This window comes from Phenylobacterium sp., from assembly GCF_041919955.1.
Lineage (GTDB): Bacteria > Pseudomonadota > Alphaproteobacteria > Caulobacterales > Caulobacteraceae > Phenylobacterium.
In genome coordinates this window covers 1-54,070 of the sequence record NZ_JAYRSU010000026.1, presented here as the reverse complement: position 1 = coordinate 54,070, position 54,070 = coordinate 1, and the positions used below count along the sequence as shown (strand labels likewise).

Annotated in this window: 53 protein-coding genes and 1 pseudogene; 39 read left to right on the top strand and 15 right to left on the bottom strand. The window is 69.7% G+C overall.

From position 1 onward, the window contains the following. The 11 genes from ACE3T2_RS18395 to ACE3T2_RS18345 all read left to right on the top strand — a co-directional run. On the top strand, positions 1-374 hold a 374-nt coding region (locus ACE3T2_RS18395), incomplete at its 5' end, for a S1 RNA-binding domain-containing protein (protein ID WP_374579528.1). 128 nt (positions 375-502) lie between these two features. Then, positions 503-2,485, top strand: coding sequence for a DUF3857 domain-containing protein (locus ACE3T2_RS18390; RefSeq protein ID WP_374660026.1), 1,983 nt, complete (start codon positions 503-505; stop codon positions 2,483-2,485). Between the two features lie 217 nt (positions 2,486-2,702). Further along, positions 2,703-2,984: an integration host factor subunit beta gene (locus ACE3T2_RS18385; RefSeq protein WP_374660024.1), complete on the top strand. Its 282-nt coding sequence runs from the start codon at positions 2,703-2,705 to the stop codon at positions 2,982-2,984. An 80-nt stretch (positions 2,985-3,064) separates the two neighbouring features. Then, positions 3,065-3,475 (top strand): large-conductance mechanosensitive channel protein MscL, encoded by a 411-nt coding sequence (gene mscL / locus ACE3T2_RS18380; RefSeq protein ID WP_374660022.1) that lies wholly within the window; start codon positions 3,065-3,067, stop codon positions 3,473-3,475. A 41-nt stretch (positions 3,476-3,516) separates the two neighbouring features. After that, the gene (locus ACE3T2_RS18375) at positions 3,517-4,161 is read left to right on the top strand and encodes a phosphoribosylanthranilate isomerase (RefSeq protein ID WP_374660020.1); all 645 of its coding nucleotides are present in this window, start codon (positions 3,517-3,519) and stop codon (positions 4,159-4,161) included. 13 nt (positions 4,162-4,174) lie between these two features. Continuing rightward, positions 4,175-5,395: a tryptophan synthase subunit beta gene (gene trpB, locus ACE3T2_RS18370; RefSeq protein WP_374660018.1), complete on the top strand. Its 1,221-nt coding sequence runs from the start codon at positions 4,175-4,177 to the stop codon at positions 5,393-5,395. A gap of 14 nt (positions 5,396-5,409) precedes the next feature. Then, on the top strand, positions 5,410-5,544 hold the full coding sequence (locus tag ACE3T2_RS18365) for a hypothetical protein (RefSeq protein WP_374660016.1): 135 nt from the start codon (positions 5,410-5,412) through the stop codon (positions 5,542-5,544). Next, on the top strand, positions 5,541-6,374 hold the full coding sequence (gene trpA / locus ACE3T2_RS18360) for a tryptophan synthase subunit alpha (RefSeq protein WP_374660014.1): 834 nt from the start codon (positions 5,541-5,543) through the stop codon (positions 6,372-6,374). The genes ACE3T2_RS18365 and trpA overlap by 4 nt, the downstream gene beginning before the upstream one ends. 6 nt (positions 6,375-6,380) lie before the next feature. After that, on the top strand, positions 6,381-7,310 hold the full coding sequence (accD, locus tag ACE3T2_RS18355; RefSeq protein WP_374660012.1) for an acetyl-CoA carboxylase, carboxyltransferase subunit beta: 930 nt from the start codon (positions 6,381-6,383) through the stop codon (positions 7,308-7,310). Between the two features lie 156 nt (positions 7,311-7,466). Beyond that, on the top strand, positions 7,467-8,786 hold the full coding sequence (locus ACE3T2_RS18350) for a folylpolyglutamate synthase/dihydrofolate synthase family protein (RefSeq protein WP_374660010.1): 1,320 nt from the start codon (positions 7,467-7,469) through the stop codon (positions 8,784-8,786). Then, positions 8,783-9,460 (top strand): spermidine synthase, encoded by a 678-nt coding sequence (locus ACE3T2_RS18345; RefSeq protein WP_374660008.1) that lies wholly within the window; start codon positions 8,783-8,785, stop codon positions 9,458-9,460. The genes ACE3T2_RS18350 and ACE3T2_RS18345 overlap by 4 nt, the downstream gene beginning before the upstream one ends. A gap of 40 nt (positions 9,461-9,500) precedes the next feature. Here ACE3T2_RS18345 and trxA read toward each other — a convergent pair whose 3' ends face one another. The 7 genes from trxA to ACE3T2_RS18310 all read right to left on the bottom strand — a co-directional run bounded on the left by trxA (position 9,501) and on the right by ACE3T2_RS18310 (position 19,505). Continuing rightward, positions 9,501-9,824: a thioredoxin gene (gene trxA, locus ACE3T2_RS18340; protein ID WP_374534226.1), complete on the bottom strand. Its 324-nt coding sequence runs from the start codon at positions 9,822-9,824 to the stop codon at positions 9,501-9,503. A gap of 81 nt (positions 9,825-9,905) precedes the next feature. Beyond that, positions 9,906-13,376, bottom strand: a complete 3,471-nt coding sequence (gene addA / locus ACE3T2_RS18335) for a double-strand break repair helicase AddA (protein ID WP_374660006.1) — start codon at positions 13,374-13,376, stop codon at positions 9,906-9,908. Beyond that, positions 13,373-16,369, bottom strand: coding sequence for a double-strand break repair protein AddB (gene addB, locus ACE3T2_RS18330; protein WP_374660004.1), 2,997 nt, complete (start codon positions 16,367-16,369; stop codon positions 13,373-13,375). The genes addA and addB overlap by 4 nt, the downstream gene beginning before the upstream one ends. Then, a complete protein-coding gene (locus tag ACE3T2_RS18325; protein ID WP_374660002.1) occupies positions 16,366-17,076 on the bottom strand; it encodes a nucleotidyltransferase family protein in 711 nt (236 codons plus the stop codon). The genes addB and ACE3T2_RS18325 overlap by 4 nt, the downstream gene beginning before the upstream one ends. Then, entirely contained in the window at positions 17,073-18,164 is a 1,092-nt protein-coding gene (amgK, locus tag ACE3T2_RS18320; RefSeq protein WP_374660000.1) for an N-acetylmuramate/N-acetylglucosamine kinase AmgK, read from the bottom strand. The genes ACE3T2_RS18325 and amgK overlap by 4 nt, the downstream gene beginning before the upstream one ends. After that, complete coding sequence (tsaE, locus tag ACE3T2_RS18315; RefSeq protein WP_374659998.1) at positions 18,148-18,630, bottom strand: tRNA (adenosine(37)-N6)-threonylcarbamoyltransferase complex ATPase subunit type 1 TsaE; 483 nt, start codon at positions 18,628-18,630, stop codon at positions 18,148-18,150. Before tsaE ends, amgK begins: the two co-directional genes overlap by 17 nt. Then, the gene (locus ACE3T2_RS18310; RefSeq protein ID WP_374659996.1) at positions 18,627-19,505 is read right to left on the bottom strand and encodes a GNAT family N-acetyltransferase; all 879 of its coding nucleotides are present in this window, start codon (positions 19,503-19,505) and stop codon (positions 18,627-18,629) included. The genes tsaE and ACE3T2_RS18310 overlap by 4 nt, the downstream gene beginning before the upstream one ends. 117 nt (positions 19,506-19,622) lie before the next feature. Here ACE3T2_RS18310 and ACE3T2_RS18305 point away from each other — a divergent pair, with 117 nt between their 5' ends. Together ACE3T2_RS18305 and ACE3T2_RS18300 are read left to right on the top strand one after the other, a co-directional pair. After that, entirely contained in the window at positions 19,623-21,137 is a 1,515-nt protein-coding gene (locus ACE3T2_RS18305) for a CoA-acylating methylmalonate-semialdehyde dehydrogenase (protein ID WP_374659994.1), read from the top strand. A 37-nt stretch (positions 21,138-21,174) separates the two neighbouring features. Further along, positions 21,175-21,816: a hypothetical protein gene (locus ACE3T2_RS18300; RefSeq protein WP_374659992.1), complete on the top strand. Its 642-nt coding sequence runs from the start codon at positions 21,175-21,177 to the stop codon at positions 21,814-21,816. On the opposite strand, the gene ACE3T2_RS18295 is transcribed toward ACE3T2_RS18300, so the two are convergent. Further along, on the bottom strand, positions 21,813-22,028 hold the full coding sequence (locus ACE3T2_RS18295) for a hypothetical protein (RefSeq protein WP_374659990.1): 216 nt from the start codon (positions 22,026-22,028) through the stop codon (positions 21,813-21,815). The two genes, ACE3T2_RS18300 and ACE3T2_RS18295, sit on opposite strands and share 4 nt — an antisense overlap. 99 nt (positions 22,029-22,127) lie before the next feature. On the opposite strand from ACE3T2_RS18295, the gene zapE reads away from it, so the two are divergent. After that, the gene (gene zapE, locus ACE3T2_RS18290; RefSeq protein WP_374659988.1) at positions 22,128-23,243 is read left to right on the top strand and encodes a cell division protein ZapE; all 1,116 of its coding nucleotides are present in this window, start codon (positions 22,128-22,130) and stop codon (positions 23,241-23,243) included. 120 nt (positions 23,244-23,363) lie between these two features. Here the strand turns inward: zapE and ACE3T2_RS18285 are convergent, their stop codons facing one another. Further along, the gene (locus ACE3T2_RS18285; protein ID WP_374659986.1) at positions 23,364-24,245 is read right to left on the bottom strand and encodes a LysR substrate-binding domain-containing protein; all 882 of its coding nucleotides are present in this window, start codon (positions 24,243-24,245) and stop codon (positions 23,364-23,366) included. A 179-nt stretch (positions 24,246-24,424) separates the two neighbouring features. On the opposite strand from ACE3T2_RS18285, the gene sdhC reads away from it, so the two are divergent. The 7 genes from sdhC (at position 24,425) to ACE3T2_RS18250 (ending at position 30,784) form a co-directional block, all read left to right on the top strand. After that, a complete protein-coding gene (gene sdhC, locus ACE3T2_RS18280; protein WP_374659984.1) occupies positions 24,425-24,823 on the top strand; it encodes a succinate dehydrogenase, cytochrome b556 subunit in 399 nt (132 codons plus the stop codon). Next, positions 24,823-25,215 carry a succinate dehydrogenase, hydrophobic membrane anchor protein gene (sdhD, locus tag ACE3T2_RS18275; protein WP_374659982.1) on the top strand — a complete coding sequence of 131 codons (393 nt, stop codon included), beginning with the start codon at positions 24,823-24,825 and terminating at the stop codon, positions 25,213-25,215. Before sdhC ends, sdhD begins: the two co-directional genes overlap by 1 nt. A gap of 4 nt (positions 25,216-25,219) precedes the next feature. Next, positions 25,220-27,007 (top strand): succinate dehydrogenase flavoprotein subunit, encoded by a 1,788-nt coding sequence (sdhA, locus tag ACE3T2_RS18270; RefSeq protein WP_374659980.1) that lies wholly within the window; start codon positions 25,220-25,222, stop codon positions 27,005-27,007. A 62-nt stretch (positions 27,008-27,069) separates the two neighbouring features. After that, complete coding sequence (locus tag ACE3T2_RS18265) at positions 27,070-27,852, top strand: succinate dehydrogenase iron-sulfur subunit (RefSeq protein ID WP_374659978.1); 783 nt, start codon at positions 27,070-27,072, stop codon at positions 27,850-27,852. A gap of 79 nt (positions 27,853-27,931) precedes the next feature. Then, positions 27,932-29,161, top strand: a complete 1,230-nt coding sequence (locus ACE3T2_RS18260) for an NAD(P)/FAD-dependent oxidoreductase (RefSeq protein WP_374659976.1) — start codon at positions 27,932-27,934, stop codon at positions 29,159-29,161. Positions 29,162-29,181: 20 nt separating this feature from the next. Further along, positions 29,182-29,502, top strand: a complete 321-nt coding sequence (locus ACE3T2_RS18255) for a 2Fe-2S iron-sulfur cluster-binding protein (protein WP_374659974.1) — start codon at positions 29,182-29,184, stop codon at positions 29,500-29,502. A gap of 91 nt (positions 29,503-29,593) precedes the next feature. Continuing rightward, entirely contained in the window at positions 29,594-30,784 is a 1,191-nt protein-coding gene (locus ACE3T2_RS18250; RefSeq protein WP_374659972.1) for a methyltransferase domain-containing protein, read from the top strand. A 1-nt stretch (position 30,785) separates the two neighbouring features. Here the strand turns inward: ACE3T2_RS18250 and ACE3T2_RS18245 are convergent, their stop codons facing one another. Further along, positions 30,786-31,367, bottom strand: a complete 582-nt coding sequence (locus tag ACE3T2_RS18245; protein ID WP_374659970.1) for a sigma-70 family RNA polymerase sigma factor — start codon at positions 31,365-31,367, stop codon at positions 30,786-30,788. A 147-nt stretch (positions 31,368-31,514) separates the two neighbouring features. Next, complete coding sequence (locus tag ACE3T2_RS18240; protein ID WP_374659968.1) at positions 31,515-33,836, bottom strand: ATP-binding protein; 2,322 nt, start codon at positions 33,834-33,836, stop codon at positions 31,515-31,517. A gap of 85 nt (positions 33,837-33,921) precedes the next feature. Here ACE3T2_RS18240 and ACE3T2_RS18235 point away from each other — a divergent pair, with 85 nt between their 5' ends. Both ACE3T2_RS18235 and ACE3T2_RS18230 read left to right on the top strand, forming a co-directional pair. Further along, the gene (locus ACE3T2_RS18235; protein ID WP_374659966.1) at positions 33,922-34,509 is read left to right on the top strand and encodes a hypothetical protein; all 588 of its coding nucleotides are present in this window, start codon (positions 33,922-33,924) and stop codon (positions 34,507-34,509) included. Further along, a complete protein-coding gene (locus ACE3T2_RS18230) occupies positions 34,502-34,909 on the top strand; it encodes a metallopeptidase family protein (RefSeq protein WP_374659964.1) in 408 nt (135 codons plus the stop codon). The genes ACE3T2_RS18235 and ACE3T2_RS18230 overlap by 8 nt, the downstream gene beginning before the upstream one ends. Before the next feature lie 10 nt (positions 34,910-34,919). Here ACE3T2_RS18230 and ACE3T2_RS18225 read toward each other — a convergent pair whose 3' ends face one another. Next, positions 34,920-35,807 (bottom strand): multiprotein-bridging factor 1 family protein, encoded by an 888-nt coding sequence (locus tag ACE3T2_RS18225; protein ID WP_374659962.1) that lies wholly within the window; start codon positions 35,805-35,807, stop codon positions 34,920-34,922. Between the two features lie 197 nt (positions 35,808-36,004). Here ACE3T2_RS18225 and ACE3T2_RS18220 point away from each other — a divergent pair, with 197 nt between their 5' ends. The 7 genes from ACE3T2_RS18220 (at position 36,005) to mmcB (ending at position 41,814) form a co-directional block, all read left to right on the top strand. Then, the gene (locus ACE3T2_RS18220; protein ID WP_374659960.1) at positions 36,005-36,682 is read left to right on the top strand and encodes a hypothetical protein; all 678 of its coding nucleotides are present in this window, start codon (positions 36,005-36,007) and stop codon (positions 36,680-36,682) included. Positions 36,683-36,750: 68 nt separating this feature from the next. Next, positions 36,751-37,530 carry an ADYC domain-containing protein gene (locus ACE3T2_RS18215; RefSeq protein WP_374659958.1) on the top strand — a complete coding sequence of 260 codons (780 nt, stop codon included), beginning with the start codon at positions 36,751-36,753 and terminating at the stop codon, positions 37,528-37,530. Positions 37,531-37,678: 148 nt separating this feature from the next. Beyond that, complete coding sequence (locus ACE3T2_RS18210; RefSeq protein WP_374659956.1) at positions 37,679-38,809, top strand: ferritin-like domain-containing protein; 1,131 nt, start codon at positions 37,679-37,681, stop codon at positions 38,807-38,809. Between the two features lie 298 nt (positions 38,810-39,107). Continuing rightward, complete coding sequence (locus ACE3T2_RS18205; RefSeq protein WP_374659954.1) at positions 39,108-39,431, top strand: YnfA family protein; 324 nt, start codon at positions 39,108-39,110, stop codon at positions 39,429-39,431. A gap of 101 nt (positions 39,432-39,532) precedes the next feature. After that, a complete protein-coding gene (locus tag ACE3T2_RS18200; RefSeq protein WP_374659952.1) occupies positions 39,533-40,663 on the top strand; it encodes a ferritin-like domain-containing protein in 1,131 nt (376 codons plus the stop codon). Between the two features lie 122 nt (positions 40,664-40,785). Further along, positions 40,786-41,193: a lipocalin family protein gene (locus tag ACE3T2_RS18195; protein WP_374659950.1), complete on the top strand. Its 408-nt coding sequence runs from the start codon at positions 40,786-40,788 to the stop codon at positions 41,191-41,193. A gap of 165 nt (positions 41,194-41,358) precedes the next feature. Continuing rightward, the gene (gene mmcB / locus ACE3T2_RS18190; protein ID WP_374659948.1) at positions 41,359-41,814 is read left to right on the top strand and encodes a DNA repair putative endonuclease MmcB; all 456 of its coding nucleotides are present in this window, start codon (positions 41,359-41,361) and stop codon (positions 41,812-41,814) included. A gap of 1 nt (position 41,815) precedes the next feature. On the opposite strand, the gene ACE3T2_RS18185 is transcribed toward mmcB, so the two are convergent. Together ACE3T2_RS18185 and ACE3T2_RS18180 are read right to left on the bottom strand one after the other, a co-directional pair. Further along, positions 41,816-42,373: an ActR/PrrA/RegA family redox response regulator transcription factor gene (locus ACE3T2_RS18185; RefSeq protein WP_374659946.1), complete on the bottom strand. Its 558-nt coding sequence runs from the start codon at positions 42,371-42,373 to the stop codon at positions 41,816-41,818. 81 nt (positions 42,374-42,454) lie between these two features. Continuing rightward, positions 42,455-43,798 carry an ActS/PrrB/RegB family redox-sensitive histidine kinase gene (locus ACE3T2_RS18180; RefSeq protein WP_374659944.1) on the bottom strand — a complete coding sequence of 448 codons (1,344 nt, stop codon included), beginning with the start codon at positions 43,796-43,798 and terminating at the stop codon, positions 42,455-42,457. 135 nt (positions 43,799-43,933) lie between these two features. Between ACE3T2_RS18180 and ACE3T2_RS18175 the strand changes: the two genes are divergently transcribed. From ACE3T2_RS18175 to ACE3T2_RS18160, 4 genes are all read left to right on the top strand, one after another. Beyond that, positions 43,934-44,524 (top strand): SCO family protein, encoded by a 591-nt coding sequence (locus tag ACE3T2_RS18175; protein ID WP_374659942.1) that lies wholly within the window; start codon positions 43,934-43,936, stop codon positions 44,522-44,524. A 128-nt stretch (positions 44,525-44,652) separates the two neighbouring features. Further along, entirely contained in the window at positions 44,653-45,924 is a 1,272-nt protein-coding gene (locus ACE3T2_RS18170; RefSeq protein ID WP_374659940.1) for a polyhydroxyalkanoate depolymerase, read from the top strand. An 11-nt stretch (positions 45,925-45,935) separates the two neighbouring features. Beyond that, positions 45,936-46,673, top strand: a complete 738-nt coding sequence (locus ACE3T2_RS18165; protein WP_374659938.1) for a M48 family metallopeptidase — start codon at positions 45,936-45,938, stop codon at positions 46,671-46,673. A gap of 164 nt (positions 46,674-46,837) precedes the next feature. Beyond that, on the top strand, positions 46,838-48,673 hold the full coding sequence (locus ACE3T2_RS18160; RefSeq protein ID WP_374659936.1) for a transglycosylase domain-containing protein: 1,836 nt from the start codon (positions 46,838-46,840) through the stop codon (positions 48,671-48,673). Here ACE3T2_RS18160 and ACE3T2_RS18155 read toward each other — a convergent pair. After that, on the bottom strand, positions 48,670-50,643 hold the full coding sequence (locus tag ACE3T2_RS18155; protein WP_374659934.1) for a transglycosylase domain-containing protein: 1,974 nt from the start codon (positions 50,641-50,643) through the stop codon (positions 48,670-48,672). The genes ACE3T2_RS18160 and ACE3T2_RS18155 overlap by 4 nt on opposite strands. Positions 50,644-50,827: 184 nt before the next feature. On the opposite strand from ACE3T2_RS18155, the gene ACE3T2_RS18150 reads away from it, so the two are divergent. The 5 genes and pseudogenes from ACE3T2_RS18150 to ACE3T2_RS18130 form a co-directional block, all read left to right on the top strand. Beyond that, on the top strand, positions 50,828-51,823 hold the full coding sequence (locus ACE3T2_RS18150; protein WP_374659932.1) for a MerR family transcriptional regulator: 996 nt from the start codon (positions 50,828-50,830) through the stop codon (positions 51,821-51,823). 327 nt (positions 51,824-52,150) lie between these two features. Continuing rightward, the gene (locus tag ACE3T2_RS18145) at positions 52,151-52,492 is read left to right on the top strand and encodes a hypothetical protein (protein ID WP_374659930.1); all 342 of its coding nucleotides are present in this window, start codon (positions 52,151-52,153) and stop codon (positions 52,490-52,492) included. Between the two features lie 181 nt (positions 52,493-52,673). Further along, a complete protein-coding gene (locus ACE3T2_RS18140) occupies positions 52,674-52,973 on the top strand; it encodes a hotdog domain-containing protein (protein ID WP_374659928.1) in 300 nt (99 codons plus the stop codon). A 186-nt stretch (positions 52,974-53,159) separates the two neighbouring features. Then, positions 53,160-53,714 (top strand): F0F1 ATP synthase subunit delta, encoded by a 555-nt coding sequence (locus tag ACE3T2_RS18135; protein WP_374659926.1) that lies wholly within the window; start codon positions 53,160-53,162, stop codon positions 53,712-53,714. A 4-nt stretch (positions 53,715-53,718) separates the two neighbouring features. Next, positions 53,719-54,070: pseudogene (locus tag ACE3T2_RS18130) on the top strand (F0F1 ATP synthase subunit alpha); the annotation flags it as partial.

The window sequence follows — 54,070 nt, the reverse complement described above, 5'->3', positions numbered from 1 at the left end:
TGGCCGGCGATCCGATGGAAGGCGACACCTACCGTCGCGGCCAGACCGTCACCGTCACGGTGACCGAGGTCACGACCGGCGGCATCGAGGTCAAGTTCGGCGACGACGACGCCCCGATGACGGCCTTCATCCGCAAGTCCGACCTGTCGCGCGACCGCGCCGACCAGCGTCCGGAACGCTTCGCCGTGGGCGACCGCGTCGATGCGCAGGTGACCCAGATCGACAAGGCGGCGCGTCGCGTCTCGCTGTCGATCAAGTCGCTGGAGATGGCCGAAGAGAAGGAAGCCATCGAGCAGTTCGGCTCGTCGGACTCCGGCGCTTCGCTGGGCGACATCCTCGGCGCGGCCCTTCGCGAGAAGGCCGGCAAGGACTAAGCCTCACGACCTGCTGAAGGTCTGAAGCTGACGGCGGATCGGGAAACCGGTCCGCCGTTTTCTTTTGGGGCGATAGTCTTTTCGCCCATGCCGGGTATCGTGCGCGGCCCGTTGCTGGAGGTTCGCGCTTGCCGTTTCGTTCCCTGCTCGCCGCCGTGGCGCTCGCGCCGCTGGTCTGCGCCCTTCCGGCCGCCGCCGCCGACAAGCCGAACTACGGCGCGCCCGCCCCCTGGGTGCAGGTCGCAGAGGTCCCGCCAGCCCCGGCCGAGGACGGGGCGGCCGCCGTGCAGGTGGTGCTGGACGACAACCAGACCCGGTTCTCGCCGCAGGGCGACGCCTATTACAACCGCCGCATCTACAAGGTCGCCCGGACCGAGGGCCTGGCGGGCTTCCAGTCGCGCAGCGTGACCTGGGATCCGTCGATCGAGGAGGTCCGCTGGCACGCCCTGCGCATCATCCGCGGCGGCAAGACCATCGACCTGCTGGACGGCGGCAGGAACGTGCTGGTGCTGCGGCGCGAGCAGAACCTGGAACGCTCGATGCTCGACGGCCGTCTGACCGCCACGCGCCAGATCGAGGGCCTGCAGGTCGGCGACCTGGTCGATATGGCCTGGACCACTGTTCGCCGCGACCCGATCGTCCAGGGCCGGTCCTTCGACTTCGAGAAGCTGGCCTATCCAGGCCTGGCGGGCCGCTACCGCATCCGGGTGTCGTGGCCGCAGAACCAGCCGGTGAAATGGCGGGCGAGCGAGGGGTTCGGCGAGCCGACCGTGACCACCAAGGATGGCTGGACCGTGCTTGAGCGCGACGCGACGATGGTCGCGGCGCCCAAGCCGCCGCTGGGCGCGCCGCTGCGCTTCCAGCGCGTGGGCGAACTGGAGACCTCCAGCTACCAGACGTGGGGCGAGGTTTCGCAGCTTATGTGGCCGCTTTTCGACAAGGCCCAGGCGCTGAAGCCGGGCTCGGACGTCAAGGCGCAGGCCGCCGCGATCGCTGCGGCGAACAAGAGCCAGAAGGAGCGCGCCTTCGCGGCGCTGAAGCTGGTCGAGGACCAGACACGCTACCTGTTCCTGGGCATGGGCGAGGGCGGCTATGTGCCGGCGGCCGCCGACGAGACCTGGGAGCGCCGGTTCGGCGACTGCAAGGGCAAGACCGTGCTGCTGCTGGCGCTGCTGAAGGAGTTGGGCGTGCAGGCCGAACCGGCTCTGGTCTCGCTGGGCGGCGGCGATGGGATGAACGAGCGCCTGCCCTCGCTGTCGGCCTTCAACCATGTGCTGGTGCGCGCCACGGTGGACGGCAAGGTCTATTGGCTGGACGGCACTCGCAGCGGCGACCGCAGCGGGCTGGACGCCCTGCGCCCGCCATCCTGGCGCTGGGCGTTGCCGCTGCGCCAGGATGGCGCCGAGCTGGAGCGGGTGGACGAGCCGCCGCTCGACGAGCCGCAAATGATCGCCATCGCCCGGCTGGACGCCTCCAAGGGGCTCGACTCCGCCGCGCCGGCGCGCATCGAGGTGCAGGTGCGCGGCGACGCGGCCACCGCCCTGCGCCAGATGGCGGCCCGCGCCCCGCGCGCGGACCTGGAGCGGACGCTCCGCCAGGCCTTCTCCTCGCAGTTCAGCTGGATCGACCTGGAGGGGCTGAGCTGGGACAGCGATCCGGACACCGACGTCTTCCGGCTGGTGATGACCGGCAAGGCCGAGGTCGACTGGCGCGACAATCCAGACCTGGGGGTCAAGGAGTTCAGGTTGCCGGGATCGGGCGCCGGCGTCGCCAAGGTGTTTCCGCGCCGCGAGCCGGGCCCTAACCGCGACGCGCCCTACGGGCTGGCCTATCCGCTGTACAACCGCTCGATCACCGAGGTGGTGCTGCCCGATGGCGGGCGGGGCTTCACGATTCGCGGGCCGAACAGCGCGCAGACGGTCGGCGGCCATGAGATCAAGCAGGTGTCGACCCTCGCCGGCGGCGTCGCCCGCTTCGAGGCGGATGTGCGCTCCATCGCGCCGGAAATCCCCGCCAGCGAGATCGACGCAGCCAATCGCGCCCTGCGGGCCATGGCCGCCCAGGAGTCGTTCGTGCGCGCCCCCAAGGCGGCGGGGAAGCCAGCCGGCTGACAACCCTGGCGGGCGAGCGGCGATGAGAAAAAAGCCGGCGACGGCGCGCGCGGCGGTGGCGTCAACCCTCTTTGCGCCTTGAACATCCTGCCGGACTCGACCATGGTCCCGCTCGCTTCCAGCGAATTAAGCGGGGCGCGCTTGTTCGGCGAAGTTGTTGCTCCTAGTTGAACGCCTATGGGCCGTCTCCCCACGGCTCGGGGACACGGAAATAGGCATGATCAAGTCGGAACTTATCGCCCGTCTGGCGGAAGAGAACCCGCATCTGACCCAGCGCGACATCGAACGCGTGGTCGGCGTGATTCTCGAGCGCATGATCCAGGCTCTGGAGAATGAAGGCCGGGTGGAGCTTCGCGGCTTTGGCGCGCTGTCGGTCCGTTCGCGCGACGCCCGCGCCGGCCGCAACCCCCGCACCGGCGAGGCGGTCGACGTGCGCGCAAAGCACGTGCCGTTCTTCAAGAGCGGCAAGGAACTGCGCGAGCGGCTCAACGCCGACTAGCAGTCCTTCGGGCTTTCCAGTTGACCGATAGGAACGGCTAGGTCGATCCTGGCCGCCCTTAAGCTGTTCGACGGTGAGCCATGAGCATCTTCTCTGAATTCCGCGAGTTCATCGCCCGCGGCAACGTGATCGACCTCGCGGTCGGCGTGATCATCGGGGCGTCCTTCGGCAAGATCGTCGACAGTCTGGTCAATCAGGTGGTGATGCCGCCGATCGGCCTGGCGCTGGGCGGGATCGACTTCTCGAAGCTGCAGTTCGTGCTGAAGCCGGACGATCCGGCCACGGCCGCCAGCGAACTGGTGGCGATTCAGTACGGCGCCTTCATCAACACCCTGATCCAGTTCCTGATCGTGGCCTGGGTGATCTTCATCCTGGTCAAGGGCGTCAACAGCCTGCGCCGCGCCCAGCCGGCCGAGGCCGCGCCCGCCGCCCCCACCCCGAGCGAGGCGCTGCTGACCGAGATCCGCGATCTTCTGAAGACCAAGGCCTGACGGGGCTTGGCTTGGCGCGTGCGAGGGCCTAACTCGGCCCTATGAGCGTGCGCGCCAAGATCTGCGGACTATCGACGCCCGAGGCGGTGAAGGCGGCCTTGGACGGGGACGCGGCCTTCCTGGGCTTCGTTTTCTTTCCCAAGAGCCCACGCAACATCGCGCCGGAAGCGGCTGCGCGCCTGGCGCCGCCGGCCCGGGCGCGGAACGTCAAGATCGTGGCCCTGGCGGTCGATCCGACCGACGCCGAGGTCGACGCCATCGTCGCGGGCCTGTCGCCGGACCTGATCCAGCTGCACGGCAAGGAGAGCCCGGCCCGCGTGCGCGAGGTGGCCCAGCGCTCGGGCCGCGGGATCATCAAGGTGTTGCCGGTCTCGGAGAGCGCGGACATCGCTGCGGCCGGCGCCTACGAGCCGCTGGTCGAGCATCTGATGTTCGACGCCAAGCCGCCCAAGGACGCCGACCGGCCGGGCGGGCTGGGCGAGCCCTTCGACTGGACCCTGCTGGAAGGGCGGCGCTTCCAGCGGCCCTGGCTGCTGGCCGGAGGGCTCGATCCGTGGAACGTAAGCGAGGCCGTGCGACGGTCCGGCGCGCCGCTGGTGGACGTTTCCTCTGGCGTGGAACGCGGTCCCGGACTAAAGGACCCGGCCTTGATCACGGCGTTTCTCGACGCTGTCCGCCGCGCTTGAAGTTGCAGAATCCGTGAACGCGCCAGCCAAACCGAACGACTACACCGCCTATCCGGACGCCTCCGGGCGCTTCGGCGACTATGGCGGCCGCTATGTGCCCGAGACGCTGATGCCGCTGGTCCATGACCTGGACGCAGCCTACACGGCGGCCAAGAACGATCCGGCGTTCCAGGCGGAACTTCGCAGCTTCATGACCCACTATGTGGGCCGCCCGAGCCCGCTGTATTTCGCCGAGCGGCTGACCGCCCATTACGGCGGCGCGAAGATCTATCTGAAGCGCGAGGAGCTGAACCACACCGGCTCGCACAAGATCAACAACTGCATGGGCCAGATCCTGCTGGCCATGCGGATGGGCAAGACCCGGATCATCGCTGAGACCGGCGCCGGCCAGCACGGGGTGGCGACGGCGACGGTCTGCGCCCGTTTCGGCCTGCCCTGCGTGGTCTATATGGGCGCGGTGGACGTCGAGCGGCAGAAGCCGAACGTCTTCCGGATGAACCTGCTGGGCGCCCGGGTGGAGGCGGTGACCGCCGGATCCGCGACTCTGAAGGACGCGATGAACGAGGCCCTGCGCGACTGGGTCACCAACGTTCACGACACCTACTACCTGATCGGCACGGCGGCGGGCATGCACCCCTATCCGGCCATGGTCCGCGACTTCCAGGCCGTGATCGGTCAGGAAACCAAGCAGCAGATCCTGGAGGCCGAAGGCCGGCTGCCGGACGCGATCGTCGCCTGCGTCGGCGGCGGCTCGAACGCCATCGGCCTGTTCCACCCGTTCCTCAACGACGAGGGCGTGCGGATCTACGGCGTCGAGGCGGCGGGCGAGGGCATGTCGACCGGCCGCCACGCCGCGGCGATCAACGGCGGGCGCCCCGGCGTCCTGCACGGCAACATGACCTATCTGCTGCAGGACGACGAAGGCCAGATCACCGAGGCGCACTCGATCTCGGCGGGCCTCGACTATCCGGGCATCGGGCCGGAGCATTCGTGGCTGCACGATGTGGGGCGCGCCACCTATCTGACCTGCACCGACCAGGAGGCGCTGGAGGCCTTCTCGCTGCTGGCCGAGCTGGAAGGCATCCTGCCGGCGATCGAGTCCTGCCACGCCCTGGCCCGCCTGCCGGACGTCGTGAAGGAGGTCGGCAAGGACGGGATCGTAGTGCTGAACCTGTCGGGCCGCGGCGACAAGGACGTGGCGACCGTCGCCGCCCACCTGGGACGTACGATTTGAACGGGCCGGCCCCCATGTCGCGCATGAAGTACGCGCTGCAGCTGATCGCGGCGGTGGCGCTGCTGATCGGCGCGGGCCTGGCGACGGGCCTCGTCAAGGTGAAGGTCGAGGCGGACGCGACCCCGACGGTGCACAGGGTTTCGCAATGACCAAAGCTCGTATCGACGCCCGCTTCGCCGCACTGAAGGCGGAGGGCCGGGCCGCGTTCGTCGCCTATGTCATGGCCGGCGATCCTGACTATGCGACCGGCCTGGAGATCCTGAAGGGCCTGCCGGCGGCCGGCGCCGACCTGATCGAGGTCGGCTTCCCGTTCTCGGACCCGATGGCCGAGGGGCCGCCGATCCAGCGCGCCGCCCAGCGGGCCCTGGCCCATGGCATGACCTTGAACAAGACCCTGGCGGCGGTGGCCGAGTTCCGCAAAGGCGACCAGACGACGCCGATCATCATGATGGGCTACGCCAACCCCCTGGTGCACCACGGCTACGAGGCCTTCGCGCGCGACGCCGCCGCGGCGGGCGTGGACGGGCTGATCTGCGTCGATATCCCGCCGGAAGAGGCAGGGCCGCTGGCCGACGCCCTGGACGCGAGCGAGCTGTCGCTGATCCGGCTGGCGACCCCCACGACGGACGATGCGCGCCTGTCGGTGGTGGTCGCTCGCACCTCGGGCTTCGTCTATTACGTCTCGGTCGCCGGGGTGACCGGCGTGAAGGAGGCTGACGCCGAAGCGGTGGCGCCGAACGTCGCGCGCGTGCGAGCGGCCTCGGGCCTGCCGGTGGCGGTCGGCTTCGGCATCAAGACCCCCGAGCGGGCCGCCGCGATCGCCCGGGTGGCCGACGCCGCCGTGGTCGGTTCGGCCCTGGTCGAAGAGGTCGCATCAGGCTTGGCAATGAACGAATCTGTGACCGCCCGGGTTCTTTCCAAAGTCGAATCCTTGGCTAAGGCTGTGCGCTCCGCGCGAGTCGAAAGCCTCACGGTGTAGAAACCCATGGCGATGGCTGAACAGCGAAACGACAAACCGGGCAAAGGCCCCCAAGGGCCGAAGGAGCGGCGCGGCTGGCTGTCGCGCATCGCCCCCGGCGTGCGAAATCTCGTCGCCAAGCGCGAGACGCCCGAGAACCTGTGGGTCAAGTGCCCGGACACGGGCGAGATGATCTATCGCTCGGACCTGGAGGCGGCCCTATGGGTCACCCCGTCCGGCCACCACATGCGGATCGGCGCCGAGCAGCGCCTGCGCTACACCTTCGACGAGGGCCAGTACGAGAAGCTGGAACCCCCGAAGGGCGTGGTCGACGACCCGCTGAAATTCCCCGACACCAAGCCCTACATGGAGCGCCTGAAGGGCGCGCGGAAGGCCAGCGGCGCGCAGGATGCGCTGAGCTCCGGCTACGGGACCATTGAGGGCCAGCCGGCCGTCGTGTCCGTGCAGGACTTCTCGTTCATGGGCGGCTCGCTGAGCGTCGGCGTCGGCGAGGCCTTCATCAAGGCCGCGCAGGAAGCCATCAAGCGCGACTGCCCGTTCGTGATCTTCACCGCCGCCGGCGGGGCGCGGATGCAGGAAGGGGCCCTGGCCCTGATGCAGATGGCCCGCACCACCCTGGCCCTGAACGAGGTGAAGGCCGCGGGCCTGCCCTATATCGTCGTGCTGACCGATCCGACCACGGGCGGGGTGACGGCGTCTTACGCCATGCTGGGCGACATCCACCTGGCCGAGCCGAACGCCATGGTCGCCTTCGCCGGTCGCCGGGTGATCGAGCAGACCATCCGCGAGGTGCTGCCTCCGGGTTTCCAGCGCGCCGAGTTCCTGGTCGAACGCGGCCAGATCGACCGGGTGGTCAGCCGCACCGAGATGCGCCCCGTGCTCGCCTCGATCCTCAAGACCCTGATGGCGGGACGCGACCGTTCGAAAGCCGCCTAAGCGCCCCTAAACCGCTCATCCCGGCAAAGGCCGGGACCCAGCTTCATCCGCTGCACTCGAGGCTTTGCGCGCCAGCGCCGGGCCCTATGACCTGGGTCCCGGCCTTCGCCGGGTCGACCGGGGAAGGCGGCGGACCCCAATGCGAGCCCGCCGCCCATGTATGATCCCATCCGCGCATCGGACGAGGCGATCCTGCGGCTGCGGGCGCACCATCCGTCTCTGATCGACCTGACCACCGGGCGCGTGGAGCGGCTGCTGGCGGCTCTCGGCCATCCGGAACGGCGGCTGCCGCCGGTGATCCACGTGGCCGGCACCAACGGCAAGGGCTCGACCGTCGCCTATCTGCGCGCCATCGCCGAAGCGGCGGGCCTGCGCGTTCACGTCATCACCTCGCCGCATCTGGTGCGCTTCGCCGAGCGGATCCGGGTGGCCGGGGCGCTGATCACCGATGAGCGGATGAGCGAGCTGATCGACAAGATCGAGGCGGCCAACGCCGGCCAGCCGATAAGCTTCTTCGAGATCACGACGGTCCTGGCCATCCAGGCCTTCGCCGAGACGCCGGCCGACCTCTGCATCGTCGAGGTGGGACTGGGCGGGCGGTTCGATGCGACCAACATCTTCGACGCCCCGGCGGTCAGCGTGATCACGCCGGTCGACTACGACCACCTGGAGATGCTCGGCCCGGAGCTTTCCAAGATCGCCTGGGAGAAGGCCGGCATCATCAAGCAGGGCCGCCCGGTGGTGGTCGCCCGCCAGATGGAGGAGGGCGAGGCCGTCATCCTCGACGAGGCTGAAAAGCTGGCCGCGCCCGTGACCCTGATGGGCCGCGACTTCGACGCCTGGGAGGAGCGCGGCCGGCTGCTGGTGCAGATGGAAGACCGGCTCTACGACCTGCCCGCCCCCAGCCTGCTCGGCGGCTACCAGTTCGCCAACGCCGGCCTGGCCGTGGCTGCGGCCCTGGCCTTGGGCGACCCGCGCATCGACGAGGCGGCGCTGGCCAAGGGGGTTTCCAGCGCAGTCTGGCCCGCGCGGTTCCAGCGCCTCACCGAGGGGCCGATGGCGCGGCTGGCGGCGGAGCGGGGATCGGACCTCTGGCTGGACGGCGGGCACAATCCCCATGCGGGCCGCGCGCTGGCCGAGGCGGCGGGGCGGCTGACAGCCCGCGACCCGCGGCCGCTGGTGCTGGTGGCGGCGATGTTCGCGCGCAAGGACGCGCTGGGCTTCTTCCAGCCTTTCGAGGAGCTGGCCCCGCAGGTCTTCGCGACCACCTTCGACTCGCCCAACGCCGCGCCCGCCGACGAGCTGGCCCAGGCCGCGGCGCAGGCCGGGCTGGCGGTGGAGATCGTGGCGAACGTGGAGGAGGGGGTGCGACGGGCCCTCGCCCTGCCGGGCCCCGCGCCGCACATCCTGATCTGTGGCGGCCTGCACTTCGCCGGCGAGGTGCTGGCCATGAGCCCCGAGACCTGGCCGACATGATCCCCTGGGTTCATCTCGACACCGCCGCCGTGCCCGACGGCGGCGGCGAACTGCGGCTGATGCAGCGCGGCGCGGAGTTCTCGATCATGTCGGGGGCCATCGAGCTGATGAGCAGCCGGGTCAGCGGTTCGGAGAAGGCGCTGGCGACCCTGGCCTGCGAGCGCCTGCGCGCCCGGCCGCAGGCCCATGTGCTGATCGGCGGCTACGGCATGGGCTTCACCCTGCGTGCGGCGCTGGAGAGCCTGCCCCCGACCGCGCGGGTGACGGTGGGCGAACTGGTTCCGGCGGTGATCGCCTGGGCGCGCGGGCCGATGGCGCACCTGTCGGACGGATGCCTGGAGGACCCGCGCCTGACTCTGGTCGAGGGCGATGTGAGCGACCTGATCCGGTCGGGCCGGGAAAGCTACGATGCGATCCTGCTGGACGTCGACAACGGCCCGGAGAGTCTCAGCCGGCCCGCGAACGACGGGCTCTATAGCGGCGAGGGCCTTGCCGCGGCCCGTCGCGCCCTGCGTCCGGGCGGCGTGCTGGCGGTCTGGTCGGCGATCCGCGACGACCAGTTCACCCGGCGGCTGCGCCGGGCCGGTTACGATGTTGAGGAACTCGGCGTCCGCGCCACCGGCGGCAAGCGCGGGGCGCGGCACGTGATCTGGCTGGCGACAAAGCCCGCCTAGCGGACGGCCGGCCCTCCTGCGAGGACCAGCCGCCCAGCATTTAGATGCCGGCTTCGTTAAGCCATTCGACGATCTTCTGCTTGGGCATGGCGCCGACCTTCATGGAGGCCATCTGGCCGCCCTTGAACAGCATCATCGTCGGGATGCCCCGCACGCCGTAGCGCGACGGCGTCGTGGGGCTGTCCTCGATGTTCAGCTTGGCCACGGTGACCTGCTCGCCGAGTTCCGAAGCGATCTGCTCCAGGGCGGGCGCAATCTGCTTACAGGGGCCGCACCACTCGGCCCAGAAGTCCACCAGCACAGGCTTGGAGGCCTGCAGAACGTCCTTGTCGAAGGACTCGTCGGTGACCGTCACGGTGCTCATGAAAAGCTCCTTATAGCCCGGCCTGAAAAACGCTTGGCCGCGGCTCTCGATCCGCCGATGTAGGCGGGGCTGGCTCCGGTATCAACCTTCCCGGTGCAGGTCGGCAAGCGCCTGACGCCACAAGTTTTCTGGAACCGCCATCAGCTTCGGGCCATCCGTCCACACCAGGGCGGCCTCGATCCGGCGGCCTTGGAAGACGTCTTCCAGCACCGCCGCATAGATCGCCATCTGGCGCAGATAGGCGCGGTCGGCGTCCTCGATCCGGTCGGGCGAAGGGCGGTTGGTCTTGAAATCGGCCACCAGGACGCGGTCTTCCAGAACCACCAGCCGGTCGATCCGGCCGGAAATGGCCAGGCCGGGGGGCAAGCCGCGAGCCGTGCCGGCGATGGAGACCTCGGCCCGGCTGCCCGGCCCGAACACCTCGGAGAAGCGCGGATCGTTCAGCACGCCGAGGGCCGCGGCGGTCATCTCGGCGCGCTGGGCCTCGGTGAGATCACGTTCGCGCGAGAGCACCCGGCGCGCGGCGTCCGGCCGCTCGGGAGGCGGCAGGTCGGGCAGGACCTGCAGCAGGCGGTGAATCAGGTCGCCGCGCCGGAACCGGCCCAGGCCCTCGACCCTCACCAGCGGGGAGGTGGCGGGGGCGGCGACGTCCTCGCCGAGCTGGGAAGGCGAGGCGTAGCGCGCGAAGGCTTCGGGGGGCGGAGCGACCTGGGCCCAGGTCGGCAGGGCTGCGACGTCCGTCCCGACGGCCTGCGCGGCTCCGAGGACTTGCGGGTCGGGGCCGTAGCGCACGAACTCGCGGCCGCCTTCGCGGACGATCCGCCGCTCGTCAGCCAGGCTGGAATGGTCGAAGGCCGCGACGACCGCGCCCCACCAGCCCCTGATGTTCTCTTCCTTGGCGGTGGCGGAGACGCGGCCGCAGATCACCAGCCGGTCGCGGGCGCGGGTGAGGGCGACATAGAGCAGGCGGGCGGCCTCGTCCTCCTCCTTCTTGGCGCGCCACTCGCGGGCCTCCAACGAGGCGACGCAGTCGGTGGCCTTCGACGTGCTCCAGAGGAAGCCGCCGGCCGGCGTCGGCATCAGGGGCGAGCCGCGGGCCGTGCGACCGAGCGTGGTCTCGGGCAGGAACACGATCGGCGCCTCCAGGCCCTTGGCGCCGTGGGCGGTCATCACCCGCACCTCGTCACGGCCGGCCTCCATCTCGCGCTTGACGGTGATGTCCAGGCTGGAGAGCGCGGCGGCCAGGCTCTCCAGGTCCTGGACCCCGCGGCCCTCGGCGGCCAGCACCTGGGCCAGGAACTCGTCCAGGGCGTCCTCGGCCTCGGCGCCCAGCCGCTCCATCAGCCGGCGGCGCACGGAGGCGCCTGAGCCGTCGCGCAGGGCCAGCAGGCGCGAATAGAACTCGAACGGCCGCATTCCGCGGCTCGCCAGCACCCAATCGGCGAAGGACGCCGCCGCCTCCCAACGCTCCGACTCGCCGCGGCGACCCTGCAGCAGGTCGGCCAGGTTGGCGCGGCCGCGTCCATGCGCCAGGGCGTACAGGTCCTCGTCCGACATGTCGCAGAACGGACTGCGCAACAGGGCGGCCAGGGTCAGCTCGTCGGTCGGGAACTGGGCGAAGCGGGCCACCGCCAGCAGGTCGTCGAAGACGATGTGCTCGCTGAGCGCCAGCCGGTCGGCGCCGGCCACCGGCACCTTGCGGTGCTTGAGCGCGCGCAGGATCTCCTCGAACAGCGCCTTGCGGCGGCGGACCAGGATCAGCACGTCGCCCGCCGTGGCGGGACGCAGGGCGCGGGTCTCCTTGTCGAGCACGCCGTCCCCGCGGGCGATCAGGGCGGCGATCTCGTCGGCGATCTTGCCGGCCAGCCGCTTGTTGGCGCTGGCCTCGCCTTCCTCGTCGAGCGGCGCGTCCCAGGCGTCGCGAAGGTCGCCCTTCTCCTCGCGCTCCAGCGGCCAGAGGTCGACGCAGCCGGGATCTGTGCGCACAGCCTCGTGGACCACCGCCTCGGCCTCGGCGCGGGGCAGGATGGCGGCGGCGAGCTCGGGCGGCGCGAAAGCGGCGTCGACGAAATGAAGGACCTGGGGCGTCGAGCGCCAGGAGGTCAGCAGGTCGACCCGTTCGAACCGGAAGCCGGCGCCGGTGGCGCGGTCGCGGTGGAATTCGAACTCCTGGATCAGCAGTTCGGGCCGGGCGCCCTGGAAGGAATAGATCGACTGCTTCTCGTCGCCGACCACGAACATGTTGCGCTCCAGCGCCCGCTCGCTGGGCTTGCCCGAGCCGGCGAAGAACTCCTCGGTCAGGGCGCGGACGATCTCCCACTGCTCGGGCGCGGTGTCCTGGGCCTCGTCGACCAGGATGTGATCCACGCCGCCGTCCAGCTTGTAGAGCACCCAGGCGGCCATGGGACGCGAGGCGACCAAGTCGCGGGTTTTCTCGATCAGGTCGGTGAAGTCGAGCGCGCCGGAGGCGCCCTTCTCGATGGCGTAGGCCGACAGATAGGCGCTGGCCAGGATCAGCGCGCCCTGGGTGTCGTGCGCCACCCGCGCGGCGCGGCGGCGCTCGCGGGCGATCTCCAGCCGATCCTGTTCGTCCAGCAGGAAAAAGCGCAGGTCCTCGCGGATCTTCAGCCCCGAGGTCTTGGCCACCCAGGCGACGGGCGTGCTCTCGCCCTTCTCGGTGAAGAGGGCCGCCAGGCATTCGTCCAGGCCCGCGCCGGGGGCCAGGGCCGCGGCCAGCTTGGCCGAGTTGGTGACGTCCGCCTTGCCGCCCTGGGCCAGGATTTCGACGCAGTCCTTCCAGGCCGAGCGGTTCATCTCCGCCAGGGCGGCCGCCTCGATGGCCTCGGGGTCCTCCGGATGCTCGAACCCGCAGACGCGCCAGACGTCGGCGACCGCGCCCTCCAGGCCGCCGTGACGGGCGAGATAGGCGCCGAGCTGGCCGCGCTGGCTCTCGAAGCCGGCGAACATCCCCTGGAAGCTCTGGAAATCGAGGGCGACCGAGAAGCGGGCATAGGCGTCGGCCACCAGGCTCTCGCCGCGCAGGGCGAAGCGGGCGACGGCCTTGCGGGCGGCGTCGGCCACGGCGGCGCTGGCCGAATCGTCCATCACCCGGAAGCCGGGCGAGACGCCGGCCTCCAGCGGGAAGCGCCGCAGCAGCTTTTCGCAGAAGGCGTGGATGGTCTGGATCTTCAGCCCGCCGGGCGTCTCCAGGGCGCTGGCGAAGAGGGCCCGGGCCTTGGAGAGGCCGAGCCGGTCGTAGTGGGCGGTCTCGCGCCCCTCCAGGCGGCCGAGCTCTTCGGCCAGGGCCGGGTCGTCATGCACCGACCACTTGCCCAGGAGCTCATAGAGCCGCCGCTGCATCTCGGCGGCGGCGGCCTTGGTGTAGGTCACGCAGAGGATGGTTTCGGGCCGCGCGCCGGCCAGCAGCAGGCGCGCGACTCGATCGATCAGGGTCTTGGTCTTGCCCGATCCGGCGTTGGCGGTGACGAAGGCCGAGAGGCGCGGATCGGCGGCCAGGCGCTGGGGCAGACCGGCGGCGGCGATGGCGTTCATTCGCCCTCCTCCTCGCCGCTGGTCGACCATTCGAAGACGCGGGCCAGATGATCGTAGTCGCTCATGTGCAGCTTCACGAACTGCGGGGCGATGCGCGAGACGTAGGGGCGGCCGCCGTCGAACTGGGCGATCAGGGTCGCCAGACCCGCCACGGCGCGGGCGGCGGCGTCGGCGCTCTCCTCGCCGGCCGCAGCGCGGACCTCTTCGCGGCCCGCGGGCTTGCGGCCGGTGACCTCCAGATAGGTCAGATCGCCGGCCTCGGCGCGGCCGATGGTGGAGAAGCCGCCGCCGGCCAGGATGGCGGCGGTCAGGGTGAGCTGAGGCGAGAAGCCCGTCTCGACCATCTTCTTCGACGGCGCCTTGCCGGTCTTGTAATCGAGGATGTGACCGAAGCCGGCGGGATCGACCTCGATGCGGTCGGCCTTGGCGGTGACGGTGAAGGCGCCGCCGGGCGCGTCGATGGACAGCGCGCCTTCCTGCTCGACATGAATGGCGCGGCCGTCGGCGCGGCGGCGGGCCTCGAGCTCGGCGACCCAGAGGGCGGCCTCGCGGGCCAGGGCGCTCTCGCGGGCCAGGGCCTCGTGCGGCATGCCTGCGGCCTCCAGCTCGTGGAGATAGAGGCGCTCGAAGATCGCCGCGGCGTCCGGCGGCAGCTCGCCGGGATGGTCCAGGGCGAAGCGCTCGAAGGCGGCGTGGATGGCGGTGCCGCGGGCGCGCGCCTCGACCGCCTCGTCGGGCCGGTCGAGCGGATAGAGCTTCAGGATGTCGCGGGCCCAAACGGCGTAGGGATCGCGGGTCAGGGCCTCGATGCGCGTCACCGCCATCTTGCGCGGCCGATCCCCCAGCGGCGGCGAGGGGGCCGGGCGCCTGGCGGGCCGGTAGTCCTGGGCTGCGTCCAGGGCGCGGGCCCAGTCCAGCACCTCGGGACGGTCGGGCAGGGCGACGCCGGCGCCGCGGGCGAGGGTCTCCAGCCGCCACAGCCAGCGGGATTTGACCGCCGGCGCGCCTTCGCGCCGCTCGCAGTGCAGGAGCACGACCTCGGGGGCGCAGGCGGCCTGGGCGAAGTCATGGGCGGCGAGGCCCACGCGGCGCTCGGGCGGCGGCAGGCCCAGGCGCTCGCGCATCGGGCGCGAGAGGAACGGGTCGAGCGGCGCGCCCTGCGGCCAGACGCCCTCCTCCAGACCCGCGACCACCAGCCGGTCGGCGCGGGTCAGGCGCGCCTCGATGGCGCCGAGGATGCGCAGGCGCGGATGGGTGGCCCCGCCGGTGCGTACGCTTTCGGCGGACATCAGCTTGGCCAGCAGGTCGGAAAAGCCGCGGGCGGTGACCGGCGGCAGGCCGTCCGACTCCTCGATCAGCCCGGCCAGTAGGCGGCCCAGCGCCTCGCCGCCGTGTCCGGCCCAGAGCTCGCCGGTGTCGCCATGGCCGTCGGCGGCCAGGGTCTCGAGCACCCCGGCGAGGCGGCGCGCGACCTCCCCCGGCGGCTCGGCCTCGTCGGTGAACGCGAGAGCGGCGAGCGCGGCGCGCAGGCGAGCGGCGAGGTCCAGGGCAGCGTCGGTCGACTTCGCAGAAAGCCGGCGGTCCAGCACCGCCCAACTCGCGGGCCGCGGGCCGCGCAGGCCGTGGAGCTCCAGCTCGGCGGCGGCGCCGGCCAGGGCGTCGGGCGCCAGGCCAAGGCGGACCAGCGGATGCTTCAGGATCGCCAGCAGCACGACCGGGTCGAGCGGATCGACCGCTGCGCGGGCCAGCAGGCCGGCCAGCACCCCGCCCGGGCAGCCCGACAGCGAGAGCCCGGCCGAGGAGTCGGCGGCCACGCCCCAGCGGGCGAGCTTGGCCGCCACGCGGCGGGCCAGAGCCTGGTCCGGGGCCACCAGGGCGGCGGTGCGACCCGGCTGGTCCAGGGCCTCGCGCAGCAGCAGGGCGGCGACAGTCGCGGCCTCCTCCTCGGCGCGGGCGCTGATCACCGACAGGCCCGACAGCCCCTCGGCGATGGCGTCGACGCCGTCGGCCTGGCCCTCGTGGCGCAGGTTGTCGATTACCGACAACCAGTCGGCGGTGCGCTCGGCCGGGCGCAAGGCCTCGTTGATGATCCGCCGCCGCCAGCGCCCGCGCGAGTCGAGGGTGAAGGAGGCGGGCCAGTCCATGACGTCGCGCCGCTCGACCCCCGCCCGGTGCAGCAGGCGGCGCATAGCGCCCTGGGGGTGCTGCTCGCCGACCTCGATCCAGGCGCTCTCGGCCAGGCTGTCGTCGAGGCCGGGCAGGACTACGCAGCCGCGTGGGGCGGCCGCGACCACGGCCAGCAGATCGGCCGTGGCCGGAGCCGTACCGGTCGAGCCGGCGGCGATCAGCACGCCTTGAGGCGGACGTTCGGTCCAGGCCTGGCCGAGCTTGCGAAGCAGGGCCACACGCCGTTGCGAGACATCGACGAAGCCGAGCTCGGCCAGGCGTTTCGGCCATTCGACCAGGGCCATTTCCAGGAACTCGCGGCTGATCCGCCAGTGCTCGGCCAGGTCCGCATCCACCAGTTCGGCCAGGCCCTCGCCCGAGACCTCCTCGATCTGCAGGCTGTCGAGGAAGCCGCCCAGCGCCTCGGCCAGTTCGAGCGCGCCGGCCGCGTCGAGCTCGCGGCCCAGCTCGCGCTCGTGCGACTTGACCAGCCGCGCCAGCTCGAAGCGGCGGCGCAGGGAGCCGATGGCGGCGGGCAGATCGACCGCCAGGTCGCCGGGCTCGAACGGCGGCTCGCCCTCATCCAGGTCGCCCAGCGGGCGGATCTGCGGCGGCAGCACGGCCTTGGCGCCGCCGGCGGCGATGAACGCGTCGGCCAAGGCGCGCGCGCCGCGGCGGGTCGGGGTGAGGATGATCGCTTGCGAGAGGGCGTCGGGCCCCAGCGGCGCCAGAGCGTCGTAGATCCCCGCCGCCAGGTCCTGCACGAACGGCCGATGCGCCGGAATGCTGAACCAGCGCGGGCCGGGCCGGGCGAAGAGGTCGCTCACCGGAGCTTCGCCTCGGTCGCCTCCCGGGCCGCGGGGTCGCCGACGTGCATCCAGAAGCCGTCCATCACCGCGCCGAACAGGCGGCCCTGTTCCGAGAGCCGCCACCAGACCGGCACGATGGAGAAGGCGCCGTCCGGCTCCTGATCGAGGATCTGCGGCTTGAGGATCTGGAACCCGACATTGGCGTAGGGTGTCGGCGGCTCGGGCTTGGCCGAATGGACCAGGCGGCCGGCGTCGTCGCGGAAGAAGCCCTGCGGCCCCTCGAAGCCGATGCCGTGGCCACGGCGGACCAACAGCAGGCAGAGGTCCATCTGCTCGGGATCCCAGGCGGCCTTGAGGCTCTCGAGAGCCGGGGTTTCGCCCTCGATCCACAGGGAATCGATATTGGCGATCATGACCGGGGCGTCGCCCAGCAGCGGGCGGGCGTGCTTGATACCGCCACCGGAGTCGAGCAGGGCGGCGCGCTCGTCGGAGATGCGGATCTGGATATCCTTCCGCGTCGCCAGGTGCGCCTCCATCTGGTCGGCGAAGTGGTGGACGTTGACCACGGCGGTCTCGATCCCGGCCGCAACCAGCCGGTCCAGCACGTGGTCGATCAGCGGCTTGCCGGCGACCGTGACCAGGGCCTTTGGCGTCGCGTCGGTCAGCGGGCGCATGCGGGTGCCGAGGCCCGCGGCCAGGACCATCGCCGTCTTGATGCTGCTCATCGGCGCGCCTCCGCCGGGACGTGACGGTCGAACCAGGCCTTTAGGCCGGTCATCGACGGGTCGCTCAGGTTGCGCTCCAGGTAGCGCCAGGTGCGCGGCATGAAGGCTTCATACTGGCGGCGGCCCAGCAGGGCCTGGCGGGCGAAGACCCGGCCGAGGATGCGGGCGGCGTTGGAGGCGGCCAGCGCGCGGTAGTCGTGGACGAACGCCTCGCGGTCGAGGACCGGGCGCGCGGTCAGGAAGCGGTCCAGCATGGCCGCTTCCAGCTCCGGGGCGATGTCGCGGCGGGCGTCCTGCAGCAGGTGCGTCAGGTCCCAGGCCGGATGCGCGCGCAGGGCGTCCTGGAAGTCGAGCAGGCCCACCCGCGCCGCGCCCGATCGCTGCGGCAGCCAAAGCAGGTTCTGGGCGTGGTAGTCGCGGTGGGTGAAGACGCTGGCGCCCGCCTCGCCGCGGCGAAACACCGGCGCCCAGAGCGCGTCCCATTCCGCCGTCGCCTCCGCGCCGAAGGGGGCGATCCCGGCGAACTGCGGCCACCATTCCAGGAAGGTGTCGGTGGCGACCTTGAGCGCCAGGAAGTCGTAGGAGAGCAACGGCCAGCGCGCCTCGCCCGCGACCAGCACGTCCGGCGGCGCGCATTCCTGAAGCTGAAGCTGCACGTCGACGGCCGCTTCGTAGAGCGGGGTCTCGGGCTCGCCGTCCGCGATCAGCGTGGCGAAGAGACCATCGCCCAGGTCTTCCAGCACCGCCAGGCCCGCCTCGATGTCGTGGGCGATCACCCTGGGCGCCGACAGGCCGTGGTCGCGCAGCCAGGCGGCGGTGGCGACGAAGGCGGCGACCGAGCCGGCGGCCAGGCGCGCGGCGGCGTTGTAGCCGAGAGCCATACGCTCTGCGTCGGTGGCGTCCGGCGGGCACACCGCGCTCTCGGCGGCCGGCGGCTGGTCCATGAAGATCAGCGACGTTCCGTCGGGGGCGGCCAGCCGCTCGTAGCGGCGCGTGGAGGCGTCGCCGGCCAGCAGCGTGCGCTGCGCGCCGGCCAGGCCCGCGTCCTTCAGGAATTGCGCCTTGCGGCTCTCACGATCGGAACTCAAGTCCACGTCCTTCCCACGCGCCGGCGGGAATCAGCCTCGCGCGGCGCGCTTCCCCGCCGTCCGGCGACTCATCGACCACGATCTCTACATCAAGTCGATCCGGGGGCAGATGGCCCTCCAGCCGCTCGGGCCATTCGATCACCGCGGCGCCGTCGTCGAGGGCTTCGTCCAGGCCGATCTCATAGGCCTCGTCGGCCGAGGAGAGGCGGTAGAGGTCGAAGTGCGCGACCTTCAGACGCGGGCCTTCGTAGAACTGGACGATGGTGAAGGTCGGGCTCGGCACGTCCTCTCCCGGCGTGGTCAGGGCTCGGACCAGGGCGCGGGCCAGGGTCGACTTGCCGGCGCCGAGCGGCCCGGTCAGGCAGACCGCCTCGTGAGGTTTGAGCTGGGCGGCGATGGCCGCGCCCAGGCGGGCGGTGGCGGCCTCGTCGTCCAGGCGGAATTCGCCGTCGGCGGGCGTGATCATGCGAAGGCCTCGTCCGGGCGCTGGGGAAGGGTGCGCTCGACATAGGCTTTCAGCGCCTCGGTGGCGACGGCCGCGTCAGCGTCGAGCGCCTCCGGGGCGACCGGCGGCCCGACGGTCAGGGAAAAGCTGCGCCCACGCTTGTTGAGCAGCTCGTGGAACAGGGTGATGTCCCGCAGTTCCTGCGAGAAGCGGTTGAGCAGGTGGAACAGGGTCGACCACGGCCCCGACAGGTGCATCGGCACGACCGGAGCCTCGTACTTGCGGGCCAACGAGATCGCGCTGGCCATCCAGTCGGGGTCGCGCAGCACCCCGTCCGCCCCGCGGCGCGCCAGACGCCCGGCGGGGAAGATCATCAGCGGACGCTCTTCCTCCATGGCCTGACGGGTGAGCTGCAGGGTCAGGCGGGTCCGCTCGCGCGTGCGTTTCTCCTCGACCCACTCGACGGGGATCAGCACCTCGTCGAAGCGGGGCGTGACGCGATGGGCGTCGGAGTTTGCGTAGAAGCAGATGTCGGGCCGCACCGGGCGGAGGGCGTCGTAAACCGCGATCCCGTCGGCGATGCCGGTCGGGTGGTTGCAGATGAGCACGCAGCGGCCGGCGGCCGGCACGTGCTCCAGGCCGCGGGCCTGCACCCTTACCGCCAGCAGCTCGGAGACGTAGTCGAGGGCGGCGCGTCCGGGCAGCGGGGCGATGGCGTCGGCCATGGCGCGGGCCTTGCCGTAGTCGAGCATCCGGTAGAGCGCAGGGCGGACCAGCGGCCACAGCGGGCCGCCCGACAGCCGCGGCGCGCGCTCGGCGATCAGCACGTCGATGATGTGGTCGTGATAGGCGGCTTTCGCGGTCGCGTCGGCGGCTGTGGGGGCGAGGCTCGTCATCGTCGCGTCAGAATGCGACGGCCCGCGCAGGCTGGGCAAGCGGGGTGCGGAGAACCTTGTTCGGCTGACACGGCGTGAGGGCTACACAGGTCTGCGGCCAGGGCCTACAAGGGCGCCATGCGCGACATCCAGCATTTCATCTCCGGCAAGGCTCAACCTGGCGCTTCTGGCCGGTTCGGCGAGGTTTTCGACCCCAATACGGGCGAAGTGCAGGCAAAAGTCGCCCTGGCGACGCCGGCCGAGCTTGACGCTGCGGTAGCGGCGGCGGTGAAGGCGCAAGGTCCCTGGGGCGCGACCAACCCGCAGCGCCGCGCGCGGGTGATGTTCGAGTTCAAGCGCCTGGTCGAGGCGCACATGGACGAACTGGCCGTGCTGCTGTCGTCCGAGCACGGCAAGGTGGTCGCCGATTCCAAGGGCGACATCCAGCGTGGCCTGGAGGTGATCGAGTTCGCCTGCGGCATCCCGCATGCGCTGAAGGGCGAGTACACCGAGGGCGCGGGTCCGGGCATCGACGTCTATTCGATGCGCCAGCCGCTGGGCGTGGCGGCGGGGATCACCCCGTTCAACTTCCCGGCCATGATCCCGATGTGGATGTTCGGCATCGCCATTGCGGTCGGCAACACCTTCATCCTGAAGCCCTCGGAAAAGGACCCCAGCGTCCCGGTGCGGCTGGCCGAGCTGTTCATGGAAGCCGGCGCCAACCTGGGCATGGACCTCTCCGGCGTGCTCAACGTCGTGCACGGCGACAAGGTCGCGGTCGATGCGATCCTGGAACACCCGGCCATCGCCGCGGTCAGCTTCGTCGGCTCGTCCGACATCGCCCACTACGTCTATCGGACCGGCACGGCCAACGGGAAGCGCGTCCAGGCCATGGGCGGCGCCAAGAACCACGGCATCGTCATGCCCGACGCGGACCTCGATCAGACGGTCAAGGATCTGGTCGGGGCCGCCTACGGCTCGGCCGGCGAGCGCTGCATGGCCCTGCCGGTGACGGTTCCGGTCGGCCAGAAGACCGCCGACGCCCTTCGCGAGCGACTGCTGGGCGAACTGGAGACCCTGAAGGTCGGCGTCTCGACCGACGCGGCCGCACAATACGGCCCGGTAGTCAGCGCCGCGCACCGGAACAAGATCGCCGACTACATCCAGATCGGGGTCGACGAGGGCGCCGAGCTGGTGGTCGACGGCCGCGGGTTCTCGCTGCAGGGCTACGAGAAGGGCTTCTTCATCGGCCCCAGCCTGTTCGACCAGGTGAAGCCGACCATGAAGACCTACCAGGAGGAGATCTTCGGCCCGGTGCTGCAGATCGTCCGCGCCGAGAGCTTCGAGGAGGCGCTGGCCCTGCCGTCCAACCACCAGTACGGCAACGGGGTGGCCATCTTCACCCGCAACGGCCGCGCCGCGCGCGAGTTCGCCCAGCGCGTCAATGTCGGCATGGTCGGGATCAATGTGCCGATCCCGGTGCCGGTCGCCTATCACACTTTCGGCGGCTGGAAGCGCAGCGCCTTCGGCGACGTGAACCAGCACGGCATGGAAGGCGTGAAGTTCTACACCAAGGTGAAGACCGTCACCGCCCGCTGGCCGGAGGGCGAGGCGCATGCCGACTCCGCCTTCGTGATTCCCACCATGCGGTGATGCTTCTACTCTGCCGCGAAAACGCGGTGGAGGTTCGATGAAGCGGTTCGGGACTTGGGCGATCCTGTTGCTGGTGGTCGCCCTGGCGGGCGTCGGCGGTTGGGCGTGGTGGAATTACGACCTGCGCTGGCGGCCGAAGACCATCACCAAGGACCAGGCGCAGATCGCCAGGATCCTCGAGACGTCGGGCTGGGTCTCGCCGGGCAAGACCGGGCCGAAGCTCTACATGGTCTCGTTCCGCACCTGCCCCGACTGCGTGCGCTACATGGCCGAAGAGTTTCCGCTGCTGCATGCGGCGGGCGTCGACACCCGGGTGATCGAGATCGCGCGGCGCGACTACAACGGCGTGCCGAAGTCGACTCCAGCGGAACGGGCCACCGTGGCCGAGCTTTGGCTGAACCGATCCTGGACCCTGCTGGAACGCTGGGAGGCCACGCCCGCCGAGGCGTGGACCGCGCCAGGGATCGCACCCGCCGACGGCGACATGGCCCGCACCGCGGTGGTGGAGGCCGGCCGCAAGATGGTCGACGACCTGCAGCCGCTCCTGAAGAAGAACGGGATCAACTTCGCCTATCCAACCCTGATCTGGTGGACCAAGGACGGGAAGATGCGCGGCTGCGCCTGCGAGAAGCGCGAGACCTACCGCTATGTGCGCCAGGAGTTGGGCCTGGAGGGCTAGCCTGCGAACGGGCGGCCGCTGACGATCTGCTTGCTGCGCGCCTTCGTCTTGGCGCCGTGTTCGCGGTCGGCGGGGTGCGGCTCGGCGTGGCGGCCGGCGCCCTTGCGCCCGCCCTCGGCCTCGAACTCGAGGCTGTCGAGCTCGTCGGGAGCGAGGTCGGCTTCCGACTGGAAGGAAGCGTCTTCCTCGGGGCGGGTGTCTTTCGCGGCCATGGCGGTCTCCGTTACGCTGGGTACGGAGAGACCAACCCGCGGGCCGTGCGCGGCGTTCCCTGCTTGAGGCGAGCGCCGGCCCAGGCTAGGCGGAGGGCGATGAGTTCGCCCCTGCAAGTCGCCTACGACGCCCGCCTGGCGCAGGGCGAGATCCGACCCGACCCGGCCCAGGCCGCCGCCCTGGCGGTGCTGGTGCGGCTTGAGCGCGACCTGGCCGCCGCCGAGCCGAGCGGCTTCGCCTCGTTCTTCAGGAAGCCCGAGAGCCAGCGCGGGGTCTATCTGGTCGGGCCCGTGGGCCGCGGGAAGTCCATGTTGATGGACCTTTTCTTCGCCACCGCCCCGGTCGAGAAGAAGCGCCGCACCCACTTTCACGTCTTCATGGGCGAGATCCACCGGCTGATCGACGCCTGGCGCAAGGGCGACGCGGCCGCGCGCAAGGCCAGGTTCGGCCAGCACAAGGGCGATGATCCCATCCCGCCGATCGCCGACGTGGTGGCCGGCCAGGCGCGGCTGCTGTGCTTCGACGAGTTCCAGGTCACCGACATCGCCGACGCCATGATCCTGGGCCGGCTGTTCGAGGCGCTGTTCGCGCGCGGCGTGACCCTGGTCGCGACCTCGAACCGGCTGCCGGACCAGCTCTACAAGGACGGCATCAATCGCCAGCTCTTCCTGCCTTTCATCGAGCTGCTGAAGAGCCGCGTCGAGGTGGTCAGCGTGGCCGGGCCGCACGACTACCGGCTGGATCGCCTGCGCGCGGCCGGGACCTGGTTCTCGCCGAACGATCCCGACAACGCCCGCAGCTTCATGGCGCTCTGGCGCGACATGCTGGGCGGGGAGGACGAGATGGGTGAGACGCTCGAAGTGCTCGGCCGCAAGATCCACCTGCCGCACGCTCAGGGCGGCCAGGTGCGGGCGAGTTTCGCCAGCCTCTGCGCGGTCGCGCTCGGACCCAATGATTACCTGGCCATCGCAGAGCGCTTCCACACTGTCTTCCTGGAAGATGTGCCCAAGCTGACCCCCGCCAAGCGCGAGGAAGCACGGCGGTTCGTGATCCTGATCGACGCGCTCTACGAGGCCCGGGCCAAGCTGATCGTGCTGGCGCAGGCCGAGCCGATCGCCCTCTATCCCGAAGGCGACGGGGCCTTCGAGTTCGAGCGCACCGCCTCGCGCCTGCAGGAGATGCGTTCGGCCGACTGGCTGGAAGAGAACGGGTAGAGCGTCGACGCCTGCCTTTGTGTCATCCCCGTTTCGGCGCGGCCTCGCCTATCTTTTTGCTATCAGGCGCGGATGGGTCCTGGTCTTGCTTCGCAAACCGGGATGACACGTGGGGCGGGTCTATCCCCGCAGGCTCTCGACCAGGTCGCGCGCATAGGGGGCCAGGCCCGCCAGGCTGCGCACGCAGATGGTCAGTTCGCGCTGGGCCCAGTCGTCGGTGAGGTCGACGATGCCGAGCGCCATGGTCCGGCCGGCCCGGCGGGCGGTGGTTTCGGGCACGATGCCGATGCCGACCCCGCACTCCACCAGCCGGCAGACGGCGTCGAAGCTGCGGAGCTGCACCCGCAACCGCAGCGGCTTGCCCTCGCGCACCGCCTTGGCCGACAGGAACCGCTGCAGCGAGCTGGCGCGGTCGAGGCCGACCAGGTCATAGGCCAGCACGTCCGCGAAGGTCATGGCGCTGCGCTGCGCCAGCGGGTTGGTCGCCCCGGTGACCACCACGAACCGGTCCGAGCGGAAGGGGAAGGTCTCCAGGCTGCCCATGTCGACCGTGCCGGCCACGATGCCGACGTCGCCGACGCCCTCGGCCACCAGACCGACGATCTCGTCCGACAGCCGCTCCTCCAGATTGACGCTGACGTGCGGGTGCTCGGCCAGGAAGCGGCTGAGCGCCTCGGGCAGGAACTCGGTCAGGGCGTTGGTGTTCGCCAGTAGCCGCACCTCGCCCGACAGGCCGCCGGCATAGGCGCCCAGGTCCTCGCGCAGGCGCGCGGTCTGGGACAGGATGGTGCGCGCGTGCTTCAGCAGGGTGCGGCCGGCGGGGGTCGGGGTCACGCCCTGGCGCGAACGCTCGAGCAGCGGCGCGCCCAGCGCGTCCTCCATGTTGCGGATACGGGTGGAGGCCGCGGCCAGCGCCAGGGCGCAGCGTTCGGCTCCGCGGGTGATGGAACCGGCGTCCGTCACCTCGCAAAACAGCCTCAGATCGACCAGATCGAACCGCATCCTTCGTCTCCCGCGAAGGATGATTACGGGAAAGACGCATTGCATCAAAAGAAAAAGGGCTGGAACTTCGGCCCCGACGAAGGGGACGTCATGGCTCAGGCTGGGCCTGGAGTGCGCTTTCGTTGACACCCGAAGGCGGCGGCTTAAAAGCGGAGCCGCTCCTCCAGCTTGGAACGCCCATGACCTACGCCCCACGCGAACGGCCGCTTTCGCCGCACACGACGATCTGGCGCTGGCACGTGACCATGGCCACGTCGATCCTGCACCGCGCCACTGGCTGCGCCCTCTATGGCGGCGGCCTGCTGATGGCGCTCTGGGCGCTGTCGCTCGCCGCCGGACCCGAGGCCTATGGGACGTTCAAGGCGATCCTCGGCTCGTTCCCGGGCAAGATCGTGATGTTCCTGCTGACCCTGTCGGCCTTCTATCATCTGGCCAAGGGCATCCAGCACCTGATCTGGGACCTGGGCTACGGCTACAAGGTCCAGACCGCCAGCCTGGGCGCGATGATCTGCCTGGCCTTCTCGGGCGCCGCCACCGTGGTCGTCTGGATCATCGCCGCCATGACGGGAGCGCTCTGATGTCGGGTTTCCGCACCCCCCTCGGCCGCGCGCGCGGCCGCGGCGCGGCCCCGCAAGGCGTGGGCCCCTGGGTTTCCGAGCGCGGCGCGGCCGCCGCCCCGATCCAGATCGGGCGGGCGGGCGTGTTCGCCGCGCTGCAGCTCGCCCGCCTCGACTATTACGGCGCGGTCGCCTGGCTGCAGTCCTCGCCGTTGAATCCGACCCTGCTCGTGCTGTTGGTGGTCGTCTCGTACCTGCACATGAGCGCGGGACTGCGGGTGGTCATCGAGGACTACATCGAAAAGCACCTCAGCCGCGCCGGCCTGCTGGTCCTCAACGTCTTCGTCTGCGTGCTGTTCGGCGCGCTGGCGGTGTTCTCCATCCTCAAGGTCGCGCTGGGAGGCGCTGTCTGATCCCATGGCGAGCTACGAGTTCATCGATCATAAGTTCGACGTCGTGGTGGTCGGGGCCGGCGGCTCCGGCCTGCGCGCGGCGCTGGGCTGCGCCCAGGCCGGCCTGAAGACGGCCTGCATCACCAAGGTCTTCCCGACCCGCTCGCACACCGTGGCCGCCCAGGGCGGCATCTCGGCTTCGCTGGGCAACATGGGCCAGGACGACTGGCGCTGGCACATGTACGACACCGTCAAGGGGTCGGACTGGCTGGGCGACCAGGACGCCATCGAATACCTGTGCCGCAACGCGCCGGCCGCGGTCTACGAGCTGGAGCACTGGGGCGTGCCGTTCTCGCGCACGGCCGAGGGCAAGATCTATCAGCGCGCCTTCGGCGGCATGACCAAGAACTTCGGCGAGGCTCCGATCCAGCGCACCTGCGCGGCGGCCGACCGCACCGGCCACGCCATGCTGCACACGATGTACGGCCAGAGCCTGGCCCACGACACCGAGTTCTTCATCGAGTACTTCGCCCTCGACCTGATCATGGACGAAGGCGTCTGCCGCGGCGTGACGGCGTGGAAGCTCGACGACGGCACCCTGCACCGCTTTCAGGCCCAGCAGGTCATTCTCGCCACCGGCGGCTACGGCCGCGCCTACTTCTCGGCCACCAGCGCCCACACCTGCACCGGCGACGGCGGCGGGATGGCCCTGCGCGCCGGCCTGCCGCTGCAGGACATGGAATTCGTGCAGTTCCACCCGACCGGCATCTACGGCGCCGGCTGCCTGATCACCGAGGGCGCTCGCGGCGAGGGCGGCTACCTGACCAATTCCGAGGGCGAGCGCTTCATGGAGCGCTATGCGCCGTCCGTGAAGGACCTGGCCCCGCGCGACATGGTCAGCCGGGCCATGACCATCGAGATCCGCGAAGGCCGCGGGGTGGGTCCGAAGAAGGACCACATCTTCCTGCACCTCGACCACCTGGATCCCAAGATGCTGGCAGAGCGCCTGCCGGGCATCTCGGAAAGCGCCAAGATCTTCGCCGGCGTCGACGTGACCAAGGAGCCGATCCCGGTCCTGCCGACCGTGCACTACAACATGGGCGGCATCCCTACGAACTTCTTCTCGGAAGTCGTCACCCGCGAGGGCGACAACCCCGACAAGGTGGTTCCGGGCCTGATGGCCGTGGGCGAGGCGGCGTGCGTCTCGGTGCACGGCGCCAACCGCCTGGGCTCCAATTCGCTGATCGACCTGGTGGTTTTTGGCCGCTCGGCCGCCCTGCGCTGCGCCGACACCATCAAGGCCGGTGCGACCCAGCCCGAGCTGAAGCCGGCCATGACCGACGGCCACCTGGCGCGCTTCGACAAGTTCCGGAACGCGAACGGCTCCATCCCGACCGCGCATCTGCGGCTCGAGATGCAGCAGGCCATGCAGGAGGACGCGGCGGTGTTCCGCACCACCGAGGCCCTGGCCTCGGGCGTCAAGCGCCTGGAAGCGGTCCACGCCAAGCGTCCGGACCTGAAGGTCAGCGACCGCGGCATGATCTGGAACACCGACCTGGTCGAGACGCTCGAACTGGACAACCTGATCGGCCAGGCGACGGTCACCGTGGTCGGCGCGCACAACCGCACCGAAAGCCGCGGCGCCCACGCGCACGAGGACTATCCGGAGCGCAACGACGAACAGTGGATGAAGCACACCCTGACCTGGTTCGACGACGCCACCGGCAAGGTGCGCATCGATGACCGTCCGGTGCACAGCTACACCATGACCAACGACATCGCCTACATCCCGCCTAAGGCGCGGGTCTACTAGGACCGTCCGATGCTTCGTTCCCCCTCCCTGCTCAACGCCTCCGCGCTGAAGGAAAGCGTCTGATGGTCCAGCTCGCCCTGCCGAAGAACTCCCGCGTCCAGAAGGGCCGCCATTTCCCGGCCCCCGCCGGCGCCAAGAACGTCAAGACGTTCCGGATCTATCGCTACGATCCGGAAGGCGCCGAGAACCCGCGCTGGGACACGTACGACGTCGACGTCGACGCCTGCGGCCCGATGGTCCTGGACGTCCTGATCCACATCAAGAACGACATCGACCCGACCTTGGCCTTCCGCCGCTCGTGCCGCGAAGGCGTCTGCGGTTCGTGCGCCATGAACATCGGCGGCCGCAATACGCTGGCCTGCACCCACGGCCACGACGAGGTCCCGGGTTCGGCCTGCCAGATCAGTCCGCTGCCGCACATGCCGGTGGTCAAGGACCTGATCCCGGACCTGACGCTGTTCTACGCGCAGTACGCCTCGATCGAACCGTGGCTGCACACCACCACGCCCGAGCCGCAGAAGGAGTGGCGCCAGACGCCGGAGGACCGCGAGAAGCTGGACGGCCTCTACGAGTGCATCCTCTGCGCCTGCTGCTCGACCTCGTGCCCCAGCTACTGGTGGAACGGCGAGAAGTATCTCGGCCCGGCCGCCCTGCTGCACGCCTATCGCTGGCTGATCGACAGCCGCGATGAGGCCACCGGCGAGCGCCTGGACGAGCTGGAGGATCCCTTCAAGCTCTATCGCTGCCACACCATCATGAACTGCGCCCAGGTCTGCCCGAAGGGTCTCAACCCCGCCAAGGCGATCGGCGAGATCAAGAAGATGCTGGTGGATCGCGTCGTCTGACGCTCTTTTAGAGAGGGCGAACGATCCGAACTGTGTTTGGAAAGTTGACGCCGCCGTCACTTTTCTGCATGGGGCTTATATGAGCCAGACGGACGCGCATGTTGTGATCCTGGGGGCAGGCCATGCCGGCGGCACGGCCGCGGCCCTGCTCCGCCAATATGGGCACACCGGCCCAATCACCATGATCGGCGACGAGCCGATCCCGCCCTATCAGCGTCCGCCGCTCTCCAAGGCCTGGCTCAAGGGCGAGGCGGACGCCGACTCCCTGGCGCTCAAGCCGCTGGAATTCTATCCCGAGCAGAACATCGACTTCCGGCCGAACCTGAAGGCCGTGAAGCTGGCGCGTTCGGACAAGACCGTCACCCTGTCGGACGGCTCGACCCTCACCTACGACATCCTGATCATCGCCACCGGCATGCGGCCGATCCGCCTGCCGATCGAGGGCGCGGATCTGGCCGGCGTGCTGACCTTGCGCTCGGCCGCCGACGCCGAGGCGATCAAGGCGGCCCTCGGCCCCGGCAAGCGCCTGGCCATCGTCGGCGGCGGCTATATCGGGCTCGAGGTCGCCGCCTCCGCCCGCGCCCTGGGCGCCGATGCGGTGGTGATCGAGCGCGAGGCGCGCATCCTGGCCCGCAGCGCCTGCGAGCCGCTGTCCAATTTCTTCCGCGACTATCATCTCGGCCGCGGGGTCGAGTTCGTGCTGGGCGCGGGCGTGGCCGGCTTCGTCGGCCATGACGGCAAGGTCGCCGGCGTGCGCCTGGCCGACGGCCGGGTGATCGACTGCGACGTGGTGCTGATGGGCGTGGGGGCCACCCCCAACGACGAGATCGCCCGCGACGCCGGCCTGGAATGCGCCCGGGGCGTGGTGGTCGATATGGAGGCCCGCACCGCCGATCCGTCGGTGTTCGCCATCGGCGACGTCACCCACCGGCCGATGCCGCACTACGACCGCATGTTCGGCCCCGAGAGCGTGCCCAGCGCCCTGGAGCAGGCCAAGCAGGCGGCCAGCGCCATCACCGGCCGCGCGCCGCCTTCGCCAGAGGTGCCGTGGAACTGGTCGGACCAATACGACATCAAGCTGCAGATCGCCGGCCTGCCGTTCGACGCCGACCGCGTGCTGCTGCGCGGCGACCCGGCCAGCGGCAAGTTCGCCGTCTTCCATCTGAAGGGCGACCAGGTGCAATCGGTGGAGGCGATCAACTCGCCCCCCGAGTTCATGATGGGCAAGCAGCTCATCGCCAACCGCAAGCCGGTCGATCCGGCCAAGCTTGCCGATCCGTCGGTTTCCATGAAAGAGGTCGCCGCCTGAAGGGCGACGAAGGGGAGTGAATGGCCAAGATTACCTATATCGAGCATGACGGCACCGAACACGTCGTCGATGTGAAGAACGGCCTGACGGTCATGGAAGGCGCGGTGAAGAACAACGTGCCGGGTATCGACGCCGACTGCGGCGGCGCCTGCGCCTGCGCCACCTGCCACGTCTATGTGGACGAGGCTTGGCAGGGCAAGACCGGCTCGACCTCGGCCATGGAGGACTCGATGCTCGACTTCGCCGAGAACGTCGAGCCGAACAGCCGCCTGTCCTGCCAGATCAAGGTCACCGACGAGCTGGACGGCCTGGTCGTGCGGATGCCGGAAAGCCAGCACTAAGGCCTTTCGGCCGGCGCGCCTGGGCGTGCTATAGCCCGGTCCGGCTGCGTGGGGCGCGCCGGACCGGAGACCTTTGCCAGTGGATGCCAGCGTGACCGCGCCTGATCTGTCGTTCGATCAGGTGGAGCCCGTCATCTCGGGGTTCATCGACGACTACCTGCATTTGCACGGCCTCGATCCCCAGCGCTTCCGCGCCCGGCCGCTGCCCGGCTGCGACGAGATGTTCTTCAAGGCGATCCTGCCGAACTACGAGTTCGACGCCTCCATCTCGGCCTTCAAGTTCGTCGAATCCACGATCCGCCTGGGCGAGGCCTATCGCCAGCTCGTGGAGGGCGTGTTCGGAAGCTTCGACGCGGTCGGGCCGGTGCTCGACTTCGCCTCCGGCTGGGGCCGCCTGACCCGCTATCTGGAACAGCGCCTGCCGGTCGACAAGATCAGCGTGGCCGACATCTATCACGACGCCATCGACTGGCAGGTTTCGACCTTCGGGGTCGCAGGACTCCACTCGACCAAGGATCCGGCGTTGCTGGCCTATGCCGGGCGGCATGACATCGTGCTCGCCGGCTCGATGTTCTCGCACCTGCCGGAGGGGCTGTTCCACGCCTGGCTGGCCAAGCTCTACAGCCTGGTCTCCGAGCGCGGCGTGCTGGCCTTCAGCGTCCACGACGAGGCGATCCTGCCGGCGGGCGAGACCATGGGGCCGGACGGTTTCCATTTCCTGCGCTTTTCCGAGAGCGGCTCGCTGGAGCTCGACATCTACGGCATGTCCTACGTGACCGACGCCTTCGTCGGCCGTGCGGTCGAGCGGCTCGGCGGCGGACTATCCTGGCGCCGCTTCCCGAAGGGGCTCTACGAGAACCAGGATCTCTACGTGATCGGCGCCCCGGGCGTGGACCTGAGCGCCCTGAAGCTCGGTTCGACGCCGATGGGCGGCTTCGAGACGGTCGCGACCCTGTCGACCGGCGAGGTCGAGTTCGCCGGCTGGGCGGTCGAGCGCACGCCCGGAGCGGACATCGTGGCGGCGCGGGTGTTCGTTGATGAGGTGGAGACCCTGGCGCTCAGCCCGATAACCCCGCGGCCGGACGTCCAGAAGCACTTCCCAGGCTCGGCCCGAGCGCCGGTCGGCTGGAGCTTCCGCCTCTCGCCGCAGCAGGCGACGCCCGGCGCGACCGTGCGCGTGCGCCTCGAGAGCGCGACGGGGCTGATGGGCTACTGCTATGCGCAGATGCCCGCGCCCGCGACCTTCACCTATTCAGGCTGGTCGCGGCGCGGGCTTCGCTAGCTCAGGCGACGGCGCGCAGGCCGTCGAGCTGGGCGATGATGTTGGCCATGGCGGCCGAAGGCAGAACCTCGTCCTGGCCGTAGTCGCCGGACTCGATGATCGCGGCCAGGCGGTCGCGGGCGCGGCTCACGCGGCTCTTGATGGTGCCGATGGCGCAGCCGCAAATCTCGGACACTTCCTCGTAGGACAGGCCGCCAGCGCCGATCAGGATCAACGCCTCGCGCTGGTCGTCGGGCAGGCAGGCCAGGGCGCGGCGCACCTCGTCCAGCTCCAGGCTGGCGATCGGGTTCGAAGCGGCCTCCAAGGTGCGCTCGGCGACTTCCGGGTCGAGCTGGCTGGAGCGCCACGAGCGGCGCTTGTCGGAATAGAATTGATTGCGGAGGATCATGAAGGTCCAGGCCTTCATGTTTGTGCCGGGCTGATAGCTCGCCCGATTGTTCCAAGCCTTCAGCAGCGCGTCTTGCGCCAGGTCGTCGGCGGCTGCGGCGTCGCGGCAGAGCGACCGGGCGAAGGCCCGCATCTGCGGGATCAGGCCGGTCAATTCGCTCTTGAAGTCGTAGTCGGCTCGCGCCTGGTCGGTCATGGGTCGCCTCCGTTCAAGCCAGGACCTTACTCGTCCCTCGTGACCTAAACGCGGCGGGAGCAGGAAGGCTCCGCTTGTTTACAAGACTGTGACCATAAAGGGGTTCTGCGGCAGCGCCGGCGCCGTGTCGCCGCAATTCGCGCCGGCTCAGAATTTCAGTTCGGGGTGGCCCGCCGCGCCCTGGGCGGCTTCGGGAAGGTGGCAGGTGAAGGTCGCGCCGGCGCCGGGCTCGCTCTCCAGAGCCACCCAGCCGCCGTGCAACTCGACCAGGGCCTTGACCAGCGCCAGGCCCAGGCCCGGCCCGCCACGCTCGCGGCCGACGAAGCGGTCGAAGATGTGCGCCTGCACGTGGAAGGGAATGCCGCGGCCGGTGTCGGTGACCTGCAGCTGGACCTCGCCCAGGCCACGGCGGGCGGCCAGGGTGACGGTTCCGCCGGGCGGGGTCTGGCGCACGGCGTTCTCGGTCAAGTGGTCCAGGGTCTGGGTCAGGCGGCGCAGGTCGCCGCGCAGCAGGCCGATATCGTCGGGGTGCTCGATCTTGATGGTGACGCCGGCGGCCTCGGCCTCCTTGGCCCAGCGCTCGGCCGCCTCGTTCAGGAGATCGGCGACGCGCACGTCGGCAAGGTCCAGCGCCATCTCGTCGGCGTCGATCTGGGCCATGTCGAGCACGTCGTCGATCGAGCGGGCCAGTTGGGTGGCGGCGGTGCGCACCGCCGCCGCGTGCCCACGGCCTCGCTCGGACAGGTTCTCGCCCGAGCGTTCCAGCAGCTCTGAATAGCCGATGATGGTGGTGAGCGGGGTCCGCAGCTCGTAGGAGACGTTGCCCACGAAGTCGCGCTTCAACCGCTCGGCCTCGGCCAGGGCGGCGGAGCGGTCGGCCAGCGCGCTCTCCAGCTTGCGCGCGTCGGTGACGTCGGCGAAGGCGATCAGCGTCGCCCCGTCGGGCAGCGGACGGCTCTGATAGACGACGATGCGCGAATCCGAGGTCTTCACCTCGCCCGAGATCGGGGCGCGGGCCTGGGGATCTGGATCGGCGACGCGGCCTTTCAGCTCGCGCCAGAAGTTCATGTCGTGCAGGCGGCGTACGCACAGCTCGACGACGCCCTCGAAGTCGTGAGCCATCTCGAGCTGGTCGCCGCTGACGTTCCAGAACAGCTCGAAGGCCTCGTTGTGCAGGCGCAGCCGCCCGTCCGAGCCGAACACCGCGACGGCGTCGTTGAGCTTGTCGAGCGTGGCCTGCTGGACCTGGATCTGAGCGTTGTACTGGGCCTTCAGCCGCAGCTCGCCGGTGATGTCGGAGAACAGCAGCACCACCCCGCCCATCGGGTGCGGCTGACGGCCGACCTTCAGGGTTCGGCCGTCAGGCAGGCTCCAGAGGTCGTCGGGCCCGCTGGAGGTGTCCTCGTAGCGGTCGAGCTCCGCGGCCTTCCACTTCCCGTAGTCTGCGGTCTCGGGCAGGCGGCGGCGCTGGCGCAGTCGGTCCAGCACCTCGCCGTGGGTCGGGCGCTCGGCCAGCCAGGCCGGCTCCAGGCCCCACAGCTCGGCGAAGGCGGTGTTGTGGAAGATGAGCCGCTTGCCCTCGCCGAAGATGGCGACCGCGTCGGCGATGTGGTTCAGGGTCTCGTCATGCGCCTCGACGTGGCGTTTCAGCGCCTCGCGGAGCTCTTCGGTCTCGGTGACGTCGTCGCTCCAGACACCCACCCCGCCGCCGTCCAGTGGCTGGGCGGTGACCTGCAGGGCGCGGCGGCGGCCGTCCAGGGTGGTCCAGCGCAGGCTCTGGCGGCGCGAACCCAGATTGGCCGCCTCGCTGGCCAAACTCTCAGCGCCCTTGTCGAAGGACAGGCCCTTGTCGGCGGCCTCGTCCAGGGTGGCGGCGCCGGTCGCGGCCAGCCAGGCTGCGTTGACCCAGACCGGGCTGCCGTCGGCGGCCGAGATCCAGGCCGGGGTCGTCCGCGCGTCCAGGAAGGCGGCGAAGCGGGGGGCCGTGGGCAGGCCGGCGTCCTGGCCGACCACGGCCGACAGTCGCAGCCAGGCCAGGGCCCCGGCGGCGCGGCCCTCGACGGCGACGGCGCCGCCCGGGCCCTGGACTTCGAAGGCGCAGGCCTCGCCGCGTTCGAACAGGGCGCGCAGGCGCCGCGCATGGTCGGGGTCGGCGCGCATCAGCGCCGCGACCACGGCCTGCGGATCGGCGGCCGGCGGCAGGCCGAGGGCCGCGGCGCAGGCGGTCAGGCTTTCCTGACCCGAGGTGAGGCTTGCATGGCCGTCCTCGACGGCCAGCAGGACGGAATCGAAGGCCTCGACCGAGGCCTGGGCCGCCTCGGCGCCGGCTTCCAGTTCGCGCACCCGCTCACGCAGGGCTTCGACGCGGGCCTCGTTGCGGCGGCGCTGGTCGACCAGCCAGAACATCGCGCACAGGGCGAGCAGCACCGCGCCGGCCGCGGCTCCAAGGATCAGGTCTTGCTCGCTCATCGGCGCTCCGTCGCCCCTCCGAGACGGCGAATCATCTCAAGGGACCATAGTTTGGTCCGCGCAATTCGGCGATGATCGGAAGGTTATGACCGCCATCCTTTACCCGGTGGCCGCCGATGCGGGCCAGGCTTTCTCCGCGCCCAAGGGCCGTGCGGCGCGCGAACGCGAGGCCGAACGCCTGGCGGGCGAGGGCGTGGCGTTCCTCACCGAGCCGGTCGGACCGCCCTATGCGACGCGGCAGGCCGCGCTGGACGCCCTGGCGGGGCGGGTCGAGGACGACCGGCCGGGCCGGTTGTTCGCCGTGCCGGCCGAGGATCGCTTCATCAGTCTGGTCGAGCAGGCCGTCCCGCGCGGCGGGCGCCAACGTGCGCCGCCGCCCATCATGCCCAGTTTCCAGGACGGCCGCCGCTGGCCTGCGCCGCCGCCGGCCCCGGCGACGATCTGGCGGGCGATGATCTCCTACTGGCGGATCGGGGGCGCGCCGCTGCGCCATGCGGGCGACACCCAGGCCCGTCACGCCCGGCGCAAGGGCGGCGAGGAGATGGACGCGGAGTCGGTCCGCGCCCTGACCCGCCAGCCGCTGCGGGCGGTCAAACCCCAGCAGCCGCTGGACATCGGGCTTTTTGAGGCAAGGCTGCCGGAGGCTCCCCATATAGTCGTGCCTGATGAGTAAGCCCTACGCCGGAACCGCTCCGTCCCTCGACGACCTCGCCGCCCTCGCCGAGGCCGCGTTCGCAGCCTTGCCCGAGGGATTTCGCCGGATGACGGGGGACGTCGTCTTCCGCGTCGACGACTTCGCCAGCGACGAGGTGCTGGACGAGCTGGGCATCGAGGACCCGTTCGAACTGACCGGCCTCTACAGCGGCGTGCACATCGGCCACCGCTCGGTGTTCGACCCCTCGCCGGGGCCGAGCCGGATCTTCCTCTATCGCCGGGCCATCCTCGACGAGTGGTCCGCGCGCGGAGACGTCAGTCTCGCCGATCTCGTCAGCCACGTGCTGGTCCACGAGATCGGCCACCACTTCGGCCTCTCCGACGACGACATCCACGCCATCGAGGACGCAGCGGGCTGACCGACGCTGCTCAGGGGCGGCTGTAGAGCGGTCCGGTCGACATCGAGCGGGCGAAGTTCATGACCAGCATCGCCTCGCCGCCGGCGGCGAGGGCCGCGGGGCCGACGTCGCGGAACAGGTGATCGCGGACCGCGTCCGGGATTGAGCCCTCCGGGGCGACCGGGTTCTGGACGATCAGTTCGGCGAAGAGGGCGTCGTCGGCCTCGATGTCCTCGGAGAGGTCGTGCAGACGCTCCATAAGGCAGGCCCCGGCCACGGGCGAGCCGCCGGCGTCGCGCAAACACGACAGGGTCAGGCCGTCCAGTGTGACCGCCTTCTGCCGCGCCACGCCGTTGAAGATCGAGAAGATCAGCGTGCCGCTGGAAGCCTCGGTGGCGATGGAGAACAGCTGGTTCTGCAGCGGGAAGGACCAGCCTTCGAAGCGCATGTCGCCGACCCCGACCCGATAGCTGAGCAGGCCGTTTGGGGCGCGACGGATCAGGACGTGGTCGTGCAGGAACCGCCCGGGCAGTTCGGCCGACGGGCGAGTGGTCTTCCAGATTCCTTCATAGGCTGCGCCGCGGTTGCGGGCGGTCATGGCCGCCTCGGTCATCAGGGTCAGCGGCAGCCAGCCGCCCAGGGTCGAACCGGCCTCGCGCGCCTCCTCGGCGGCCAGGCCCAGCCGCGCGCGGAAGGCGGCGGGCTCCAGGCTCCAGTCGCGCGTCGAAAAGCCGGGACGCGATAGGGCGATGTAGGCGCTCAGCCGGTCGAGGTTGGCGCTGGAAGGCGTGACCGCCCCCGACGCCCAGCGCCCGACCAGGGACTTGTCGACGCCCAGCTCGGCGGCGACGCGGGCGCGGGTGACGGCGAGGGCCTGCAGGGCCAGCTCCAGGCGGGCGGGGAAGGCGAGAGCCTCCATGGCCCGACTGTCCACGGCTCCGCTTGTCGATGCAACCAGGATGCAACCGCCGTGCAATCGGTGGCGCAACCAGAGGCGCCGGTCGGCGAACGCCGTTGCAACTCAGCGCAGGGTGCGGGCGCCGCCATAAGCCCGCTCCACGAACGGCGGCCCGCAGCGGTCGCCGGCGACGCCATCACAGAGAAAAGGAAACGACCATGAACAAGACCCTCTTCGCCGCCACCGCCGCCCTCGCCCTCGTGACCGCCACCGCCGCCTCGGCGGGCGGCCCGGGCGGGATGGTCGGCTCCAACGGCATGAGCCTCAACGGCATCGCCCTGAACGGCGCCGAGGCCGGGGGAAAGGCCGGCATGCAGGTACTGTCGGTGAAGCTGCCGGCCGAGGCTCAGCGTGCGGGCGGCCCGAGCGGGTCGACGGGGTCGAACGGTGCGGCCGCGACGGGCCTGAACCGCGCGCCGGGCGGCTTCAGCGGCTCGACCGGCGCCAACGGGATCGCCGCCAGCGGGGTCGCCCGCATTCCCGGCTCGTGGGGTCCGACCGGGGCCAACGGCGTGGAGGCCACGGGCCTGGCCCGCGCGCCGGGCGCTTGGGGTCCGGTCGGCGCGAACGGCGTCGAACTGAACGGACTTGGCCTCAACGGCGTCGCCGCCCGCTCCATCGACGTCTGCGAGACGCAGAAGCCTTCGGTCTGCTCGACCAAGCCCGGCATGAGCGTCCTGTCGGTCAAGCTGCCGGCCGAGGCTAAGCGTGCGGGCGGTCCTAGCGGGTCGATGGGCTCGAACGGCGTCGCGACGACAGGCCTTGATCGAGTGCTCGGCTCGTGGGGCGGTCCGAGCGGCTCGAACGGCGTGTCGCTGAACGGCCTCGCCCGCTGACGCGCCGGTGGCGCGGCGCCTCTGGGGTTGCGCCGCGCCACACTTCTTTCCGATCGGAAGCTTTCGCCATGCGCCTTCGTCTCGCCTTCGCCGTCTTCGCCGCGCTCATGTTCGCCGCCCCCGCCGCCTCGGCCGCGGTCCAGGTGCGCGAGACCCGCTTCGAACTCACCTTGCCGGACGGCCGCACGCTCGGCTCCGAGGATCTGGTCGGCGCCGAGATGGAAATCCGCGACGAGCGTGGCGAGGTCTTCACCGCCCGCCTCGATGCGATCGAGCCGGCGGCGGAGGATCCGGCCGTCCTGCTGCATCGCTTCAGCATGTTGGACGCCAGGAGCGGCCAGTGGCGGCCGCTGTGTAACGCCGACGCCTATGGCCGCCGGGCCGGGTTTCCGGTCGCCGGACGCTGGGACGCCAAGGGGCGCTACGTGAAGGATCCGCAGAGCTGGTTTCTCACCTGCACCTCCGGCTCGCAGGGCAAGTGCGTGCTGTGGGGCTACAACCCCTTCCGCAAGGCCCCGAGCGGCGCCGACCTCGCGCCCTTCTACCAGGCGTGCCAGCACATGGTGCGGGCCGACTACGACGGTCGTGGCGCGCCGCACACCCGCAACGGAACTCTGATCCTGTGGGGCGACGTCGCCGGGGTCAGCGACGATGCTTCGGATGATCCGAGTTGGAAGTTCGAGGCCGGCTGGGGACCGGACGGGGCGGTCTGCGTCGCCCGCACCCGCTGGGAGAACCTGCTGCCGACGGCGGTGCTGCTGGAGTCTCAGCCGCGCCTGGCGGCTGCGCCCTGCGACAAGGCCGAGGCGCGGCGGCGCGGGGCGCTGCTGTTCAATCACTCGAAATAGGCCGTCCCGGACGAACCTGCGACGCTGGTGTCCCAAAAGGTGACGCTGGCGTCATTTTTCTTGACTGATCGGTGTTCTGTTGAGAGGGTTTCGCCAGCGAGGAAACCCGAGGCGCCGGCGTGCGCCCGCATGTCAGGAGGAAGAGCCGATGGCCGCCGACGGCAACATCACCAAGGACGTCATCTACGACGCGGTCGCGCCCGACGACTTCGAGTCGATGCTGGAGCTGGACCGCTACAACGCCCGCTCGACCGCCTTCGACAAGATCATCTCGGCCACGCACGACCACTTCTGGGATCCGCTCGACAAGAAGTACATCGACTTCGACGAGCCCTTCGACATGGAGAACGAGCCTCTCCTGCCCGAGGATATGATCATCTCGCTGTCGACCGATTACGTGTCGAACCACCTGTCGGATCCGAAGACCCGCACGCGGTTCATCAACCAGTCGACCCTGCGCTCGTTCTCCTCGATCCTGCATGGCGAACAGGGGGCGCTGAACCTCTCGGCCAGCCTGTGTCACGTGCTGAAGGACCAGGGCGCGCAGGAATACGCCGCCAACCAGACCCGCGAAGAGGCGCGCCACGTCACCGCATTCGCCAAGTACATCAAGGCCCGCTGGGGCCGGCCGGTGGAATGCGGCCCGACCCTGAAGGCCCTGCTGGTCGACATCATCGGCTCGCCGGAGGTCTACAAGAAGATCATCGGCATGCAGATGCTGGTCGAGGGGCTGGCCATGGGCGCCTTCGCCACCTTCTTCAACAACATCCGCGACCCGATGGGCAAGAAGCTGCTCCAGCTGGTGATGACCGACGAGGCCTTCCACCACAAGTTCGGGAAGATCTGGGCCGACCGCACCATCCCGCACCTGACCGAGGCCGAGCACGAGATCATCGAGACCTGGGCGGCGCACTGCTTCCAGACCCTGCTGTTCAACCTCGTCTCGCCCAGCCAGCAGCGCGACCTCTATGAGGAGTTCGGCCTGGATCCCGACCGGGTGATCGCCGAGATGGCCCAGATGGTCACCGTCGAGACCCGCCGCGAGAACATGAAGGAGCAGACCAACATCTTCCGGGTGCTGGTGAAGACCCTGCTCAACGCCGGCATCATCACCGACCGCACCAAGGCCTTCTACGCCATGTACGTCGATCTCGAAGAGCTGAAGGGCGAGGGCGACCGCATGGTCGGCGACGACATCGCCGAGGAGGGGATCAAGTACCTCCAGGAGATCAACTTCAAGGACCGCCTGGCGAGCAGCATCTCGATCGCGGCGGAATAGTCAGCGACCCGCACAATCACGCGTAGGAACGGCGCTTCGGCCTCGGCTGGAGCGCCGTTTTCGTTTCCGTGACAAGTCAGCTTAGGCCCGGGCTTCGCGGGGGTGAGCCGATGTGACTCAGCGAGTGTCATCCCGGTTTGCGAAGCAAGACCGGACCCATTCGCATCTGAGTTCGAGTGAATGGCGCGGCCGAGCCGCATCGTGCGCCATCCGGTGTTCATGGGTCCCGGTCTTCGGCTGCGCCGAAACCGGGATGACGCCGGTTGTGCTTGGCGAGGCGATGCGGCCATGTGGCCCCATGACCGCGCTCATCTACGTCGCCGCCGCGCTCGCCGAGATCGCCGGGTGTTTTTCGTTCTGGATGTGGCTGCGCCAGGACAAGCCGGTCTGGTGGCTGGTTCCCGGGATCGCCAGCCTCTGCCTGTTCGCCTGGCTGCTGACCCTGGTCGACAGCGCGGCGGCAGGGCGCGCCTATGCAGCCTATGGCGGGGTCTACATCGCCGCATCTCTTGTCTGGCTGCTGGCGGTGGAAGGCGTGCGGCCCGACCGCTGGGACCTGATCGGCGCCGGGGTGTGCCTGGCCGGCGCCGCGATCATCCTGCTGGGGCCACGAACCGCCTAGGTGATCACTGATCATTACAAATCTGACGGGTGCGTCATTTTCTTTTGACGTGACGGAACATCGGTGTTGCAGTCCGCCCCAACGACATAGGGAGCAGAGCCATGGCCGCCGACGGCAATATCACCAAGGACCTGATCTACGACGCCGTCGCGCCCGACGACTTCGAGTCGATGCTGGACCTCGACCGCTACAACAACCGCTCGACGGCCTTCGACAAGATCATCTCGGCCACCCACGACCATTTCTGGGACCCGCTCGATCCCAAGTACATCGACTTCTCCGCGCCTTGGGACATGTCCAGCCAGCCGCTGGTCAGCGAGGACCTGAACGTCGCCCTGCACACCGATTACGTGAAGGCCAAGCTGAACACGCCGGAACTGCGGGCCCAGTTCGTCAACAAGTCGCTGCTCTATTCGTTCTCCTCGATCCTGCACGGCGAGCAGGGGGCGCTGAATCTCTCGGCCAGCCTGTGCCATGTGCTGCTGGATCAGGGCGCGCAGGAATACGCCGCCAACCAGACCCGCGAGGAAGCCCGCCACGTCACCGCCTTCGCCAAGTACATCAAGGCGCGCTGGGGCCGGCCGATCGAATGCAGCAAGGTGCTGCAGGACCTGCTGGTCGACATCATCGGCAGCCCTGAGGTCTACAAGAAGATCATCGGCATGCAGATGCTGGTCGAGGGCCTGGCCATGGGCGCCTTCGCCACCTTCTATCAGAAGCTCAACGACCCGCTTGGCCGCCAGCTGATGCAGCTGGTGATGACCGACGAGGCCTTCCACCACAAGTTCGGGAAGATCTGGGCCGACCGGACGATCCCGAAGCTTACGACCGAAGAGCACAACATCGTCGAGGACTGGGCCGCGCACTGTTTCCAGATCCTGCTGTTCAATCTGGTCTCGCCGAGCGAGCAGACTGCGCTCTACGAGGAGTTCGGCCTCGACCCGGCCAAGGTGCTGGAGGAAATCCAGGTCATCGCCACCGACGAGGTGCGCCGCGAGGACATGAAGGAGAGCACCAACATCTTCCGGGTGCTTATCAAGACTCTGCTGAACGCCGGCATCATCACCGACCGCACCCGCGCCTTCTATGGCATGTATGTCGACATGGAGGAGCTGAAGGGCGAAGGCGACCGCATGGTCGGCGACGACATCGCCGAGGAGGGGATCAAGTACCTCCAGAAGATCAACTTCAAGGACCGCATCGCCGCCAACGTCACCCTTGCGGCGGAGTAACCCGCGCGCTTAAGGCTAAGCTGCCGTCGAAGCGACAAAATTTGCGTTGAAATTGTGTGGACGCCCGCAGAGAGATTCTGCGGGCGTTTTCAATTCCATCGAACTTCCATAATTCCTGCCTCATGCGCGCACTCGCTTTCTCGATCCTCGCCGCCGCCCTGTTCGCCGGGCCCGCGCTCGCCGGCCCGTCGGCGCCGACCGAAAAGGTCGAACTGACCAAGATGATGGGCCGCTGGTACGAGGTCGCCCGTCTGCCCAACAAGATCCAGACGGGCTGCCAGGGCGGCACCTCGGACTGGCAGCGGGTGGCCGACGGCTTCGCCGTGGTTCAGGCCTGCCACAAGGGTTCGCTCACCGCGCCGGTGACCGAATGGAAGGCCAAGGCCAAGGTGCTGGACCCCTCGACCAACGCCAAGCTGCAGATGACGTTCTTCAACGGCTTGGTGAAGCAGGAGTACTGGGTGCTCGAGCATCGCCCCGACCAGGGCTGGCTGATCTCGGCACGCCGGGTGGGCGCGCGGTGTGGCTGATGTCGCAGCGTCCGACCCTGCCGGGCGCCGTGAAGACCCAGGCGGTCGCGCGACTGAAGCAGCTGGGCTACGACGTCGGGCGTCTCGAATTCCCGCTGCCAGCCAAGAACTGACGCATCGTTCGCGCCTCTTGCGCCTCGAACGAAACCGGAACATGGTTTCGGCATGGACGTCACCATCGTCACGCTCGGCCGGCCTGAGATTACGGCCAACGTCACCCGCGGGGCCGCACGGCTGCTGGTCGACCTCGGCTATGCGCCCCTGACCGAGGTGACCCTGCCCAACGGCCGGCGCGCGGACCTGATGGCCTTGTCCGCCAAGGGCGAGCTGGTGATCTTCGAGGTGAAGTCGGGGATCGAGGACTATCGGGTCGATCGCAAGTGGCATGAGTACCTGCCCTATTGCGACCGCTTCGCCTTCGCCGTGGCGCCGGAATTTCCGCGCGAGATCCTGCCGGAGGAACCGGGCCTGATCGTCTGCGACGGCTTCGGCGGGGCGGTGCTGCGCGAGGCGCCGGTCAGTCCCCTGGCGCCTGCCCGCCGCAAGGCCCTCACCATCGCGTTCGCCCGCCTGGCGGCGATGCGCGCGGCTGGCGTTGCGGCGAGCGAACTCGCCGTCTGAGCTACCGGGGCGCGCGCTTGGCCAGAATCCGCTGCAGGGTGCGGCGGTGCATGTTCAGCCGGCGGGCCGTCTCCGAGACGTTGTGGCCGCAGAGCTCGTAGACCCGCTGGATGTGCTCCCAGCGCACTCGGTCGGCGCTCATCGGGTTCTCGGGCGGCGCGGGCGCTTCGTCCTTGCGGGCCAGCAGGGCGCGGGCCACGTCGTCGGCGTCGGCCGGCTTCGACAGATAGTCGATCGCACCCGACTTCACCGCCGCCACGGCGGTGGCGATGTTGCCATAGCCGGTCAGCATGATGACCTTGGCGTCGGGCCGCGCCTCGCGCACCGCCTCGACCACCTTCAGGCCGCTGCCGTCCTCGAGCCGCATGTCCAGCACCGCATAGGCCGGAGGGTGGGTCTTCACCGAGGCCAGGGCCTCGGCGACGCTTCCTACCAACGTCGTCTCGAAGCCGCGCTGCTCCAGCGCGCGGCCCAACCGGGTGCGCAGGGGCGCGTCATCGTCGAGCACGAGCAGAGTCCGGTCGGGCAGGGCGGCGATGTCGGCGGAGAGATCGGTCATGCGCAACCTCCGATAGGGGCGTTCTGGTTCCACGCCTCCTGCGGCATCATGTCGCTGCTTGGCGCTGATCCGCAAGGGGCTTCAAGCATGTGGCGAGGCCCCCTTCACCTCAATGCGGGCGCGAGGCCAGCGCGCCGCCACCACGGCGCCGCGCGGCCTGCCGTTCTGAAAAGTCACAACGGCCCCGGTCCGTTCCAGTAAAGTCTTGGCGATGAAGAAGCCCAGGCCCATGCCGACATGCCCCGTTCGCCCGCTGGCGACGCCCGGCCGGCTGGTGACGTAGGGCTCGCCCAGCTTCGCCAGCACCTCGGGCGCGAAGCCCGGGCCATCGTCGCGAACCTCGACCGCGACCTGTTCGCCGTCGAATCGCACCGTCACCAGCACCTCGGATTCGGCGAAGTCGACGGCGTTCTCGACGAACGAGGTCATGGCGTGCAGCACCTCGGGCATCCGCCAGATGTCGGGGGCGACGACGCCGGGCGCGCCGGAGACGATCGCCTCGACCCGCACGCCCTTTACGTCGGTGTGGGGCTCGATCACCTCATGCACCAGCTGAAGCAGGCTCATCCGCTCGTGCACCTCGTCGGAGGCGGCGTCGGGCGCGTCGGTCAGGCGGCGCAGGATTTCACGGCAGCGTTCGGCCTGGGCGATCAGCAGCTCGGCGTCGTCCTTGACGCTGGGCGTCGGCGCCTCCCGCGCCAGTTCCTTGGAGACGATCGAGATGGTGGCGAGCGGGGTGCCCAGCTCGTGCGCGGCGGCTGCGGCCAGGGCGCCGAGCGCCGAGAGCCGCTGCTCGCGGGCCAGCACCGCCTGGGTGAGGTCGAGCGCCAGGGCCATCCGCGCCGATTCCTCGGCCGCCTGACGCACGGTGCCGGCGATGATCACCACGCCGGTGACCGCCGCGACTGAATAGGCCAGGTGCATGACCAGCGGCGGCTCCAGCGTCACGTGACGCCAAGAGGGCAGCGGCATGTGGACGAAGGCCAGCAGGATCGCCAGGGCCGTGGCGATGGCCGCCAGCGCCGCGACCGAGCGCGACGCCAGGGTCGCCGCGCCCAAGGTCACCGGCGCCAGCATCATCAGCATGAAAGGGTTGGCGCTGCCGCCAGTCAGGAACAGCAGCGCCGCCATGCGCCCGAGGTCGAAGCTGAGCTGGGCCGTCGCCTCCCAACCGCCCATCAGCCGCTGGCCGGGCGAGGCGACGCTGGTCAGCAGGTTGACCCACGCGCCGGCCCCGATCACGGCGAAGCAGAGGATGAAGGGCGCCTGGAGCCCGGCCACCAGGGCGGTCAGGAAGACCATCACCTCGCCCGAGATCAGCATCCAGCGCAGGGTGACCAGGGTGCGCAGGCGCAGGCGGTCGCCGCGCGCGTCGGCCAGCTTCCAGCCTTCCACGCCCCAGCCGGCCACGCCGAGGTCGTCCACGCCTTGCGCGGGCTCGGGCCTTTGCCTATCGAAGCCTTGCGCCGGCTGCGACGGCCGAGGGTTCCGCATGGACGCCTTCATGTCGCGAGCATTGCGCCGAAAATCGCGCCTGACGAGCCCCAAAAGGTTGTCTTCATGTCCCGCCGCAACATCATCCTTATCGCCGCTTGCGTGATCGGCCTGGCTTTCCTGGGCGCGGTCGCCTGGAAAGCCGGCGTGTTCTCCAATGACGGCAAGGGGACGGCGCTGGTCGGCGGCCCGTTCCAGTTGGTCGACCAGGACGGCAAGCCGGTCGACGAGAAGATCCTGAAGGGCAAATGGACGGCCGTCTTCTTCGGCTTCACCTACTGCCCGGACGTCTGCCCGACCACCATGCAGGCCCTGGGCGCGGCGCAGGCGCAACTCGGTCCCAAGGCCGACAAGCTGCAGGTGGTGTTCATCTCGGTGGACCCCGAACGGGACACCCCCGCCCAGTTGAAGTCCTACCTTTCCAACGAGGTCTTTCCCAAGGGGACGATCGGCCTGACCGGCACGCCCGAGCAGGTCGCCGCCGCCGCCAAGGCCTATCGCGTCTATTACAAGAAGAACGGCGAGGGCGACGCCTACCTGGTCGATCACTCGACCGCCGCCTACCTGATGAACCCCAAGGGCCAGTTCGACCGGGTCCTGCCCTACGGCATCGGTCCGGAAGAGATCGCGCGCCAGATTTCGGACGCGATGCGCTGAGCCGCGGCGGCGCATCGCCCGCGTTTCAGCCTTCGCCAGCTTCACCTTGCCGCACTAAGGCGACGGTTCCCTCTGGACTCTCTTAACATACCGCGTGCTATGCTGCGCCGCAGCAAGAGGATGTGGCGATGCTCTACACGCTCTACGAGGCCGGCTACTACGCCTCCACCCCGCTGCGCTGGGCCGCGCGGGCGACGCGGGACTTCTGGTCCTCGCCCCTGAACCCGGCCAAGGATTCCGAGCTCGGGCGGCGGCTGTTCGCCGGCTCCGACCTGTTCGCCAACCTCACGCGGCGCTACGGCCGCCCGGCCTGGAACATCGACTCGGTGCAGATCGACGGCCACGCCGTACGCGTGCGCCCGACCGAGGTCTGGTCCTCGCCCTGGGTGAAGCTGGTCCACTTCGACCGCGACATGGCCGACATGCGCCGCGCCGGTCGGCGCGAGCTGGAGCCGGCCGTGCTGATCGTCGCCCCGCTGTCGGGTCACTACGCCACCCTGCTGCGCGGAACGGCCGAAGCCTTCCTGCAGGACCACGAGGTGTTCATCACCGACTGGTCGAACGCCCGCGACGTGCCGGTGATGGAAGGCCGCTTCGATTTCCACGACTATGTCGACCACGTCCGCGACATGCTGCGCCAGCTCGGGCCGCGCCCGCATGTGGTCGCCGTCTGCCAGCCCGGCCCGGCCGTGCTGGCCGCCGCTGCGCTGATGGCCGAGGACGGCGAGGAATGCCGCCCAGGCACCATGACCATCATGGGCTCGCCGATCGACGCGCGCATGTCGCCGACCGTCACCAACAAGCTGGCCGAGGAAAAGCCCTTCGCCTGGTTCAAGTCGAACATGATCGACACCGTGCCCGCGCCCTATCCGGGCATGGGCCGCCGCGTCTATCCGGGGTTCGTCCAGCTCTATTCCTTCATGTCGATGAACATCGAGAAGCACCAGGACGCGCACCTGCGCTACCTGGAGGACCTGATGAAGGGCGACGGCGACGCGGCCGAAAAGCACCTGGAATTCTACGACGAGTACCTGTCGGTTCTGGACCTGACCGAGGAGTTCTATCTCCAGACGGTCGACTATGTGTTCCAGCAGTATCTGCTGCCGCGCGGCGAGCTGAACCATCGCGGCCGCCCGGTGCAGCCGGGCTCGATCCGCGACATCGGCCTGCTGACCGTCGAGGGTGAGAACGACGACATCTCCGGCATCGGCCAGACCCAGGCCGCGCACACGCTTTGCACGGGCCTGTCGGACGACTTCAAGGAAGACTACGTCCAGCCGCACGTCGGCCACTACGGCGTATTCAACGGCCGCCGCTTCCGCGAGGAGATCTATCCGCGGGTGCGGGCGTTCATCCGTCGCATGGAAGGCGCCCTCGAAAAGGCCCGCGACGCAGCCTAGATTTCGAGCCGATGAGTCTGTTCGGCCGCTCGCTCGCGGACGGCGACCGGCTGGAGGTGGCCGGCGCCACGGTCCGCCTCAAGGTTCATAGCCGTGCGCGGCGCGTGTCGCTGCGGCTCGACCGCACCAAGCGCGAGATCATCGCCACCGCCCCCTCCCTGCGCCGCCTGCCCGAGGCGGCCGCGTTCGCCCGCGACCGCGCCGCCTGGATCGCCGAGCGCCTGGCCGAGCTGCCGGACGTGGAGGCGGCGGCGCCGGGCGTCACCATCACCCTGTTCGGCGAGCCCTGCCGCCTTGAGGCCAGCGACAAGCCGGCCCGCCTGCATCCGGCGACCGAGCACGAACCCGCCCGCATCACCGCCCGTGGCGAGGGCGCGGTCTTTGCCGCCGCGGTGATCCGCATCATCCGGCGCGAGGCCCTTCGCGTCTTCACCGAGCGCACCGCCTTTCACGCCGCCCGACTGGGCGCGCGGTTGCCCAGCGTGACGATCATGGACGCCCGCGCCCGCTGGGGCTCATGCCGCCCAGGCCTGCCCGGCAAGCCGCCGGCGATCCGCTATTCCTGGCGCCTGGCGCTCGCGCCCTTCGAGGTGGCCGACTACGTCGCCGCCCACGAATGCGCGCACCTGCTGGAGCTGAACCACGGCCCGCGCTTCTGGGCCCATGTGAAGGCTCTGGTCGGCGACGAACGCCCCCACCGCGCCTGGCTTCGCGCCGAGGGCGCGCGCCTGCACGCCTTCGGGCGGTAGGCGTCCAACCGAATATGGTCGCGGACAAGCGCTGCGGGCTTTCCGGGATGACGCCCCTGGATCGACGCGCCTCTTCATTACCGCGAATTATCTTGGTTCCGCCGCAAAGCGGGGACATTAGGCGCGAGCGGCCGTGCTTGCCGGCCGCCCCGGAGCCTTGAGCCTTGATCTCCCTCGCCGTCGCCGCGTCGCTCTCGCTGACCGCGCCTGAACTTCCGCCGCTGCCGCCGATCAAGCGAGAGGCCCAGGTCGTCTATATCGACCGCGCCGGCGCGGTGCTCGGCGTGCGTGGCGGCCGCTACGGCCCGCCGGTCGACATCGCCAAGCTGCCCGCGCACGTCCCGGCCGCCTTCGTGTCGATCGAGGACCGGCGCTTCTACGACCACAACGGCATCGATCCGCTGGGCATCGCGCGCGCCATCGTCGCCAACACCGAGCAGGGTCGCGCGGTCCAGGGCGCTTCGACCATCACCCAGCAACTGGCGCGCAACCTGTTCCTTAGCGCCGACCAGACCATGGAGCGCAAAGCCCGCGAGGCGATGTACGCGCTCCAGCTCGAGCGGGCCTATACGAAGAAGCAGATCCTCGGCCTCTATCTCAGCCGGGTCTATTTCGGTTCCGGCGCCTACGGGATCGAGCAGGCCTCGCGCCGCTACTTCGGCAAGCCGGCCGCCAGGCTGACCCTGCGCGAGGCTGCGACCCTGGCCGGGGTGCTGAAGTCGCCGACCAAGTACAATCCGATCGAAGAGCCGCAGAACGCCGCCCAGCGGGCCGACGTCGTGCTCGCCACCATGGTCGAGACCGGCGCCATCACGCCGGCCCAGCGCAAGCAGGCCATGGCCCAGCCCCTGAAACTGTCGGGCGGGGCCTACAGCAGCGCCTCGAACTACTTCCTCGACTGGATCGACGGCCAGCGCCGCGCCCTGGTGGGCGCGCCCCGCCAGGACATCATCGTGGAGACCACGCTCGACGCGGGCCTGGAAGCCATGGCCGCGAGCACGGCCCGCTCGGTGGTGACGCGCCACCAGGCCCAGAACGTCACCCAGGCCGCGCTGATCGCCCTGGACGGGCAGGGACGGGTGCGGGCCATGGTCGGCGGACTCGACTATGCGAGCGCGCCCTACAACCGTGCGGTCACCGCAAAGCGCCAGGCCGGCTCGGCCTGGAAGCCCTTCGTCTACCTGACCGCGCTCGAGGCCGGCCGCACGCCGGACATGACCGTGGTCGATGAGCCGCTGGCGATCGGGACCTGGTCGCCGCAGAATTACAGCAACACCTATGCGGGGATCCTGACCCTGGAGCAGGCTGTGGCCCAGTCGACCAATACGGTCGCCGCCCGCCTCGCCGACGAGGTCGGCCGCGCCAATGTGGCGGCCACCGCCAAGCGGCTGGGGATCGTCTCGCCGATCAACACCGATCCGGCCATGGCGCTGGGCACCAGTCTGGTCTCGCCGCTGGAGATGGCCCAGGCCTATGCGGCCTTCGGCAACGGCGGCAATCGCGCCCAGGCCTATGGCGTCGAGCGCATCCGCACCGTGTCCGGCCAGGTGCTCTACCAGCGCAAGCCCACGCCCCAGCCGGCGGTCATCGCCAATCCGGCGCTCAGCGACCTGAACCGCATGCTGCGCGGGGTGGTGCGGTCGGGCACCGGCGCCAAGGCGGCGATCGCCGGATACGATCTGGCCGGCAAGACCGGCACCACCAGCGACTACAAGGACGCCTGGTTCGCCGGCTACACGGGCGGCCTGACCACGGTGGTCTGGATGGGCAACGACAACGGCGCGCCGATGAAGCGGGTGACCGGCGGCGGCGCCCCGGCCGAGCTGTGGCGCGGCTTCATGACCGGCGCCCTGAAGCGGGTCCCGGTCCAGGCGATTCCGGTCGGCCCGCCGCCGGTCGCCCTGCCGCCGCCGCCGCCGGTGGAGACCATCGACACCTTACTGGACGCCAGCCCTGAAAACCTGCCGCCCGCCGAGGTGGTCGACGACCCGCCGACCTAGTACGGCACGTCGTCGGCCGGCGCTTTCGGGGCCGGCCCGGTCGCAGGCGCAGGCGTAGGCTGGCCGCCGCCGGTCACCGCGTCGGCGATGCCGTCGACCAGATCGCCGATCGGGTCGGCCGAGGGCGGCGGCGTATAGGTTCCGCCCGGAATGGCCTGGACCTTCAGCCGCGGCAGCGCCTGGCCCATGAAGTCGCGCCACATGCCGGCCGGGGCGCCGCCGCCGGTCACCCGCTTCATCGGCTTGTTGTCGTCCTTACCGACCCAGACCGCAGTGACGAAGCCGCCGGTGTAGCCGACGAACCAGGCGTCGCGGTAATCGCTGGTGGTGCCGGTCTTGCCGGCCAGGTCATAGCCGGGGACACGGGCGCGGGTTCCGGTGCCGGCGGCGACCACCTGGCGCATCATCTGGTTCATGTACTGCAGCGACGGCGAGCCGATCACCTGCGGGCGCGCGGCCTTCTCGACGCTATGGTCATAGAGGATCTTGCCGCTGGCGGTGCGGATGCGCGAGATCCCGTAGCCCTTGGCTAGGAAGCCGCCGTTGGCGAACGGAGCATAGGCCTGGGCCATTTCCAGCGGGCTGACTTCCACGGCCCCCAGCGCCATCGAGGGGTCGAGCTGGATGTGCGAATTGATGCCCAGGCGCCGGGCCGCGGCGGCGACGTTGCCGGTGCCGACCTCGCTGGCCAGACGGGCTGCGACGGTGTTGATCGACTGGGCCAGCGCCGTCTCCAGCGTCATCGGCCCGCGGAAGTCGCCGGTGTAGTTGCGCGGCGACCAGTTCCCGATCTTGATCGGCTCGTCGACCACCATGTCGCCCGGCGTTCGTCCGGCGTCCATCGCCGCCAGATAGACGAACGGCTTGAAGGCCGAGCCGGCCTGGCGCTTGGCCATGGTCGCGCGGTCGAACTGGCTGGCGTTGTAGTCGACCCCGCCGACATAGGCGCGGATGCGGCCCTCGCCGTCGATGGCCACCAGAGCCGCCTGCTCGACGCCCTGGCCCTTGCCGGCCTCGACCCCGCGGCGGATCGCCTGCTCGGCGGCGGTCTGGATCGGCAGGTCCAGTGTCGTCTCGACCACCAGGTCCTCGGTCGGCTCGCCCACCAGGCTGCGCACCTGGTCGTCGACCCAGTCGGTGAAGTACTGCGCGCGCTGGTTGGCGAGCGTCGGGTTGACGCGCACCGGGGTCTTGAAGGCGGCGTCGCGCTCGGCCGCGGTGATCGCGCCGGTTCGCACCATCTCGTCCAGCACGATCGTCGCCCGCCGCTCGGCCCGGTCGGTCTGCGAGACGGGCGAATAGCGGTTGGGCCCCTTCATCATGCCGGCGAGCAGGGCGCTCTCGCCCAGGGTCAGCTGGCTGGCGGGCTTGCCGAAGTAGCGCTGGGCCGCGGCCTCGATGCCGTAGGCGCCGCCGCCGAAATAGACCCGGTTAAGATAGAGGGCGAGAATCTCCTTCTTGGAGAACTTCGCCTCCAGCCATAGGGCGAGCACCAGCTCCTGGGCCTTGCGCCGATAATTCTGGGCCGGCGTCAGGAAGAGGTTGCGGGCCAACTGCTGGGTGATGGTCGAGCCGCCACGCAGCGGACCGCCCTCGCCGCGATGGGTCCAGTTGTAGATCTGCGAGCGGACGATGCCCCAGGGGTTGAAGCCGGGGTGCCAGTAGAACCAGCGGTCCTCGATGGCGACGAACGCCTTCGGCACGTAGGGCGGCAGCTTGTCGAGGTCGACGGGCGGCGCGTACTGGCTGCCGCGCACGGCCACGAGCGCGCCCGACTGGTCGAGATAGGAGATCGAGGGCTGTCGCTCGACGTCATAGAGCGTCGAGGTGTCCGGCAGGTCGGTCGCGAACACCGCCAGGAAGGCCACGACGAAGATCGCGCCCCAGACGCCGAGCACGGCTGTCCAGTAGAGCAGCGCCTGCAGCGGGGTGCGCCGGGCCGGCTTGGGGCCCGGTCCTTGTTTGGCCATGTGTCGTCCTAAAACGTTCGCCGTCACCCGCCCCGGGGCGGAGACATATCCCAGGCGAACCAAATGCGCGACATGATTGACGGGACGTGAACAAGCGGGGCTTTAGAGGGTTTCGTGGAGGGTCTTGACCCGGCCCCTGGGGCCGCTCCCATCGATATGGCGGTCAGCCACAGCGAGGTGAGTCGTGAACGTTTCCGCCCAGTATCTGAACCCGTCCGAGGCCGCCCGCCGGCTCGGCGTTTCCGCCAAGGCCCTGCGACTCTACGAGCAGCGCGGGCTCGTCGCCCCGTTGCGCACGGCCGCCGGCTGGCGCGCCTATGGGCCGCTCGAATTGGCGCGGGCCGGAGAGATCGCGTCCCTGCGCGCCCTCGGCCTCAGCCTCGCCCAGGTCGAGCGTGTGCTGGCCGGCGATCCGCAGGATTTGGGACCGGCTCTCGCCGCCCATCAGGCGCGGCTCGAAGCCGAGGGCGCGCGGCTCTCTGGTCTGGTCCAGCAGGTGCGCGAGCTTCGCGCCAGCCTGGCCGCGGGGCGGTCGCCGCAGATCGCCGACCTCGTGAAGCTGGGCGCGCCCGAGCCGGCGATCGCCCTCGACCTGCCCTGGCCCTGGGGCGGCGAACGGTTCGAGCTGCGCGACATGGCCCCGATCACCTACATCGTCGGCTCGCTGGGCAGCGGCAAGACGCGGCTGGCGATGGCCCTGGCGCAAGCCTCGCCAGGCGGCCGGTTCCTGGCGCTGGACCGCAACGATTCAGGCCCGATGCCGGCGACGCCGGCGACGGAGGCCGCGCTCGCCTGGCTGGAAGGGGAGGGGGCGAGCCGTTCCGACGCGCTTTCGATCCTGATCGCCGCGGTCGAGGACCCCGAGCGCGGAGCCCTTGTGGTCGACATGGTCGAGGAGGGACTGGACGAGGCGACACAGGCCGCGCTCGTCGCCTACCTGCGAAGGACAGCCTCGGCCCAGCGGCCGCTGTTCCTGATGACCCGGTCCTGCGCGATCCTCGACCTGGCGGCGGTCGGGCCGGACGAGGCCCTGCTGCTCTGCCCGGCCAACCACGCGCCGCCGATGCGGGTCGCGCCTTATCCGGGCGCGCGCGGTTATGAAGCCCTCGCCACCTGCCTGGCGCCGCCCGATGTTCGGGCCCGGACCCACGGCATGATCGCGATGCGTCATCCGAGTTGACGGGCGCACCGTCCGTGCGCGCGGCTCACGGACCATGCGGTGAAGTCATCGTTTGATCGGAGGGGCCGGCCGCGCGAATCCTTGGCGCGAAAGGAGGCGAATGCGGCGACCCGCGTACATGGGGAGGCCCCCATCCGTCCGCACCCCCACATTTTCGCATAACCGCGTTGCGAAAAAACTGGTTGCCGACGATCTTAACACTGTTATCTTAGCGATGCTTAGTTCAACTCGCGCAGTCGGTGGGGATACCGGCTGCGAATCCCCGGATTGCGCCGAGCCGTGTCTCGCAAGGACTCGCTTTTCTCCCCGAACGCTGGAGGGCTTTCGATGAAGCTCCGTACCCTCGCGGCCGCCTGCGCCGCCGTTGTCACCGTCTCCTTCGCCGCCGGCGCGGCCATGGCCGACGATCCGATCACCGCCAAGCTGCAGACTCCGGTCGCCGAGAAGACCAAGTTCATCGCCGGCGGCGCGGTGTTCCTCTGTGAAGGCGACACCTGCCTGGCGGCGGCCCCGTCGTCGCAGACCTACGCGGCCTCGACCTGCAAGGACGTGGCCAAGAAGGTCGGCGCCGTCGTCTCGTTCGGCGGCGCGCGCAAGCAGCTGGAAGGCGCCAAGCTTGAGCAGTGCAACACTGCGGCCCTGCCGGCCCAGCAAGTCGCGAACCGCTAGGCTCCGAAGGATCCAGGTTCGCGCAACATCTAGGCGCGCCTCCCAGCCGCTAGCTTAGTCGAGCCTGTAACTCGGGCGCCGGGCCCTCCGGCGCCCGTCTTTCTGATTCTATATGTCAGGGCCGCTTTTCCGCGCCGCCGTCTTGGCCGCGCACCGCCGCCGCCCTAAACAGCCGCCCGACATGACCGACGACATCATCCGCCGACAAACCATCCTGCCCGACGGCCCCGCGGCGGCCGCCCGGCTGCTCGAACCGATCCTGGCCGAAGCGGCAGGCGAGGGCGCAGCGCCAGTCTCCCTCACCCTCGATTACGCAGCGTCCGCAAGGGCTGGCGAGGGGGTGTGCGTCGAAGCGGGCCTGGACCGCGCGACCCGCACCCTGGCCTTCGTCTATGGCCGCTTGCTCACGAAGGGCGGCGATGTGATCGCCACCGGGTCGGCCGTGTTCCGTAGGGTCACGGACATCACCAAGGCGGCATAATACAAGGTGTCGCGGCCGGTTTGGTTGCGACGCCGAAAATCGCGTGCTATCAGGCGCGCGGCTTCGGGCCAGGGGCTAAACCAGTCTCGATGGCCAATGTGCTTTTCCAAGCGCTTTCAAGCCTTTAGGGTCGCAGTGGAGTTTTCTTCGCCGCGGCCTTTTGCGCGCACCGGGCGGACAAAATAAGTGGCGGACGATTCCAAGGCTTCGAATGTGGGCGGCAGATATGCCCAAGCCCTGTTCGATCTCGCGAACGATGAGAAGAAACTGTCGGCCGTCGAGGCCGACCTCAAGGCGCTGAAAAGCATGAGCGCCGACAGCAAGGATCTGCGGACCTTGCTGGCCTCGCCGGCGTTCAGCGCCGACGACAAGGGCAAGGCGCTGGCCGCCCTTGGCGTGAAGGCGAAGTTCAACCCCACCACCCGGAAGTTCCTGGGCTTGCTGGCCGCCAACGGCCGCGCCTCGGCCCTGCCGGCGGTGATCACGGCCTTCGAGGGCCTGGCGGCGGACGCGCGCGGCGCGGTCTCGGCCCAGGTCACCACGGCCGTGCCGCTGACTGCGGCTCAGTCCAAGGGCGTCGCGGCCGCGCTGCGCACCGCCCTCGGCAAGGACCCAGAAATCGAGACCCGCGTCGATCCGGCCCTCCTGGGCGGGATCAAGGTGCAGGTCGGTTCCCGTCTGTTCGATGCTTCGCTGCGTTCGAAGCTCGACTCCCTCAAGTTCGCCCTGAAGAGAGCGTAAGCCCATGGATATCCGCGCCGCCGAAATTTCGGCCATCCTCAAGTCGCAGATCGCGAATTTCGGTGAAGAAGCCGATGTCTCGGACGTCGGTTCGGTTCTGTCCGTCGGCGACGGCATCGCCCGCGTCTTCGGCCTCGACAACGTCCAGGCCGGCGAAATGGTCGAGTTCCCCTCGGCCGGCGTGAAGGGCATGGCCCTGAACCTGGAAAAGGACAACGTCGGCGTCGTTATCTTCGGCGAAGACCGCGCCATCAAGGAAGGCGACGAAGTCCGCCGCCTGTCGGAAATCGTGGACGTGCCGGTCGGCAAGGGCCTGCTGGGCCGCGTCGTCAACCCGCTGGGCGAGCCGATCGACG

Coding starts and splice junctions, on each gene's coding strand:
- accD (WP_374660012.1), top strand. CDS start 6,381: ATGGCGATGGCTGAACAGCGAAACGACAAACCGGGCAAAGGCCCCCAA.
- ACE3T2_RS18170 (WP_374659940.1), top strand. CDS start 44,653: ATGCTCTACACGCTCTACGAGGCCGGCTACTACGCCTCCACCCCGCTG.
- ACE3T2_RS18260 (WP_374659976.1), top strand. CDS start 27,932: ATGAGCCAGACGGACGCGCATGTTGTGATCCTGGGGGCAGGCCATGCC.
- ACE3T2_RS18240 (WP_374659968.1), bottom strand. CDS start 33,836: ATGAGCGAGCAAGACCTGATCCTTGGAGCCGCGGCCGGCGCGGTGCTG.
- ACE3T2_RS18140 (WP_374659928.1), top strand. CDS start 52,674: ATGACCGACGACATCATCCGCCGACAAACCATCCTGCCCGACGGCCCC.
- ACE3T2_RS18195 (WP_374659950.1), top strand. CDS start 40,786: ATGCGCGCACTCGCTTTCTCGATCCTCGCCGCCGCCCTGTTCGCCGGG.
- mscL (WP_374660022.1), top strand. CDS start 3,065: ATGAGCATCTTCTCTGAATTCCGCGAGTTCATCGCCCGCGGCAACGTG.
- ACE3T2_RS18220 (WP_374659960.1), top strand. CDS start 36,005: ATGAACAAGACCCTCTTCGCCGCCACCGCCGCCCTCGCCCTCGTGACC.
- ACE3T2_RS18230 (WP_374659964.1), top strand. CDS start 34,502: ATGAGTAAGCCCTACGCCGGAACCGCTCCGTCCCTCGACGACCTCGCC.
- trxA (WP_374534226.1), bottom strand. CDS start 9,824: ATGAGCACCGTGACGGTCACCGACGAGTCCTTCGACAAGGACGTTCTG.
- ACE3T2_RS18325 (WP_374660002.1), bottom strand. CDS start 17,076: ATGAGCAGCATCAAGACGGCGATGGTCCTGGCCGCGGGCCTCGGCACC.
- ACE3T2_RS18350 (WP_374660010.1), top strand. CDS start 7,467: ATGTATGATCCCATCCGCGCATCGGACGAGGCGATCCTGCGGCTGCGG.
- ACE3T2_RS18145 (WP_374659930.1), top strand. CDS start 52,151: ATGAAGCTCCGTACCCTCGCGGCCGCCTGCGCCGCCGTTGTCACCGTC.
- ACE3T2_RS18200 (WP_374659952.1), top strand. CDS start 39,533: ATGGCCGCCGACGGCAATATCACCAAGGACCTGATCTACGACGCCGTC.
- ACE3T2_RS18295 (WP_374659990.1), bottom strand. CDS start 22,028: ATGGCCGCGAAAGACACCCGCCCCGAGGAAGACGCTTCCTTCCAGTCG.
- sdhC (WP_374659984.1), top strand. CDS start 24,425: ATGACCTACGCCCCACGCGAACGGCCGCTTTCGCCGCACACGACGATC.
- tsaE (WP_374659998.1), bottom strand. CDS start 18,630: ATGATCACGCCCGCCGACGGCGAATTCCGCCTGGACGACGAGGCCGCC.
- trpA (WP_374660014.1), top strand. CDS start 5,541: ATGACCAAAGCTCGTATCGACGCCCGCTTCGCCGCACTGAAGGCGGAG.
- ACE3T2_RS18310 (WP_374659996.1), bottom strand. CDS start 19,505: ATGACGAGCCTCGCCCCCACAGCCGCCGACGCGACCGCGAAAGCCGCC.
- mmcB (WP_374659948.1), top strand. CDS start 41,359: ATGGACGTCACCATCGTCACGCTCGGCCGGCCTGAGATTACGGCCAAC.
- ACE3T2_RS18235 (WP_374659966.1), top strand. CDS start 33,922: ATGACCGCCATCCTTTACCCGGTGGCCGCCGATGCGGGCCAGGCTTTC.
- ACE3T2_RS18210 (WP_374659956.1), top strand. CDS start 37,679: ATGGCCGCCGACGGCAACATCACCAAGGACGTCATCTACGACGCGGTC.
- ACE3T2_RS18205 (WP_374659954.1), top strand. CDS start 39,108: ATGACCGCGCTCATCTACGTCGCCGCCGCGCTCGCCGAGATCGCCGGG.
- ACE3T2_RS18255 (WP_374659974.1), top strand. CDS start 29,182: ATGGCCAAGATTACCTATATCGAGCATGACGGCACCGAACACGTCGTC.
- ACE3T2_RS18175 (WP_374659942.1), top strand. CDS start 43,934: ATGTCCCGCCGCAACATCATCCTTATCGCCGCTTGCGTGATCGGCCTG.
- ACE3T2_RS18285 (WP_374659986.1), bottom strand. CDS start 24,245: ATGCGGTTCGATCTGGTCGATCTGAGGCTGTTTTGCGAGGTGACGGAC.
- ACE3T2_RS18185 (WP_374659946.1), bottom strand. CDS start 42,373: ATGACCGATCTCTCCGCCGACATCGCCGCCCTGCCCGACCGGACTCTG.
- zapE (WP_374659988.1), top strand. CDS start 22,128: ATGAGTTCGCCCCTGCAAGTCGCCTACGACGCCCGCCTGGCGCAGGGC.
- ACE3T2_RS18345 (WP_374660008.1), top strand. CDS start 8,783: ATGATCCCCTGGGTTCATCTCGACACCGCCGCCGTGCCCGACGGCGGC.
- ACE3T2_RS18155 (WP_374659934.1), bottom strand. CDS start 50,643: ATGGCCAAACAAGGACCGGGCCCCAAGCCGGCCCGGCGCACCCCGCTG.
- ACE3T2_RS18265 (WP_374659978.1), top strand. CDS start 27,070: ATGGTCCAGCTCGCCCTGCCGAAGAACTCCCGCGTCCAGAAGGGCCGC.
- ACE3T2_RS18225 (WP_374659962.1), bottom strand. CDS start 35,807: ATGGAGGCTCTCGCCTTCCCCGCCCGCCTGGAGCTGGCCCTGCAGGCC.
- ACE3T2_RS18375 (WP_374660020.1), top strand. CDS start 3,517: ATGAGCGTGCGCGCCAAGATCTGCGGACTATCGACGCCCGAGGCGGTG.
- addA (WP_374660006.1), bottom strand. CDS start 13,376: ATGAACGCCATCGCCGCCGCCGGTCTGCCCCAGCGCCTGGCCGCCGAT.
- ACE3T2_RS18165 (WP_374659938.1), top strand. CDS start 45,936: ATGAGTCTGTTCGGCCGCTCGCTCGCGGACGGCGACCGGCTGGAGGTG.
- ACE3T2_RS18305 (WP_374659994.1), top strand. CDS start 19,623: ATGCGCGACATCCAGCATTTCATCTCCGGCAAGGCTCAACCTGGCGCT.
- ACE3T2_RS18300 (WP_374659992.1), top strand. CDS start 21,175: ATGAAGCGGTTCGGGACTTGGGCGATCCTGTTGCTGGTGGTCGCCCTG.
- sdhA (WP_374659980.1), top strand. CDS start 25,220: ATGGCGAGCTACGAGTTCATCGATCATAAGTTCGACGTCGTGGTGGTC.
- ACE3T2_RS18385 (WP_374660024.1), top strand. CDS start 2,703: ATGATCAAGTCGGAACTTATCGCCCGTCTGGCGGAAGAGAACCCGCAT.
- sdhD (WP_374659982.1), top strand. CDS start 24,823: ATGTCGGGTTTCCGCACCCCCCTCGGCCGCGCGCGCGGCCGCGGCGCG.
- ACE3T2_RS18365 (WP_374660016.1), top strand. CDS start 5,410: ATGTCGCGCATGAAGTACGCGCTGCAGCTGATCGCGGCGGTGGCGCTG.
- ACE3T2_RS18245 (WP_374659970.1), bottom strand. CDS start 31,367: ATGACCGACCAGGCGCGAGCCGACTACGACTTCAAGAGCGAATTGACC.
- ACE3T2_RS18215 (WP_374659958.1), top strand. CDS start 36,751: ATGCGCCTTCGTCTCGCCTTCGCCGTCTTCGCCGCGCTCATGTTCGCC.